The sequence below is a fragment of the Vibrio sp. FF145 genome (assembly GCF_041439075.1).
GTDB lineage: Bacteria > Pseudomonadota > Gammaproteobacteria > Enterobacterales > Vibrionaceae > Vibrio > Vibrio tasmaniensis_A.
The window spans coordinates 1-57,671 of the sequence record NZ_JBGONH010000015.1; the positions used below are offsets into that span (position 1 = coordinate 1).

Below are 57,671 nucleotides of genomic sequence, written 5' to 3' on the forward strand. Positions count from 1 at the left end.
TCCGCATGCAGGGTGGTGTGGGGGCTGGAGGGTAAATACCTCCGGCTACCCGATTGTTAGCTCTACGACTTAGACTGGACAAGACACAATTTATTGAAATTCATCGCCATGATTTTCTAATGTTTTAGTACCACACTCTAAACAAACTACATAGCGATCGATTAAATCTAGTGACGCTCCTGCTGGACTAGCCATCCCACCCAAAAAACCCGCAAGAAATTCCTTAAACTTTTCTTTCTTACTATTGCCATATTTGGACGGTTTTTGCTTAATCAATTCTTTATGTTCTGTTTTTTGACCACATTTGTCGCAATACCTAGCACTCATTTTAACCTCAATTGTTGTTTTATAAATCCTGAGAATGATATCGGAGTAGCTGCGCATATGAATGAGAAGTGAATCACACATATGAACCAGTACGCACATTTAATAAGTAGAACTAACGCTTATTAGATAGAAAATTCTGCATTTAAATACAGAGTTTTTCTGTCTAGTCTGATTTATGGGAAAGGATTATACTCATTAACCCTATTTATAACAGTGATTTAAATCATTAGCTGTAAAACTGGATGCTTAAAGTGTGGATTCTCGTCGTAGAAATGCAGAAAGGGCTACTTTCCTAAAAAAATAGCCCTTTCGATTGCTGTGAATCATCGGCGTTTCTTGTAGCGTTTTCGTGTGGTGTTCGCCCTTACCACACGCCCGTTCTTGAGCGTGTAACCTTTCTTAAGTTGGCCGTTTGGTCGACGACCTTTGCACTTGTGTCCTTTCATTGGGGTTCTCCAGTTTTCGTATCCGTTGCTCTTGGTCTTGTTGCACTCGCTTTATCCAGTTGATGTCTGTTTTCAAAGCCGCAATCGTGCCGAGGCTTGAGACTCAACCTGTAATAAATGCAATGACCAACGCATCAAGAAACGCCATCACTTCGTTTTCCATCGAGATCCGTAATATTCAAGTAGGTATCGCACCATGGCGCGTAATTGGGAATAAAAGACAAAATGAATGAAACGAACGCTCTAATAAACAACAAAGTGTTTTGATAAAATTGAGCTTAAAAAGTGACACTGCAACATAACTACCCTCCACTTTAATTGACGAACAGTAACAGTGGCCTCGTGACTCGTTGTCACAGCAAGCCATAAAACTCGCACACATAACTCTGATTACGACAAACCGAACCACAGTAAACTTAACTGTATAAATATACAGTCAAACTATTACCCCCGTAAAAACCGCACTTATTGAGCAAATAACATTCAGAACCAAGGGTCTGCGTACAGAATTCGTTCTAAAAATCAGTTTAATCATTAACTTTTCTGTATAATCTTCAATTCAATTTTAACTATTGGGTTCGAATGTGAATACTCGATAGAATCTCTGTTTGCGGTGACATCACGCATAACCACAAAGTTACATGTATGGATGATTAACATTTTGAGCGACAACGTATTCAGGCAAATCAATATATTCCTTTCTGTTTTTTGCCTCGCTGCCACTCTACTGTCGTTTATCTCTTACCATATGATCATGGATCAAAACTACGTTATCACTCCAGATAGATTCCCTACACTCGTTAACACTGACCAAGAACATAATGGTGGCACCAAGGGGGTGCTGTATAAGTCAGAAGACACCATTGAGTTACAGTGTGACTTTAAGCGTACTTATAGCTCGCCATTCTGTGAGATTGAGTTCGTTATCTCTACGGAAGGTAAAGGTCTGGATCTCTCAGTGTATGACTCAGTGACCATCAATATGGATTACGAAGGCCAAGAACAGCCAAGGTTTCGCTTTTACATTCGAAATTACGACGAGAATTACAGCGTTCAAGGTGACGCTATGTCTAATAAGTTCAATCGTTTAGATTTCTCGTTACCCGATAGAAAACACATCGACTTAGATTATTTCAATGTCCCTTTGTGGTGGATCGACTATTACAACCACCCTATTACGAATAGCGCCGTAGACGTTACCAACGCTGTGTCGGTTGAGTTAGGGCTTGGTGCTAGCACACTTGATGGGCACCATAAACTGACAGTACAAAGCATCGTTTTTCACGGCAAGACGATGGACAAGTTTGTTCTAGGAAAACTCTTAATTAGTTTATGGGTGCTGTATGCGATTTACTATATATCTTGTGCGTTATATCTAGCCAGAAGAACAAGAACAGGTGCCGCACAGCAACAACGTTTGTTGACTCAAGAAATTGAAGAGCTAAAGATAAAGGCTACAACCGATCCGTTGACCGGCTGTAGGAATAGAACTGAAGCTTTAGATGCTTTCTATGATTTTGAATGGTTAGCTCAGCAAGGAAAAACCATTCACATCGCTTTGTTTGATTTAGACCATTTTAAGCAAATCAATGATCAACATGGCCATGAAGTGGGTGACAAAGTACTTATTCAGTTTGTCGCAACGGCTAACGAGAGTCTTGGTGAGCAATATTTACTTTATCGCTGGGGTGGTGAGGAGTTCCTTTTAGTTTGCCTGGAGCAAACTGCGCTACAGTGTAACGAAGCTATCAATAATCTATACCTAGCAATTGACCAAAGCGTTTGGCCTAAAGCGCTTAAAGTAACTACTTCGACTGGAGTAACACAGCTTAAGCAACATGAATCGATACGTTCTGCAATTAAACGTGCAGACAAGGCACTCTACCAAGCGAAAGACAACGGACGAAACCAAGTCGCAAAGTTGTACTAAAGCTCGCTTGACTAGACTGCAGTTACACATTCAACTCTCTGCCAATACCCAATCAAGACGCCATTAATACCCTGTCGATATCTACTGTCCATTTAAGCCGCCGTTAGATTTTCAACGCAGACTAAAGAAGCCAAAAGCTTTACTGTCTCATTAGGGTTCTAATCGATATGTACGCCTCTAAGCGCGCTCTCACCATCGGTAATAACACATTCTGTAGTAACGCCATTAATCGCATTCTCAGGTTGAGATGTATCGTTTCTAAGCTTCCTAACTACTGGTTCTAAACCGCACATATCTGGCTAGTAAAAGCCTTCTCTAAGCAGTCGTAAGTCACTCGCGGTATCGGTTTTGAACATTACCGTCGTTACTTATCTCGCGCTGCTCTTCGAGGAAATCCTTATTATTCTGCTCCCGTCACGCTTCTAATCACGCACTCTGATCCACTAAAAATGGAAGTCACAACGTCACTATCCTTAAAAAACGCCATAGATTTAACTACTTAGACATGGTGACATAAATACTGACACCCAAAATGGTAGTTGTATTACTTTCAGAGCTTGCTGTAATTTAATTACAAATAGAAGCCAAGAAAAGCCTGATAAGTGGATTACTCTAACGTAACTTACTGAATAAAAGGCATTTAATGGTTTTGAATAGTTCGGGGTTTAGGGTAACTAAAGAATTGGTATGTACGAGATAATATACTAGAGGGTAATATGTTTAGTTATAGTGCGCTAAGGTGTTAAAAAAGAAGGGCTAATGCCCTACTCTTCTTTATTACTCATTTCTTCACGAATTTGCTCAGCAACGATTTTGATAGCTTGTGCTGTGCTGATGCCCTGGGTCATCATTTCTTGAATTCGTTCAACAGCTTTCTGTTGTTCTTCGTGAGAAAGGGTTGGTAAGTCGTTTAGCATAGTCTGCTCCTTTATTTAGGAGCAGAACTATATAAGGACTGTTAGTAACTAGCAAGGAAATTGATTGATGCACCCATTGCATTTTCATTTGTGTAGTTAGCACTTAAATCTAACTGGAACAAATTGAGTGGCGACAAACCAATACCTGCTGTGACTGTACCTTCTGAACCAGAGTATGCCAAATTCTTGTAGTACCCTGCCCTTAGCTGAAGCTGACGCAGAACATCAACTTCTGTACCAACGCGAATCATCTGTTCATTATCTTTGAACGAAGTAAACTTTTCGGTTTCATTTAAGTCATAGTCGACACTAAGCGTGAAGTAGTCCGCTACGATACCAGCACCTACGGTATATACTGGCTCTAGTTTGTATGCGTATTGGCCACCGACTTTGTGTGTCACACCGCTGGTCGTACTCGTTAAAGTTTGAGATGTATCTTTGGTATTGATATCTCTAGATATTAAGTTGGTAGCCGAAAAGCCAACTCGAAATGGACCTGTGAACCAAAGCGCGCCAGCATCCATATTAAAAGAAGTTTCACCTTCACCATTGTCTCTTACATCAGACAAATCGTAGCTCTTAACAGAAGCAACGTAGTTGTATGTGTAAATACGTTGAAGTTTAGGCGTGATACCAAATGAAATATGCTGCCCCATAAAGGTTTGATATTTAGCGAGAGTTAATCCAACTTCGGTAACACCAATAGCAACGGCTTCTACCGTCGACAACTCAAGCTTATCGGCATCTGTCGCTGACGCTTCATTGTAAACATTTGGTGTAGCAAACGATTCCGTATAGGCTTTGCCGAATAGGTTCGCCGCTATAAATTGATTTGGGATTGCGAATGCGACAACACCACCAAGTTCAACATTAGCTTGGTTACCATCGAGTTTTTTAAGAGCTGCATCTAAATCTGCAGTGTTTGTCGCAGCCAGAGCGGAATCAATATTTGATTTCATGTCTTGGGGGTCATTATAACTACCACCAAAACTTGGCGTGATCATACCCATATCATCGTTACGACGATAAATAGCAACAAGTGCTGGGTTATAGAATGGAGCTGTTAGGAAGTTTGCTGAAACAACACCAACACCACCCATCGCATCACCACGCGCTTCAATGGCGTAGTTTGCTGCTGAAAGAGGAAGACTGGCGAATGCAATTGATGCTGCGAGTAGTTTAGTTGTATTTTTCATGCCGTTTATCTTTGTTAGATCCCTTACATTATTAACGGCTCAATTCTAAATTACTTTAGCTACTCTTCGCTAGAAATATCATAAGTTTTACTGATAGTTTGTGCTTGCTCTATCGCTATGTCACCTTGCCAGCGCGAATGTACCATCGAAACGGCTAAAACATAACGATCATTGGGCAGTTCTTCACCCGTTAAATTGGTCGGATAATCGGATTCATAACTTTTACCCCACACCTGCTTATATCGTTCATCGACATAATCGTACAAACCTACGTCTAGCTTTGGTAATGGGCAGTATGGGTTCAGCAGTGCTTTTTTATCGATCAACCAAGAGTCTTTAGATGCCCAACGAACTTGTTGACGCATAACCACTTCACCAAGAATGACCCAAGTGCTCCAGGAATTACCGCTATTTCCTTTTACAGTCAGGCGATAAAGTCCGGAATCAAGTTGAGACGCTAAGCTATAACGTTTGCTGTATACGCTCACTGAAGTGTTATTGATTACCGGGTTACCTTTGGTGAACTCACTGTCAGACGAAACGACCTTGTCGACCCACTTCTCAAAGGTGATGTCTTGGATGTTGCTTTCCGATTCAACATCAATCGCCACACGGAATGTTTCCCTGCCTGGGCTTTGGATAATGTGTCTTTTCACTACGACCGAGCTGATCCAATCCGGTAAAGTGTTTTTGGTGAGCGTTTTCCCACAATCTTTGTTCAATGCTTGCTCGAACAGCTGATTGAGATGATCTTCGCGAGATTGCGAAGCATTGATTTGCCAAACTTCCACCAATGAATCAAACATCAATGCTAAATCATTATCTAGCAGGTGCTTGTGCACTTGTGTCAGCGCATCACTGTCCTTAAACCAATCGGCTGCGTGTGCAGTATTGATGACGCTTGATAAAATGAGTAGTGGAAGTAAGGTTTTTTTCATTACGCTTTCATCTTGTAGCCAACGCCACGTAAGGTTTCAATTTCTAAACCTGGTAACTTCTGTCTTAGTTGCAGAACGTGCGTATCTACAGTACGAGTTGTTGGGAAGTGGTTGTAACCCCAAACGTGGTCTAGTAGCTCATCACGAGTAAACACTCGACCAAGATTACTTGCCAAGAATAGCAATAGATCAAATTCCGTACGCGTTAACGTGACTTCCAGTTCATTAAAAAACACTTCACGTGTTGCCTTGTCAATTACAAGGTTTTGAGCCATCACTTTTGATGCATCTTGATCTTCAGCATCAGGTAGGCGTAGCTGTGCACGGATTCGAGCAAACAGTTCAGCTTCTGCAAATGGTTTCGTTAGGTAATCATTCGCACCTGAGTCTAAGCCGGCTACTTTGTCTTTTACTGTCACGAGAGCCGTAAGCAAAATAACTGGGATATCTTTCTTTTTCTTCCAACCGGGAAGTGAATCTACTGAGTCACCATCAGGAAGTTGACGGTCTAGGATCACAAGATCCGCTTGTTCCCAATAGCCTTCAACTTCAGAGATCAGCTCGGCATGTAAACATTCATATCCAGCTTGCTCAAGGCTAACTAATAAACCGTCAGCTAAATTTTTATCGTCTTCAACGAGAAGCAATGTCTGTTTCACAAGGTATCTCCAAAATAAATGTTGTTGGGGGGCCGATAAGCGTCATGTGACCGCCCATTTTTCCGACCATAGATTCTACTATCGTCAGACCTAAACCGAGTCCACTCTTACTTACGAATGGCTTTCTTAGTTGCCCCCAATCTTTGCGAGACAAGTCTCCATTATCTATAACTTTGAATGTCAGCTTCTTGTCAGAAGTATTCAGTTCTAGTATCACCGGGGCAACGCCGTATTTCACTGCATTTCTGATCAGGTTATCGATACACGTTCCTAACCAATATACGTTTACTTTTGCAGCAATATCTTTGTTTACGCGGAGTTCAATGCCCGGAGCAAAGTCTTCTTCAACTTTGTATTGAAGCCACTCTTCAACACTTGGCACCCACTCTGTTGCAAGCGGTTGGTTGTCTGATTGCAAATAGTCTTTACTTGCTTCTGCCAACTGCCTTAAACGGCGTGTATCTTCACACAACCTACGAAATTCATCATATACCGATTCTGGCAAGTGTTCGAACTCTCGCCTAAACCCTTCAACCGTCAATGACAAACTCGCAATCGGTGTTCTTAATTCATGCGTTAGAATTTGAAGAACCAGCATGCGGCTCTTCATCTCTTGTTTTTTACTGTTCCAACGGTAAACCGCCCACCCCAACACGAGTAGGATATTGGCAATCACCAAAATAAACATGGCGATCTGCAGAAGCTCTGAATGATCTTCTATTTCCCAACATACATTGCCGCGCTGGACGAAACAGCTGTTGCCTTCTGAGGACAAACTAAAGGATAAGCCCGCGAGCGTAGCATTTTCGTTCCAAACTGATTCTTTATACAGGTAATATCTATCGCCGCGCTTGACCCACATTTCATCAAGCTCAACAAACATACTCGCACCCGCTAGCAAAGCTGTTATGGCTTCGTTGTCCATCTTCTGTAGACGAGACAGTAGTTCATCGTGTTCTGTGTTCGGTCGCTCTTGAATGTGCATGTAGCGCTTCAACGAGTCAAATTTCTCTGGGTATAACTCAACGTAGCGTGCGGCATATGAACCGCCACCGGGATGAATCAAACCACTTCGAGTAAACCAACGATCAGAAAGTTTAGTCCCTTTACACATTGCACGAGTAAAGACCAAAGGCTCTGTGATTAGAGGGCTTAAGGGCAACTTTCCGCTGCATGTTTTTGATAACCGGTATAAGCGTTGGATGTCTTTTAGTGGGTATTCAGCAGTTTGCGGCAGCATAGAAGACGGCATGATCAAGCGAGTCGGGTAATCAGCCTGAAGCAGTCGAATATCATAAGATTCAATTGCCATTTCATGATCAAAAAGTTTAGTGAAGTTATCGATACGCTCAGGTAAAGAGTCAGCAAACGCGTTCACTGAAACTGATAATGTAGCGATAAGCAGAGTAAATGTTCTTTTGATGATCACAAACCAACGCAAATTCATATAGATCAATCAAATATATACCATTCGTTATCAAAGATAAATTTATAACCGCATGAAAAACCGTGCTAATGACGAGTTATAGCGACAAATTCGATCATATTAGGGCTATGTTGCACAGCTGTACTCGCTAATCGTTTGAGTCGTTATAACTTCATTCAAATGAGTTTTACGGCCGTCTATCGGACTGTGCTTATTGCTTATGGGCCATAGATTGCTGCTTATGGGTCATAGATTGTTGCTTTAGGATACAGCGACTTTCAGATGAATAAAAAAAGGAGCTCTAATGAGCTCCTTATTTAGTTACGACTTAATGCTTTTGCTTAGAAAATACTTAAAAAGTGTTTCCTATAGATGCTCTAGAATACCGAGACAGCTCTGTTTCGCATCACCAAACAACATCTGCGTATTCTCTTTGAAGAACAGTGGGTTTTGCACACCTGCGTAACCTGTGTTCATCGAACGTTTGAATACGATAACGTTCTGAGCATTCCAAACTTCAAGTACTGGCATGCCAGCAATTGGGCTGTTTGGATCTTCAAGTGCTGCTGGGTTCACAGTGTCGTTTGCACCGATAACCAAAACAGTATCGGTCTCATTGAAGTCATCGTTGAGTTCGTCCATTTCAAGAACGATATCGTAAGGTACTTTGGCTTCAGCAAGTAACACATTCATGTGACCCGGTAATCGACCAGCAACTGGGTGGATACCAAATCGAACATTGATGCCCTGCGCTCGCAGCTTCTCAGTGATTTCATGCACTGGGTATTGAGCTTGAGCTACTGCCATGCCGTATCCAGGAGTGATGATGACTGACTTTGAGTTTTTAAGCATGTCAGCCACGTCTTCAGCTGATGTTTCGCGGTGTTCACCTTGCTCTTCATCACCATCAGACACAACCACGTCTTGGCCGAATCCACCAGCAATAACGCTGATGAAAGAGCGATTCATCGCCTTACACATGATGTAAGAAAGAATCGCACCTGACGAACCAACCAATGCACCTGTTACGATAAGCAGATCGTTCGCAAGCATGAAACCTGCCGCTGCTGCTGCCCAACCAGAATATGAGTTCAGCATAGAGACAACCACTGGCATATCTGCGCCACCAATCGATGCCACTAGGTGGTAACCGAATGCGAATGCGATAAGAGTCATCACCATTAGCGCGAACATGCTGCCGTCCGCTTTAACGAACATAATCATCAGTAGTGTAGAAACTACGATCGCCGCTAGGTTCCACTTATGCTTATGAGGGATGTTCAATGCAGACGAAGAGATAACGCCGCGAAGCTTACCAAACGCAACAATAGAACCCGTGAACGTCACCGCACCGATAAACACGCCAAGGAACACTTCCACTAGGTGGATCACGTGCTCTGCATGAATATCAGCAGGGTTGATAGAAACGGTAGCAGGTGGATCAATGTAGCTGTTGTAACCTACAAGTACTGCTGCCATACCTACGAAGCTGTGCAGAATTGCCACCAGCTCAGGCATTTCAGTCATTTCTACTTTTCTTGCGTAGTGGATACCAATACCACCACCGATCACCATAGCAATGATGATCCATACAATACCTGCAGAATGTGGGCCAAAGATCGTCGCGATCAACGCGATTGCCATACCCGTGATACCGTAATAGTTACCTGCACGCGCAGATTCCTGTTTCGACAACCCAGCCAAGCTCATAATAAAGAATACAGCAGCCACAATATAAGCTGCTTGTACTAATCCTTCAGACATCTGTCACTCCTTAGTCTTTACGGAACATTTCAAGCATACGTTTGGTTACGGTAAAGCCACCAAAGATGTTGATACTTGCAATTAATACGGCAATAAATGATAAGAACGTGACAACGCCACTTCCTTGTCCTATCTGTAACAGTGCACCGACTACAATGATTCCTGAAATCGCGTTAGTTACGGACATCAAAGGCGTATGCAGAGAATGGCTTACATTCCAAACGACGTAATAACCCACCACACAAGCGAGTACAAAAACGGTAAAGTGAGATAAGAACGCAGCAGGAGCAACCGAAGCTACCCAAGCAAATGCACCTACAGCAACCGCCATGCCTGCCACTTTCTTAATTGGAGAAACCGGCTCTTCAACTTTTGGCTCTGGTTTGACCGCTTTGGGCTTAGCTTGTTGTGGTTGAGCTGAAACTTGAATGGGTGGTGCAGGCCAAGTGACTTCACCCTCTTTAACCACAGTAACACCGCGTAGCACGACATCTTCAAAGTCAATATTGATGTTGCCATCTTTCTCTTTGCAAAGCAGTTTCAGCAAGTTAACGAGGTTCGTTGCATACAGTTGAGATGATTGAGTCGGTAGTCGACCAACCATATCTGTGTAACCTACCACTTTCACGCCGTTAGTCGTTGTAATGACTTGATCCGCAACGGTATATTCACAGTTGCCGCCATTGGCTGCCGCAAGGTCCACAATCACACTACCAGCACTCATGCTGTCTACCATCTCTTTGGTAATCAGCTTAGGAGCCGGACGACCTGGAATCAGCGCCGTTGTAATGATGATATCGACATCTTTAGCTTGAGCTGCATACAGTTCTTCAGCTTTCTTATTGAATGCTTCAGACATCTCTTTTGCGTAGCCGTCGCCCGCGCTGGTATCTTCCTTGAAATCCACTTCCAAGAATTCAGCGCCCATAGATTCGACTTGCTCTTTTACTTCAGGACGAACATCGAACGAACGAACGATCGCACCCAAACTACCCGCAGCGCCAATTGCTGCTAGGCCAGCAACACCCGCACCAGCAACCAGTACCTTCGCGGGTGGAACTTTGCCTGCCGCCGTAATTTGACCTGTGAAGAATCGACCAAACTCATGCGCCGCCTCAACAACAGCACGGTAACCCGCGATGTTAGCCATAGAACTCAATGCATCTAACGCTTGAGCTCTTGAAATACGAGGTACAGAATCCATCGCCATCACGTTGATATTACGAGTGGACAATTGTTCCATTAATTCTGGGTTCTGAGCTGGCCAAATAAAGCTGACCAATGTTGCGCCATCTTTAAGAAGATCAATTTCATTTTTAGTTTCGTCAACGATCGGAGCGTTAACTTTAAAAATAATATCGGATTTCCAAGCTTCATCTGCGGTGACAATTTTTGCTCCAGCTTGTTCATAAACTGCATCTTCAAAACTTGCTAACGCACCTGCTTGTGATTCAACACAAACTTCAAATCCTAATTTTAGAAGCTGTTCTACCGATTTCGGCGAAGCAGCGACTCGCGTTTCACCTGCGAGTGTTTCTCTTGGTACACCAATTTGCATAGCTATTCCTTGACTATTGGCACAATGACTTATTCGTTTGTATCTAACGACAACTAATACTTCAAGCGTTTTATTCAAAGAACAGGAAAAGTTATTACTTATAACGATTTGGATGGAATTGGAGCACTTCATTTGAAGAAATGACGCCTCTTTTGAGCCAAGAGGTCAAACCACTTGCAAATATTCCTTTAAATAACAACCTACTAGCTGTTCTTTGTTCCTAAAACTAAAAAGAGCTTTCAGCATATACACTGAAAGCTCTCTAAATTATGACCAACATCAATTCTAACCCTATTTGGTTAGCTAAAAATGCTATCGCCCATTTGGTCGATGAACATCTGCGATTTTTTAAGCATCAGTTCATCGGCATCTTGTTTGTTTGAAACAACATCTGAACGAATAAAACGATGGGTTTTGATTTCACCATCAAATTCTTTCTCGATTCGCCCAGCTACACGGTATTGACCAGATTCAGCAATGGCATCTTGATAGATATTGAAGCCTTTGTATTCGACTGGCTCAATTTCTACTTTTTGTTCGGTTTTTTCTTTGCCACTAAATAATCTAGAAAAGAATCCCACGTTTTTACTCCTTAAATGACCGCATTAACCGTAAACTATCATGACTGTTTACCGCTCAACAATGGCTTTTCATACCATTGTAATTCAACGTCATCATCAAAATTATGTTGACTAAAGATAACGGGTACATTGTCGTCACGCTCTCGTCTTCTGTCGTCAATGATCATACTTTCTGCATTTTTGACCGCGATCTCACTATTTCGTTTATACAGCACCAATTTATCCTCTGGCAATGCCGATAGAAAATCGACATCGAAGCGAATATAGATGGGTTTAAGCTGACCTAAAGCCAAACACGCAAGATCGGCTAACTGCTCGTTGGTATAGCCAGAAACATACTCTTCTGTCGCTAATACATTTCCCACCAAAGTTTCCATATAGTTATGGACATCGACACTGATTTGCATATTACACCTCCATGTTGAGCGGTTGGTTCTAGTTTAATCGTTGTTACAGCTAATCATTGTTGTAACTAATTGCCGTTGTTGCTAACCGCTTCTGCAGTTAGGCGTATAACATCTGTTCATTGCTACTTAGGTAACCACCTAACTCTTAAGCACAAACTACCTTAATTTAGTTAAGTATCAATAACGGCTGTTTCATTTATCATATATACTGTTTAGCTCGTTCTTAGGTTAATAGCAACTGAAACACATATAAATTTAATTGTACAATTAGCGAGCTATGATCATGTTTTTGCTATAATTTAATGAAAAAGCTTGGCAATTGCTTGTTTACCCGTATCCTACGTATAAAATTAAAATATAAGATCATCATTATAGTTAGGCTCACCACATAAATGACATCTTCTTTCGTCACGTCGAGCATATTTCGATTTTGCTTTCCCTTACTTCTATTAGCAATATTACTTGCAGGTATGAACAACGTCATCCTAGTGACGGATTCAAACTTAGGGTTTGCTAGCAACCTCCCATACATTCTATTGAGCGTTGCGGTTTTGCTGTGCCACACATTTAAGCAAGGTCGTATGGCCATGGTGTCCTTAACCATGCTCGTCGCATACCTCATCATTCAAGTTCGTTTACAAACGCCACTCAACACAGGCACCACTCTATTAGAACTGTCTCTGTTAACCGCTTTAGTTCCTGTAACATGCTTACTGGTGTATGCCTTCCCAGATAACGGCGTTAACTCGAAATCCATGTTCCTATATGCTTTGGTTCTCGTTCTGTTTACGGTATGGGCACAATTAATTGTTTCTCATTTCCAGTCAGGTGGATTTGAGTCATGGAGCGAAGGTATCCTGTTTATCGTTAACGGATTCTCGAGGCTACCTTTCGTTTTAGTGCTGTATAGCCTTTGTTTACTTGGCCTTACTTCGATTTTAGTTCTGGTATACAACCGCGCGATTGATGTTGTCGTATACAGCGCAATTTTACTTTCTACTAGTACATTCATATTTTTTGATGTGCAATACATCTCTAGTACGATGTTCTCGCTGTCTGGTACGTTATTCATTATCTATGTCGTCTCTGCTAGCCACGATATGGCCTTTAATGACCGTTTAACTAACATTCCAGGTAGACACGCACTAGAAGTGGATATGAAGCACTTAGGGCGAAAATACTCAATGGCGATGGTTGATATCGACCACTTCAAGAAATTTAACGATACCTACGGGCATGACATTGGCGACGATGTGTTGAAGTTGGTAGCACGTATATTGAGTGAAACAACCGGTGGTGCAAAAGCTTATCGCTATGGTGGTGAAGAGTTTACGATTATTTTTAAAGGCAAATACTCGGAACAGGTTAAAGAGCACCTTCAAGTTCTCATTTCGGAAGTACAAAACTACGATATGACGATTCGAAATAGCAACGATCGCCCTGACGACCATGAAGTCGGCATTAAAAAACGTGGTCAGAGCAACAAATCAACTGAAGTCGTAAACGTAACGGTGAGCATTGGGCTGTCTGATAGTAGAACCACTAAACAACCCGTAGAAGTCTTGAAACTTGCCGATAACGCACTGTACAAAGCAAAAGAAACTGGCCGAAACAAGCTGTGTGTCGATAGTTAAAGACGTTGAAAGTCTTGGAATGTAAAGCTCTGAACATCGTAATTTAACGGTGTGAACATCGAAAGCGTTGGTGCTTAGACTAATCTTGGTTAAAGAAGATGACTAAGCTCCCTCCTTTCAAACTACTTCCGTAATTGATAGTAAACCCTATTCCTACATTGTCGACCCAGTCATTAAACAGATTTGGGTTAAGCAACCAACCTACACTACCTTCGTAGTAAGCTGTAGTGCCCATAGACGCGACAGTATCACCACCAATATCTATTCTTCTTATACTCGAATACATGGATGTGATGTTTTTGTCCCAACGAACTAAGTCATAGAAGATCTTAGCTTCATTTGCTATGTACCAACCTTCTGGGTGACCAATATTACCGTTATTGGCTTCTCCCCAACCTATACCATTAAAGTAATGCCAACTGGTACTGAGTTTATATTTACCCCAGTCATTCTTATCTTCAAACATCAACTTTATCTTAGGCTCTATTATGTATGCCCAAGCATCCGTGTTCAGATAAAGACCATCCAGCTGACCTTGAATTGGTGCAAGCAACGAAGAACGATATTCAAAATCGTTTCGATAATAGGAAATATGGTTACCAATTGCAGAACTAAAACTCCAGTATTCGTTCAACTGGGATACGTTTGCATACTCAACGTAACCAGAAACAACAGACTCTTTTTGAAAGTCGCTTATCGTTGAACTGGCATATTGAACATCCTTCTCTATCCGCAACGCAGATAAACGAAGTGTTACTTCTTGATGGTTGTCTTCAATATAACTTGGCACTTCAAAGGTATAAGGAAGGCTGAGGGAAGCGATATTTTGTCGGCGACTTACTGAGTCATTAGAGCCAATATCTTCATTGTCCAAACTAAAGACTTTGTTGGGATCAAAATTATTTATGCCAAAGGTAAACACATCCGTATCATTGAGCAAAACACTCGTTGCGAAGGTTTGTTCAATGTCTTTTCTGACCAATTCAGAGAGCGAAGCTGCGTTAACAGCGGTTGGACACACGGAAACAAACAGAGTTAATACAAGACCTTTGTTTGAGTTAGTCATAACGAATGACTTGGAATGCTGCATTTCTTTTATCACTTAAGTCACTTCCTAGCTTATAAGCTACTAGAAGTATAATTCAGGTTACTACCGAAGCTCGTCAACTATTGCTCAAGCTCCATAATATCGCGTTGTATGTAGGTATTTCTTCCACTTTGCTTGGCTTGATACAGTGCTTGGTCAACCTTTTCGTAAATAGAAGCGATAGCTTCACCACCTTCAGGGACGAATGACAACACACCTTGTGACGCTGTCACCCTATCAGACACTGCTGAGTAGTCGTGGACGTAGTTCATTTGATGCAGTGCTTCTTTTACACGATTAGCCTGTAAATTAGCCCCTGAGCTATCGGTATCACTCAGAATGATGACGAACTCTTCACCGCCGTAACGTCCAACAAACTCTCCAGCTCGAACAAAGAGCTCTTTCAAAGTATTGGCAAGCCCTTGCAGGCACTTATCCCCTTGAATGTGGCCATAGTTATCGTTGTAAGGCTTAAAAAAGTCAACATCGAGTAGTATGACGGTCATGGATATATTACGTCGTCCGTGCCACGCAATGCTCTCTTCAAGCTTAGTATCCATATATCGTCGGTTGTACAATTTGGTTAGGCCGTCTTCGTTGGCTTGTTGTTGCAGTAAAATATTCAGTTCTTCGAGTTTGGCGGTACTCTGTTTTAACTCTCGTCTCATGTGCGCAATACGCTGCATCGCAATCAACTTAGAGTTCAAAACAACTTTGTTTACCGGTTTGATCAAATAATCATCGCCGCCGGCATCTATCGCTTTTGCGATCATTTCAGGCTCTTCATGACCGCTCAAAAAGATGATCGGAACCCATTCTGGGAATTGCCGACGAACTTCGTTAGCGACCTCAAAACCATCCATGTCTGGCATGCTGATATCCAGTAACACGAGTTCAGGATCAAAATCAGAATAAACATTCAGGGCTTCTTTTCCGCTACCAACAGCTTCTACAACATGACCCAGTTGCTTGAGTCGAATAGCGAGTTGCATCCTATCCAGTTGAACGTCATCAACCAGCAATATGCGCATCGAAGATCCCTTTTCTATCATCACATCACCTTTATCTAGTGTTGAATATTCAAAGTAGCTCAAATTTGGGCTTAAATCATGCCCTAATCTCTATATTATATTGACTTTTTTACAGATCTTTTTAGCATTGTTTCTTTTTAAAGAGAAATACTATGTCAGACGCTACAAACAACGAAGTACAAGAAATCGATTTAACCACTATCTCACCAGAGCTTCGCCAAGTTATCGAATTTGATGAAGTGCCTAAAGAGATGCACAACATGGTTACTTCTATTCACGAAGTGTCTGAAGAAGCAGTGCGTGAAACTTGGAGCAGCCTTCCAGCAAGCGCACAAAATGTTTTAGACAACTTCGAGCAATTCCACGCTCTAATCTCTGTTAGCCAAGCTTTCGCTGGCGTAAACATGATGGAGGAGTTCCCTACTCTTAAACTTCCAGAAGGCATGTCTGATGAAGAAAAAGAAGAGTACCGAGCTCAACTGCTTGACCAAATTTTACATAACTGTGTAAAAGACATGGCTAAGCAAATCAAGAAAGCGCGCCGTGATGCTATCTTGAAGCGTGATTTCAAAGAAGTTTTCATCCGCTAAGCTATTCAGAGCACCTAAATTTAGGTTGAATGCTTAAGGAAAACTTAATGATTAAGCCGTATGTTATTTAAAACATGCGGCTTTTTTGTACCAGCAGCTTTTTCTATACGTTCTTTTTCTGCTCGCTTCTTCTATTATTCGAATGTAACGTCTGGGTTCTTGTTAGTGCAGGGATTCTCATTGTGGCTCTTAGAATTCTAACTTTTCTCATCGCACGAAAGTATACATACACACTCATATAGTATGACGCAGAACTGGCAGTTATACCGTATAAAAATGACGCATGTAGTCATTTATGGAATCAAGATCGAGTCACAGAATCAAGTTCGAGTTTTACCCGTTCTAAAATGAAACCAGAAACCAAGTACGTCGTGGGGCCTTAATGTATTACCGCTAGATCTGAATATCTTATCGCATGAGCTTGCTGCATGAACTTAGTGCATAAGTTTAGTGCGTTATCGCAATATCTCTTTGCGCGACACTCACGCCTTTAATTTGTGCGTAGACACGTTGCCCAATTTCTAAATTCAGCTCATCCAGCGCCCACAATGTAATGGTTGCCCATAGGTAGCATCCGGCCTCAAGTTCTAACTCGACAGCGACACTCTGCTTATTCGAGCCTTGCTGGTGCGTCTCTACCCTTTTAATAGTGACAGGAAGGATATTACGTATCGAAGTGCCTTGCGGCTGCTGTAGCGTGATAGAGACATCATTTGCCCTCACTTGCAGCCTTACCGTAGTGCCAAGCTCGCTCGACACCTTTTGAACCCAAAGTGACGTTGATTTACCTAACGTTAGACGTGACAACGCATAATCATCATTATGTTCCGCTAATGTCGCTTCAAACAACGAACTTTGCTCTGAAAAAGATTGCCACGGTTGCATGGCTCTCGATGCCCATACCTCTTCCGTCATCCCCGATGAAATAACTGTGCCTTGCTCAATGATCACAAGGTGATTTGCCAAGCGTAATATTTCATTGAGGCTATGAGTGACATAGATAATCGGTATTTGAACGGTTTCAGATAAGTTTTCAAGAAACGGCATTACTTCACGCTTACGAGGTAAGTCCAGAGACGCCAATGGCTCATCCATCAATAGAATGCTGGGCTTAGACAACAGTGCGCGGCCAATCGCAACACGTTGCTTCTCACCGCCAGACAGACGGGCTGGATAGCGATCAAGCAGCGAGTCCAACGATAGCAGCGAGACTATTTGTTCAAAGTGCGCGTTATCGACGCATTTCATGCCGTACTTTAAATTCGCAGCTACCTTCATGTGTGGGAACAATCGTGATTCTTGGAATACATAGCCGACGTTGCGTTTGTGCGTTGGTAAGTTGATGCCATTTTCACTATCGAACAGAATGGTTCCAGATACGCTGATCAAGCCACTATCTGGTTGTTTGAGACCACTAATGGCATTGATAAGTGAAGTTTTACCTGCACCAGAACGACCGAAAATTGCCGTAATACCAGTACTTGGCAATTCTAAGTCAATATCAAAAAACGTTTCACCAAGCTGTTGCTGATATTGGAGGACCAAAGTGCTCATGCGACTCATGCGTTACCCCCCAAACGTTTTGCTGACTTTTTGTTGAGCCATTCAGAAAGCATCAGTGAACTCAGTGCGATCACAATAGAAATGACACACAAACGAGCCGCTTCCATTTCAGCTCCAGGGGTTTCAATAAAGGTATACATGGCTAAAGGAATAGTTTGAGTTTCTCCAGGGATATTGGAAACGAAGCTGATGGTCGCACCAAATTCACCCAGACTTCTTGCGAATGAAAGCATGGTGCCAGTAATGATCCCTGGGATCATCAGCGGTAATGTAATAGTGAAGAACACACGAAGCGGTGAAGCGCCCAATGTAGCTGCGGCCTCTTCAAGTTTACTGTCTACGGTTTCTAAGCTCAGTCGTATAGAACGTACCATCAGAGGCAACGCTACGACCACACACGCTAGAGCAGCGCCCTTCCAACTAAAGCTGAATACAATACCAAACACGTCATTAAGCCAAGAGCCAATAACGCCTTGTCTGCCCATCATCACTAGCAACAAATAACCAATAACCACGGGTGGAAGCACCAAAGGCAAATGGACAATACTTTCTACAATGCTTTTGCCCACAAATTGTTTCTTAGCAAGCAACCATGCCAAGCCGATGCCGATTGGAATAAGCCACAAGATGGCAAAACCAGCGACTTTCAAGCTCAGCATTAAGGCTTGGTATTCGTATTCCGATAGATACATCATTTAACGCACTTCAAATCCAAAACTGTTCAAGGTGTCCTTCGCTTTTTCGCTCTTTAGGAAAGTATAGAACTGTTCTGCGACGACTTTATCGCTCAATTTCGCTACAGGGTAACGTATTGGCGTATGTAAATCTGATGGGAACGTCGACACTAGGTTCACTTCTTTAGATAGCAATGCATCTGTTTTGTAAACAATGCCAAGCTTAGCTTCACTACGCTCTACCAAAGCCAATGCCATACGTACATTGTTACTTGGTGCCAATCGAGTCTTCACATCGTCCCATACACCTAACGTTTCTAGCGCTTCTTTCGCATAGATACCCGCAGGAACCGACATGGTGTTGCCAACTGCAAGTCTTTCATTCATTAGAAGTTTAGCCCATTGGTCACCGCTTGAGAGGTCCAAAGATATTGGCGTCTCTTTCGGGGAAATTAACACGAGTTCGTTTTCGCACAAGTTTGTGACATTGTCACTAGCAACCAATTGGCGATCGACTAAATGCGTCATCCATTTTTCGTTTGCCGAGATAAAAATGTCTGCTGGCGCACCTCGTTCAATTTGGCGCACCAAAGACGACGTGCTCGCATACACTTGAATAACATCGACAGAATGATCTTTCTCAAACTCTTCAACCAACAAGTTAACCGCGTTCGTCATCGACGATGCAGCATAAACTCGTAGTTTTTCAGCAGCCAAAAGATGAGTAGAACTCAGTGCTGAAACTAAGACGATAATTAAAAGGATGACTCGTTTTTTCATTATTCTCATTTAATCTATTGTTCGTTTAAATTCTTGAGCTAACTTCTAAGTTACGGCCTAAGCTGTTAATTCAGGCCAAAGCAGGTCAAGGTTCAAGTGATCTTCGATGGCATCAGCGATTCGATTGATACCCAACTCTTTAAGCTGTTCATGGTCAATCGCTGTCACATCATTAGCACCTGCCCATTCGCAAATAAGCGACAATGCACCACTGTTATCGAATACGCCATGCAGGTAAGTACCAAAAATTGAGTTATCTTGATTCACAGCACCATCAACACTGCCAGATTCTAACTGAACCGGTAATACCGTTTCATTGACATCAGTCCTACCTACGTGGATTTCATACCCTTTTACTTGTGCAGTTTTGCCATCAAGTGTCATGGTTCCACACACATTGGTTAAAGTTTTCTGCTGTGTTAGTGTCGTTTCAGTATCAAGATACCCCAACCCTTCACTGCTTCCAGATTTCCCTTCAACGCCATCTGGGTCGTGGATGATATTCCCTAGCATCTGATAACCGCCACAAATACCCATCACTTTCCCGCCCAATCGAAGATGACGCTGAATATCTTTATCCCAACCTTGCTGTTTTAGGTATTCCAAATCGGCTCTTACCGATTTTGTTCCCGGCAATACAATCAAATCAGCGTTGTTCAGGCGCTCGCCTTTGCCTACGTAACGTAAATCAATCGACGGGTTAAGTCGCAGAGCGTCAAAGTCTGTATGGTTACTGATTCGAGTTAGTACTGGCACTACAACCTTAAGTTTAGCTTCTCCATCAGACTCTTGGGCTGAGGTTATCGCATCCTCCGCCTCTAAGTTAAAACCATGCAGATAAGGCAAAACCCCTATCACAGGCTTACCTGTTTTCTCTTCTAGCCAATCTAAACCAGATTGAAGTAACGCAATATCGCCTCTAAAACGGTTTATCACAAAGCCTTTTACGCGCGCTTGTTCAGATTCAGATAATAGAGCTAATGTGCCGTAGAGGTGTGCAAAAACGCCGCCACGATCAATATCAGCAACGATGATCACTGGGATGTCTGCCTTTTCAGCAAAGCCCATGTTCGCGATATCGTTTTCTCGAAGATTTATCTCTGCGGGACTGCCCGCACCTTCAATCATCACGCTTTGGTATTCTTCAGAAAGTCGATCAAACGAATCGATAACCGAATTCATCGCAACTTTCTTGTAGTCGTGATATCCGGTCGCTTCCATATTCGTCAGTGCTCTTCCTTGTAGAATCACTTGCGCACCCGTATCTGAATTGGGTTTTAGCAATACAGGATTCATATGGACGGTAGGCTCAATATTACAAGCTTGTGCCTGAACCGCTTGAGCACGACCAATTTCGCCACCATCTTTTGTCACTGCGCTATTTAGCGCCATATTTTGAGGCTTAAAAGGTGCCACTTTGATGCCTTTCCTTGCCAAAACACGGCATAAACCTGCCACCAAAACACTTTTTCCGGCATCTGACGTTGTCCCTTGAACCATAAGGGCGTTTAACGGTGATCGCATCTGTACTTAAATCCTTTATTTCTTAATTTTCAATTTATAGCTGTGGGCAATATTTCTCTGCCTCCATCTTAACGTCATTGTCGTGTAGATGCTCAATAAAATGAATGGAAAATGAATGTGTTACTCACTCTGGATTCAACCCCAGTGTTGTTTAATAGCTCCATCGAAACGAAGCTTACAAACAAAATAAGCGCACTCACGAAAAGAAACGTTTCAAATTAAGAAAAACGTTTCTAATAAAAACAACATTAAGGGATTCACCATGAAAAAAACTGTATTAGCTATCGCATCTACTATTATCCTCGCTCCTACTTTCGCAATGGCTAGTGACCATCACAGCGACAGTAACAGTAATCACAACAATAGCGACAGTAACCACAAGCATCAGAGCGCTATTGCGTACACGGGACCGATTGAAACCGTTTCAGTTGCGACTCTACTAGCAGACACCAGCATGTTCGCAGAGCAAGAAGCAATCGTAGATGGCAAGATTGTTCGTCAACTAAAGAACGATACGTTCGTATTCTCTGATGGTCAGAGTGAAATTCAGATCGAACTGGATGACGATATCCTTCTAGCGCAACCGCTCACCGCAGATACAAAAGTTCGTATATTTGGCGAATACGAAGGTGGTAAAACGCCAGAGATCGAAGTAGATCATATTCAAGTTTTGTAAGATACGAACTCCGTACCGTCGACTTCAAAGACATGATTTATAACAAATGGCCTGCATATTGCAGGCTTTTTTGCATTATAATGCCGAAAAATATAATTAATATGGAGTCACCATGCTAGGTAGCGCAAACAAGACGGTCCTTTTGGGGTTGGTTACACTGTGTTCATTCTCTGCGTATGCAAACAACTTTAACTACAATACATTTGAGCTACGCACAGGTATTAGCCCTAGTACATTTGGTGGCGAAGTCACAACAATGTTCACTCAAAACTCACACTTTGTTGCTCGAATCGATTCTGAATTTGAAGGGGATTGGGATGCGGCTGTAGGTATGGGGTTCAACGGCCCAATTAATCAGTTGGCTGATATTACTGGACAGATGTTACTGCACAACATCGAACGTAATGATGGTAACCACATTAAAACTGAAATCAATATTGGTTTAAGAGCTTGGTTGCTGGCAAACATTGAAGTTAACGCCCGCCTTGGTCAACTCGTAGACAGCGACGACACGAGTTCAATTGTCGGTGTAGGGGCTCGCTTCCACTCAACAGAACAGCTTTCAGTAGGTATTGACCTTCGAAATAACGGTACTTACGGCCACCAATTCTTAATGTCAGCTCGATTTGGCTTTTAAGTCTATTCAACACTTATGATCCATCAGTGAGCAAATGTTAAATTCGATTGTTTAAACGGTAACTTAAAGGCTAATAGTCTCGTGACCTATTGGCCTTAATGTCTGATTTTGCAACTAAAAACTAAACATTTAGCTTAAAATCCTCGAAAATCACCCTTTCTCGTCACTTCCGTTTATAACTCATTTTTATACTATTCATTTATTGATAAAAATCAGTAATAAAATATCTTTACGGTAATACGGCGTACTGCTACTCTCTTCCAAATTTCTAATAGAGTGAAGTACCGTAAATGGGTGTTAGCAATATTTCAATCAAGAACAAATTAACATTGATGTTTGTTGTCATTATTTTCGCAATGACTATGATTCAGACTTATGTAACAGGTAAGCAACTTCTTAACGAAACCTATCGTTCCATTCAGCAATATTCAAATACACTAACTGATACAACGGTATCGGGTATAGAAAAATGGATTGAAGGCCGAATTAACGTTGTAAATGCAGCGAAAAATTCATTTACTTTTACCGATGACCCAACCAGCTATTTAACTCAAAGTACAAGTGCCGGTAAGTTTCAAATTGCCTACGCAGGGCTTTCTGACGGTCGCTTTCTTCTAGGTGGTGATTTGCCAGTACCGCAAGACTACGACCCACGTACTCGAGATTGGTACAAAGCGCCTATGGCGGCAGGTCAAACAGTCGTCACTGAACCCTATGTTGATGTAGCTACGAATGACCTAGTGGTAACAATTGCAAGCCCATTCAATACCAACGGTTTCTCTGGTGTTATTGGTGCAGACCTGAACTTAAACACCCTCATTAATGATATTGTAAGTATCGAGCAACCTGGTGTTTACGCTTTTCTTGTCGATGGTAAAGGTAACATTGTTGCCCATAGAGACCGTGGCCTAACGCTAAAGCCTGTTTCTAATATTTCAAACAACCTTTCTGCTCAGAAAATCAAATCACTTGCGCAAAATCCAGAATTTGAAGAGTTAACCATTAAAGGTACCGACTCCCTTCTTTCTGCTCAGAAAGTTCCTCATACAGACTGGTACTTCACTGTTGTTATAGATAAAGATCACTCTTTTGCTTCTTACTATTCATTAGTTCGTCAGTCGGTAATATTTGGTCTAATACAACTTGCTGTAATCGCATTTGTTGCGATGTTTATCATCAAGAAAGCACTGTCGCCATTAACGACACTAAGCTCGGCAATGGAAGCATTGTCCAAAGGTGACGGCGACTTAACACAGCGTATGACTGTTCATAGTAAAGACGAGATTGGCACTCTAGCGCATCACGTCAACGCATTCATAGCAAAACTTCAAGAGATAGTGCGTGATATTGCGGGCTCTTCAAACCAGCTTAATCAGCAATCTGAAATTAGTACCAATGTCGCTCGTCAAACAAGTGAAGGTCTATCAGTCCAACTTCACGAAATTTCTCAGATTGCTACAGCCGTACATGAAATGTCGGCAACAGCAGAAGAAGTAGCAAACAACGCGCAAATGACGGCTGATTCAGCGATCAGTTCAACAGAGAATTGTGAACAAGGTAAGCAAGTCATCATTCGTAACCAAGATTCGATCACTAGCCTTGCTCAACAAGTTGAGAACGCTTCAGGAATCATTCAAGAAGTTGAGAAAAATGCGTTAGACATCAACACTATTCTATCAACCATTTCTGATATTGCAGAACAAACTAACCTATTGGCCTTAAACGCAGCGATTGAAGCAGCACGTGCGGGTGAACAAGGTCGCGGTTTTGCGGTTGTGGCAGATGAAGTTCGTGTTCTTTCTCAACGTACTCACAGTTCTACAGACGAGATACGCGAAATGATCGAGACTCTTCAGAAAAACAGCGTCAGTGCGGTTGAATCAATGCAACGTAGCCAAGATTTGGCGCAATCAAGTGTCGATGATGCAAACAATGCGACTATTGCACTGGAAGAGATCGCGACATCGATTCAACAGATCTCGGAGATGGCTTCACATATCTCGAATGCTGCTTCTGAGCAAAGATCGGTTACCGGTGAAGTCAGTAAGAATATTCAGTTGGTTAATGATGTATCAGAAAACATGTCTACTGAGGCTGATAACTCTCGTCACTTGTCTGAAGAGTTGCGCGGTATTGCTCAACAGTTGAATACTCAAGTTCAATTGTTTAAATACTAGACGTACGGATAATTCGTTCTCGTTCTTGGGCGCGGTTAAACAATTTTTTTAACCGCGTTTAAAATTAGAACCAACATCAGAACGACAAAAAGCCCCCGACCACTATTCAGTTTCGGGGGCTTTTTTATTCTTATTACTTTCTTATTATAGTCAGCAAATAAACAGTTAGCTGTTAGCCGTTTACCTAATTACTAATGCAACTATAGGTCAACCAATACGGTTATAGACCAACTAAGACTGTTATAAGCTAACCATCAGCATCTTTTTCTGATGATCCAAGTACTCTTCATAAGTACCTTGGAAGCTCACTAATTGTTGGTCTTTTACATCAATGATGTGTGTTGCTAGCGAAGAAACGAACTCACGGTCATGGCTTACAAAGATAAGCGTCCCCGTGTAAACCTTCAATGCGTCGTTCAGGGCTTGGATTGCTTCCATGTCCATGTGGTTCGTTGGTTCGTCCATCACAAGCACGTTGATGTCTTGCATCATTAGCTTGCCGAATAACAGACGGTTCTTCTCTCCACCAGAACAGTTACGCGCTTTCTTGTTCGCATCATCAGCAGTAAACAATAGACGACCTAGAATACCACGTACCATAAGGTCATCGTGCTTCACTGTACGCCATTGTGAGATCCAATCGAAGATACTCAGATCGTTATCAAAGTCAGACGTGCTATCTTGTGGGCAGTAGCCTACTGATGCGTTTTCAGACCATTTAACGATACCTTCGTTTTGCTCTAGCTCTTGAACTAGGCATTTCAATAGTGTTGTTTTACCCACACCGTTCTCTCCGATAACGGCAAGACGTGTACCCGCTTCAAGCAGCAAGTTACCACCAGAAAACAGTGTTTCGCCATCGAAGCCGTGACCAAGCTCTTTAAGTTCAAGCGCTTGACGGTGTAGTTTCTTGCCTTCACCAAAATCAATGGATGGGCTCATACGGCTAGATGATTTCACTTCATCAAGCGTGATCTTGTCCATCTTCTTAGCGCGAGAACTTGCTTGTTTCGCTTTAGAAGCGTTCGCACCAAAACGGTTTACGAAATCTTGAAGTTCGCTGATCTCAGCCGCTTTCTTAGCATTGCTCGCTAAAAGTTGGTCACGAATCAAACCCGACGCTTCTAAGAAGTACTCGTAGTTACCCGGGTAAACACGTAGCTCGCCGTAGTCGATATCCGCCATATGTGTACATACAGAGTTAAGGAAGTGTCTATCGTGCGAAATGATGATCATTGTACATTTACGCTGGTTTAGCTCTTCAGCAAGCCAGTTAATCGTGTGAATGTCCAAGTTGTTGGTTGGTTCATCAAGAAGCAGGATATCTGGGTTTGCAAACAGTGCCTGTGCCAATAGCACACGTAGTTTCCAACCCGGAGCAACTTGTTGCATCAGGCCGAAGTGAAACTCTTCTTCAATACCCGCTTGGATTAGGATATCACCAGCGCGGCTTTCTGCTGTGTAACCATCCATTTCCGCGAATTCACTTTCAAGCTCAGCGACTTTCATACCATCGTCTTCGCTCATTTCTGGCAAAGAGTAAATACGGTCACGTTCTTGTTTTACTTCCCACAGTTTTTTGTCACCCATGATTACTACATCGATAACGCTGTACTGTTCAAAAGCGAACTGATCTTGGCTTAGCACACCCAGTTTTTCTCCAGGAGTGATCGAAACGTTGCCCGAACTTGGCGTCAATGCGCCACTTAGGATTTTCATGAACGTTGATTTTCCGCAACCATTGGCGCCGATCAAACCATAACGGTTTCCGTTACCAAATTTAGCAGAGATGTTTTCAAAGAGCGGCTCTGCGCCAAATTGCATTGTGATGTTCGCGGTAGATATCAAAGAACTAATTCCTAAGCGTGTACTGACAGATAATTATTTGGCTATTTCAATCAGCCAAAATAAGAAGTACGAAAGTATGGATTAAACATAAAACGAAGCGCGGATTATATAGAGATCAGGATCACATTGTCGAGGTTAAACAGTGAACGAATGAAGAACAACGCACAATAAAGTGTATTTCGTCGGTTATTACATCATAAAAAGAAAAAATCCCCACTAATTCCATTAGTAGGGATTTCATTTCTCATCAATAAAAGCATCAGACTCTAATTCGAATGAATACCGATTGACGCTATTTAGTTACTTTTTTCTGAACGTATTTTTGACCAACATCGACAACGGCAACATCTCTAAAGAAGCTTCTCCCCAACAGAATTGGGAAAGAAAGGTGCGTTCGATCTGCTAGCGTAAACTCAGTCTTATCTTTTAGATCGCCGATTTGAATTGAAGCGACAACAACAGCACGTCGTTGTGTACCTTCCGCGCTCGACTGCTTGATCTTAACCCAACGCTCTACCGGCAAGCTGATCTCTTCAGTTGTGATGCCGTCATGTTCAATTTTGAACTTAACCCAATCTTTACCGTCACGTTCGAAATCAACAATATCAACGGCACTGATTGATGATGTTGTTGCACCTGTATCAACTCGTGCTTTAAACGCTTCTTTAAGACCAGGAACAAACACCCACTCCTCTTCGCCAAGAATCAGTTTGCCATCGCTTGTCTTGGTTGGTTTTGCAGTCGGTTTTTGTTCAGGCTTTGGTTTCGCTTCTGGTTCCGTTGGTTTTACTTCTTCAGGCTTCTCTGTAGGTTCCGTTACTTTCTCGCCTTCCGTTGTGTCAGTCTTAGAAGAGTCATCCACAACAGGTTGTTCTACTTGAGGCTTTTGCTCTGGCTCGACAGGAACTTGAGTCGTCGTCGAACAAGCAAACAGGCCACCACTTAGCATTAAGACTACAATCGCTTTCCAATTATACATTCAGTCACCTTCTATTTTGAAACGTTGGCTATCGCTTTAGCCACATAAGGAATATGGGATTCAGAAAGGCCCGCGATATTGATGCGTCCATCACCAACACCATAGACTCCATATTCTTCACGTAGTTGATTCATTTGAGTTTCTTTAAAGCCTAGTACACTAAACATGCCTTTATGGCTTTCGATGAAGTCAAATTGTGACGTGTTGTAAGTATTTCGCAATTCATCACATAAACTTTTGCGCAGATTTAACAAACGTTGCTGCATTTCACTCAACTCTTGTTTCCAAATCGTCGTTAGCTCTTGATTCTGAAGAATTGTTTTAACCAACGCGGCACCATGATCTGGCGGCATTGTGTAAGTTGAACGAGCCAGTGTCAGTAGCTTACCTTTAGCATTGCCTACGTGTTCGCTGTTCTTACCGATAACAATCGCGGCACCCGTTCTTTCACGGTACAAACCGAAGTTTTTCGAACATGACGTCGTAATCAACATCTCTTCTACGTTGTTCGCCATATGTTGAAGACCTTTTGCGTCTTCTTCTAGGCCATCACCAAAGCCTTGGTAGGCAATATCAACAAACGGTAAGAAACCATTCTTTTGCGATAACTTAGTAATTTCCTGCCACGCTTCAAAATCAATGTCAGCACCCGTTGGGTTATGACAGCAACCGTGAAGAAGTACCACGTCTGATGGACCTGCTTTTGAAAGGTCATCCAACATTCTTGCAGTATCAACTTGCTTCGTTTCAGGACTGAAGTAATTGTAGTATCTAACTTTTAAGCCCGCCGCTTCCATCACCGGTCTATGGTTAACGTAGCTTGGGTTTGAAATCCAAACCGTTGTGTCTGGTTGAGAGACTTTCATCAAGTCACCCAACATGCGAAGTGCACCACTTGCACCTGGTGTTTGAATCGCAGCAACGCGACCTATTGCAGAAGTCCCTTTAAGCAACAGATCAACCATGCTCTGATTAAACTCTTCACAGCCTGCTAGGCCAACATAAGCTTTGGTTTTCTGTGTTTCAACAACGATATCTTGAGCCTTAGAGACGGCTTTCATGATCGGTGTTTCACCTTGGTCGTTTTTGTAAACGCCAATGCCTAAGTCGACTTTATCAGTACGAGTATCGCCGCGGTAAGCGACAGAGAGAGATAGAATTGGATCTAAAGTTGGTTTTGGTAGATGTGAAAACATGAAAGTCACAACCCTTTGAAATTCAAGTATGAGTTTCACGTTAACATTATCGTAGACAAATCAGAAACATTTTTTAATAGAAGCGCTTAGTTACCATAAGTAATCAGAAGTAATTAGAGATTGGTCATTTCAAACGGATAAACAGTGCAAATTTCAAACACCTAATAACCTATTGCACAATTCAAAGCGCTGTATGTCCAGGTATCTTATGCTTCTATGTGTCTTATGTTTCTATGCTCCCTATTAAGATCGCTATTGTGCACTTTGTTTGAATTGTCTTGGTGTCATTCCTGACCACGCTTTAAACCGAGTGCTAAAGTTAGCGGCATTTGGATATCCTACTATCTCACCAATGTGTTGAATCGACCAATCACTCGATCTAAGTAGCCGCGCAGCGTATTCCATTCTCATACGCATAATATGAGTCATTGGGCTGTGTGAGTAATAGCGCTGACACAAACGATGGAAGTGTGGCTCTGAGCACGGGAATAAGCTCGCGAGTTCATGAACATTCCACTCTTTGTGCAACTGTTTTTGTACGTTGTCGAATACGCGCCTTAAGCGAATCAAATTTCGTGATTGCTGCTGCGGAACCGGCGCATTAATCATGAACTCTATTTGGGCTACGCTGTGAATCGCAATCGCTCCACCCAAATCTATGGGTAAGGCAATGCTTCTCAACAACGTATGAATGCAGGACGACACCACCTCAGCTGCTGGCGAAAGCGTGTAGTTAACTTCATCACTCACGACACCCTCCCATTTTTTATCTGGCGAGAGAAAGATCCATGCAATTTGCCATGTTTCTTCTTCAATCCCGAATCCATTCTCAATGCCCGCAGGCACGGTAATACACGACCCTGGCTCTAGAATGTAGCGACACGCCCCACTTTCTAACCAACCCTTTCCTCTCACGGTATACAGCAACATGTGTTTTTGTTGGTTTTTCCGATACACCGAAAAGAAGTCTCGGCACGACGCCGTACCACACTGAACGATACCGAGCTCTTCGAATGCCAATACATGGCTTTGGTCGACAAACTCTTGATGCGTGTTTTCAGAGATCTCATACCGTTCTTGTTTATCACTCATATCACTGCTAACTCATTCAATTGGCCAACTTATCAAAGTGGATAGTTTGGCAAAAGTTTGTGATGAGTATGAAGAATACAGCGAAAACAAATGCCGATAAACTTCTCGCATAATCACTACCGGGGAAATGCGATGCTCTCGACATATCGTCATTTAGACAAAGAATTTTGGCAAAAATTATTGCACATCGGTTTACCAGTCTCGTTGCAAACCATGTTGTTTTCACTGCTTGGCGTGGTCGATATTTTTATGGTCAATCAGCTTGGTGATTCTGCAACCGCCGCGGTTGGCGTTGGCAACCGTATCTTCTTCTTCAACTTGATCATGGTATCGGGGATTAGTGGAGCTGTGAGCGTGCTAGCTTCGCAATATTTTGGTGCCGGTGATTTCAACGGAATTCGACGTACACTAGCGCAATCATGGGCACTTTCGATCTTTGCCATCATGCCCTTTGTGTTCATCTATACATTGGCTCCTGAATCAGTCGTGTCTGTGGTGGCCTCAGACCCTGATTACGTCCGCTTGGCAACGGATTACCTTTGGATAACAGGAGCCAGCCTTATTGGTACCGCTGTAGTTGTGCCGCTAGAGAGTGCACTTCGTTCTGTGGGCGAAGCCAAGCTGCCCACCAAAATCAGTATCTGGGCAATCATCGTCAATGCAATTCTAAACGCCCTATTGATCTTCGGCTTGTTTGGGTTTCCAGAACTGGGTGTGGTTGGTGCGGCTATTGGCACCACGGTATCTCGATTCTGTCAAACCATTGCATTGCTTGTTATGGCAAGAAAACATTATCCGCACCTATTCCCGACGTTAAGCAATTGGCGAGATGCGTTATTACCGAAGCATAGAAAGAAGTACTTCACGATAGCCATACCTATGTTGGTTCACGACACTGCGTGGGCGGGCGGGATTCTTATTTACAACGTTATCGTTGGCCAAATGGGGGTTGGAGAACTTGCGATCATTTCCTTGTTATCGCCTGTCGAAAGCATTTTGATCTCTGCTTTTTTGGGGTTTGCGGTTGCGGCTTCCATCATTCTAGGTAACGAGATCGGTGCGAAGAACTATCAACGTGTCGAGAATACAGCTTGGGGCTATGTGTTAGTGAGTTGTGGGCTTGCTGCTTTACTGGCGTTAATGTGCTTTGTCGCCAAACCCGCGATCGTATACATGATCGGTCTTACTCACTTAGAGCTCAAAGGTACGGCCGTTAACGTTACCTTAGTAATGGCACTCGGTATGGTACTAAGAGTCTTCAATATGGTTGGTATAGGCGGAGTGCTGAAAAGTGGTGGAGACATCAACTACAGCATCTTCATCGACCTGTTTGGCCAATGGGCAATCGGTATTCCCCTTGCCTACTTTACTGCGTTGGTGTTGGGTTGGCCGCTAGAATGGGTTTTGATGATTGTGCTGCTGGAAGAGTTAGCGAAGATAGCTTTAACTAGCCAGCGGATTCACTCTAAGAAATGGATCAACAACTTAATAGAAGAGCCAGATCAGGTCGTTGCTTGAATGGTAGTTTAAGCGAATAAACGAAAAGAACTCACACCCAAGGGCCGATTGGTTGCATTGCGCTAACCATGACGCCCTTTTTCGTGTTACGAATGTGCTAAGCCACGACAACTGTTATATGTCAGTAAATCGATGAATGATTTGGTTTGAGCTACCACGCCAATCCAACATCGGATCCGCTTTGTCTTGCTCGAAACGACCATCAATCAAAGTATCGACGTATTCCAGTACTTGCTTCTGCTTTTCATCCAGTTCGTCGAGCTCGTAACCCGTCCACATCCAGATGTCTTTACCTTCACATTCTGCTTTTACACGCTGAACCAACTTAAGCACTTCAGACACGTTAGCAGGATGTAGAGGATCACCACCAGAAAGCGACAAACCACGGCGCTTGATTCGCGGATCGTTCAGATCAGCGATAATGTGGTCTTGCAGTTCTTGAGTGAACAAGTGCCCTGAGTCCAACCTTTGCGTCGATTGGTTATAACACCCGCGACACTGGTGCACACAGCCCGACACAAACAAAGTGCAGCGTGTTCCTGGGCCGTTTACAACGTCGATTGGGTGATATTGATGGTAGTTCATAAGGCAGTATTGAAAACTCGTTATTGCTTAATAGTTTGAAGCGAAATGCTGTAAGAGCTGCAATAAAAGAATTGGTATCGACATAGCGCCGATACCAATCTTGTTTCTTGAAACGTAGCTCTTCTTAGTAAGCTAGCTAATGATCTTAGAGCTTACTAAAGGTGCTTCACGCGGCGTTTGACTTCTTCTTGCTTACCGAAGTTAAATGGTCGTGCATCTGGGCTACCAAGGTAACCACAAACGCGGCGCGTTACAGACACTTTGGTTGAGTCATGGTTACCACACTTAGGACACGTAAAGCCTTTACTTGTACAGTCGAACTCACCGTTGTAGCCACATTCGTAGCACTCATCAATTGGCGTGTTGGTGCCGTAGTAAGGAACACGTGTGTAACTGTAGTCCCATACGTTTTCTAGTGCTTCGATGTTCTTCTGCATGTTCGGGAATTCGCCGTAACAGATGAAACCACCGCTAGAGATTTCTGGATAAGGCATCTCGAAATCGATCTTGTCGTATGGGTTCACTTTCTTCTGTACGTCTAAGTGGAAGCTGTTTGTGTAGTAGCCACGGTCAGTTACACCATCAATTACACCAAACTCTTTGGTATCGATGCTGCAGAAACGGCTGCATAGGTTTTCACTTGGTGTACCGTATAAGCTGAACGCGTAACCTGTCTCTTTTGTCCAAGATTCCACTTCACGCTTCATGTACTCCACCAGCTCAAGCGCTTTAGCACGCATTTCGCCGTCGTCATACAGGTGAACGTCTGTGCCGTAAAGTGCTGTCATTGCTTCATGGATGCCAATGTAACCAAGAGAAACAGACGCACGGCCATTCTTGAAGATATCGGCAATAGAATCGTCTGCTTTCAAACGAACGCCACAGGCACCTTCCATGTATAGGATTGGAGCAACACGCGCTTTCACGTTTTCTAAACGCGAAATACGAGTTTCTAGAGCGCGACGAGCTAGCTTCAATTTTTCATCAAGCAGTTCGTAGAACTTAGCCATATCTTGTTTTGCGTTAATAGCAATACGTGGCAAGTTCAAGCTAACAACACCTAAGTTGTTACGGCCTTCATGAATCAACTCACCGTTTTCTTCGTAAGTATTCAAGAAGCTACGGCAGCCCATAGGCGTTTTAAATGACCCTGTCACTTCTACCACTTTGTCGTAGTTAAGAATGTCTGGGTACATACGCTTAGATGCACACTCAAGCGCCAATTGCTTGATGTCATAGTTTGGATCTTGTTTCTGGTGGTTCAAACCATCTTTGATTGCAAATACCAGTTTAGGGAAAACGGCTGTTTTGCGGTTCTTACCCAAACCGGCAATGCGGTTCTTCAAGATAGATTGCTGGATAAGTTTTGAACCCCAGCTTTCGCCTAGACCAAAACCAAACGTAACGAATGGTGTTTGACCGTTAGCTGTATGTAGCGTGTTTACTTCGTACTCCAAAGACTGGAATGCGTCGTAACACTCTTTCTCTGTACGAGAGATAGCAAAAGCTTCTGGGCTGTGAATGTCCCACTCTTTCGCTAGTGATAAGTGCTTCTCGTAACTCGCCATTACGTAAGGTTCTAGAACCTCGTCGATACGGTTAATCGTTGTACCGCCGTATATGTGGCTTGCCACTTGCGCGATGATCTGTGCGGTTACCGCTGTCGCCGTAGAGATCGATTTAGGTGTGTCGATTTCCGCGTTACCCATCTTAAAGCCATGCGTTAACATGCCTTTCAGATCGATAAGCATACAGTTAAACATTGGGAAGAACGGTGCGTAGTCTAAATCGTGATAGTGAATGTCACCACATTCGTGAGCTTGTACGATATCACGCGGCAAAATGTGAGTTTTTGCATAATGCTTAGCCACGATCCCCGCCAGCAAATCACGCTGAGTTGGGATAACTTTGCCGTCTTTGTTGGCATTCTCATTGATCAGATCAACATTGCTTTCTTCGATCAGACCTTCGATCTCGCGAGTTAAAGCGCTTTGCTTTTCACGTGCGATGTCACGGTCATGACGATATTCAATGTAGGCACGAGCAAGAGACTTGTATGGTCCCTGCATTAGCTCGTTCTCGACCATGGTTTGAATTTCAGAGATATGAACTTCATCGTAGTCTTCGAGCTTCAACTCAACTGCTAATGCCACATTCAGAGCATAAATAGCAATTTCCTTATCGGTTTTTTCTGATGCTGCTTCCACTGCAGCTTGGATGCGATCTCTACTGAATGGAGCTCTTGAGCCATCACGCTTGATTACGATTGATTTCACCACTTCTCCTTACTCTTGAGGTATTCACAGACTTATCCACAAACACACTATAGAGCGATTTATCGTTTAACTAACACTAGATATTGTGGCGTATTTAACGAGAACCACCAACATTGAGTATTGATTTGGATCAATAAAACAGGCACGCCGAACAAGATAAATCCAATATTATTACGTGAGATCTCAAGTCGAAAAGAAACAATGTAACAATAAAAAAACTGCTAAAAAGAGTTGAATTTTTGGTAAGTGTTGTAGGATAACGGCTCAACTATATTGCACACCAAAATTAGGGATATTTGGGATGAAACGACTTCAAAATTGGATAATGTTAGGTTGCTTACTCAGTAGCCAGACATTTGCTGAACCTTTGACCATATCCAGTTGGAATATCGAATGGTTATCAACCAACGAGGCTGTGAATAAGTTTTCTGCCCAACGTGATCAAGCGGATTTCGACAAACTTGAAGAATACTTTCAATCCTTAGATGCGGATGTGGTCGCCTTTCAAGAAGTCGACGACGTCAATGCCATTCAGCGCATCGCTGGCGATCAATACAAGATATTGATGTCTGACCGAGCATTACCAGAAAACAGCAACCATCAATTCAAAGAAGTAAACCAATACACAGGCTTCGCGGTTCGTAAAGGAATCATACTCACCGACTACGCTGACTTTCCTCTCGAATCGAGCGCTAACAGCAAGCTTAGATTTGCCAGTTATATGGTTGTGGAAACGGATACAAAACCAATTCACATGTTGTCTGTGCATTTAAAGGCGGGTTGCAGCGGCGCGTATAAATCTAACCGTGACTGTTCAAGGCTCAAAGACCAAGCGCAACAACTTAATAAGTGGATACAGCAAAGAGAACGCCAAGGTCAGGATTACGCAATATTAGGCGATTTCAACCATAACCTTTCTTACTCAAGAGATTGGATGTGGAAAGACTTAACTCAAAATGCCGATGCTCAGTTGGCGACAAGAAAAACTCGAGCAGATTGTAAGGTACGCTCAAACCGCAATAACCATCGCACACACCAGTTCCGTTCTGTGATTGATCATATTGTAGTGAGCAAATCCTTAGATGCCTCTCCTGCTAAACAGAAGGTCTTTGAAACGCAAGATGTGCTTGATTACAAACTTAGCGACCATTGCCCAGTTTCAACGACTATTAAATAGTAGATTTTAGATAACGGCAGATCATAGCTGACGGTAGATATAGAAAGAGGCTGACTGGCTTTTTTGCTAAAAGCGAGTCAACCTCTATGCTTGGTCAGTTCAGAACGAATAACGTCAAAGCCAATGTAATCAGCGATAAGCTTGCTACTAACAGGTTTTGTTCGTACGACCCGCCAACCACATTCCCACCAGCATGCTTAAGACGAACAGCCATACCGTTGGGTTACCCCCACTAAGGCTGGTTACTGCAGGGCCCGGGCAAAAGCCTGCAATCCCCCAGCCTAAACCAAAGGCAGTTGAACCTAAGATCAACTTTCTATCTATTAGTGGATTATTACTGCTATCTAAAGGTTCGCCATTGACGGCTTGAGCGCGCTTTTTAATGACCAAGTGATAAAACGGAGCGAAGACCAATAACGCGCCACCCATGACGAATGCCAAGCTAATGTCCCAGTCGCCAGCAATATCTAAAAACCCAAGTACTTTGTTCGGGTCAACCATGCCTGAAATGATCATACCTGAGCCAAAAAGAATACCTGCGACCAAACCGATAACGATGGTAAGTGAAGAGTTTTTCATTACGCCCCCAAACCGATCAAGTTCTTAGCCAACACAGTTACGATTGCCACACCCATGAATAGACAAGTAGCGATGATTGAGCGCTTGGACAAACGAGCCATCCCCACAATGCCATGGCCGCTAGTACAGCCATTCGCCATCTTGGTACCGAAGCCCACCAATAATCCGGCTATGATAACCACTGCGAAGTTGATCTCTTCTAATTGCGGAAGTTGGTAGCCTGTTGGAATCAATAACCAGCCGCTCACGACCATTCCGACAACAAAAGCAAGTCGCCAATGTTTTTCGGTTTTCTCAATGCTGGAGTCCGAGTTCGATTCGGATCCTGATTCTAATCTTTTGTTCTTTCTCGACGGTAACAAGTGGCCAACAATGCCACTAATACCTGCTACTCGCCCTATTCCTAACATAAGAATAATTGCCGACGCGCCTAACAACATGCCACCGAACAATGCATTCCAAGGTATTAAACTCATCACTGACCTCTCTCATAACGTCGATTAACTCATCACCCTTAATTTAAATTAGAGTTTACTAATAAATATAAATTAGTCAATGCTAATGTACACTAGAATGTTCGGTTTGTAAGTCTGGAATTAATAAGCGTCCTGCATGAAAAAAGCCCCTAGGCGTTAACCTAAGGGCTTATTATTTGATTCGGTTTATTGTGTCAGTTACTTAGTCTTGTTCTTTTCAGCTATCCACTGCGACATATACTTGGTGCTCGCCATGCTGTGGTGCTTAAGCATCGAACCAAAGAAGTTATCCAGTCGATGAGATTCAAGATCGGACTCTAACGCCGTTAATCGCTCAATCAATGTGTCGCCGAGTTGATTCTGCTCGTAGTGCGCTTCAAGGATTGAATGACATTGGCTTTGTGCTTTAAGCCACTTCTCTTCATCTTTGTATAAACCGACAGCTTGTTCAACAAACTCGTCGATGTCATCAGCCACTGCGCCCGGCCATTGCAATTCTCCTTGTGGTAACATGCCTTCGCTGCCGATTTCACTCGTCACGTTCGGAGTTTGTAACTTCATCGCATCAAGCAACTTGCCTTTAATGCCCGCGCCAAATCGGAGTGGTGCAACACACACACGAGCTTGCTCCATCACTTCTTGAGCGTCTTTCGCCCAACCTTTGATATGGAAACCGGTTTTAGGGTTGTGCAAAGCCGTTGCTTTCGGCGGCGGGTAAGATCCGTAAATATGAAGTTCAGTTTCAGGTAACTGTTTACGAATTTTCGGCCAAATCTTCTGTAACTGAAGCACAGCATCCCAGTTCGGTGCGTGTCTAAAGTTACCTATCGTCATGAAATGCTTACGTTCTTCAAAGCTTTTCGTGCTTTCAGGAAGTGTATTAATATCAACCATGAACGGCAAGTGATGAAGCAGTTTTGGATCGATATTGAACTCAGATTTAAGCAGATCCATCTCGTAACTTGAAATGATCAACGAAAGATCACAGCGTAAGATTGCGGCAATTTCACGTTTAGCCAAGTCACTGTACAAATGCGCTTTGGTCAGTTCAGTCTCTTTCTTAACCGCTTCATGGCGCGCGTTACGTAGGAACTGTAAGTCTTCGGTATCCAGTAACTTAAAGGCATTCGGACATACTTTCTCGACACGCCAACCAAACTGCTCTTCCATCATGAAACGGTCAAACATCACGACATCGGGTTGCAGCTCTTCAATGTACTGGTCAAAGCTATCGCAATTTAACTGTATAGATTGGCTCGTGATGCCCTCTTCAGAGAGATCGATCATGTGCTCGGTTTCTTGAGCTGGCGTTGCAAATTCAACGGACCAACCTTGTCTCTTGAACAGGCGTAAAAGAGACATCATATGGCTGCCAGCCGCCGATGAATTCGGTTCTGGCCAAACGTAGCCAATTGCTAAAACTTTCTTCAAAACACTTCCTAAGAAATAACAAAAGGGACTGTAGAAGTCCCTAATTAAACGTAAATCGATTTATACCGCTGATTATAATTGGTTCTAAGAACTCAGCGATCAGATTCGTTCACCCACATTGCGAGCTATCATAAGCACTTCATCCGCAGAGTACAGGTTTGAAATCGTGGTTTCGACTTCTGCACCCAAAGCCGATTGATAAAGCTTTTGTACAAAGTTGTCTGCTCTGGTGGTCACTAGCACGTGTTTGAGCATCGAGCCTTGATCCGCCAAATGCTGTTTTACCTGCGGCAGGGAATCTAGAATCAGCGTTTTACCCAATCCTTGCCCCTGCGCGCTTGGTAACACGGCAAGTTGCTCTAGTTCTAAAACAGCTTCAGGTCTAAACCCGCTTTTCTGAACCCAGATGATGTAACCCACGATCTCACCTTCGTTCTCTGCAACGAAGTTAAGAAAGCGTGGTGCTGCATTTAAGTTACATTGTAACCAAATTTTTTTGAGTTTTGCTGTCGAACAAAAGTAGCTTGGTGAACTAAAGCCGCCCCATCGAAGTCGGCTTCTGTCATTAAACGAACTTGCACAATGCTGCTACTCGTTTTCAGAATTAGGACGCGTTTTACAGTGTAAAATGGCTCTTTCTAGAAGCTCCAAAGCAGATTTATCCGCTTCTGGAAGCTTCGCATCCGATTGACCTAACGGTTCAACACGACTGCCCCACTTAATATGGCCAGCACCCCAAGTTAAACCTGCACCAAATGCCGCCACAAGAATGTTTGAGTTAGGTTTAACAAAACCTTGCTCTAATGATTCACACAGTGCAATTGGCACAGTCGCTGCGGATGTGTTGCCGTAGTTTTGGATGTTAACAAACGCTTTCTCGCGCTCAATACCCGCCATATCACACAAAGTCTGGATGATTCGGATGTTGGCTTGGTGCGGAATCACAACATCGATATTGTCGGTTGAGATGCCAGTACGGCTTAATACTGTGTGTGCCGCAGCGCCCATGCCTTTCACTGCACGCTTGAAGATTTCTTTACCTACGAAATCAAAGTCCCAGTAGCCATTATCTGCAGCAAAGCGATCCATAGAAGTACCGAATTTTGGTACCGCTAAAATGTCACGGCCTTCGGCGTCACAACCGATTTGCGCTTCTTGTAAGCCAACCTGCTCTTCAGTGCGAGATAGAACCACAGCACCTGCGCCGTCGCCAAATAGAACCGCAGTATCACGCTTGGTCCAGTCGATGAAGAATGAAAGACGTTCTGCACCCACAACAATGGCATTGCGGTAGTTGCCCGCTTGAATCAGTCGAGTTGCGGTTTCAACGCCATAGATGAAGCCAGTACACGCTGCGTTAAGGTCGAAAGCCGCTGCGCTCTTGATGCCTAGGTTCTGTTGAACTTTAGACGCAGTATTTGGAATAAGGGAGTCTGGGCTGCACGTCGCGATGATCACGAGGTCGATATCTTCGGCAGTAAGACCAGCACACGCCATGGCGTGTTGAGCAGCAACAGTCGCTAACTCAGAGGTATTTACATGACTGATACGACGGTTTTCGATACCAGTTCGAGTTCGAATCCACTCGTCAGACGTATCAATGAAAGTGCTTAGATCATCATTGGACAACACGGCTGGTGGCAGACACTTTCCCCAGCCCGTAATCTCGGCGTAAAATTTTGTCATCATTTACCTATTTATTGTTTGTTTTTATTTAAGTATCGTATTCTAGTTTTAAACAGTATAAGCGCTCCGTGCGTGATTCGTAAATCGCGTTAGACACGGAGTTACAATAAAAAGAGAAAGTTATGTCTACATTCAACACACGTTGCCCTTCTTGTAATGGCGTAAACCGAGTTCCTTCAGAAAGAATTTCAGAAAGCCCAACCTGCGGTAAATGCAAAACAGTATTACTCGATGGCGCTCCTATCGAAGGAACGTCACTTAATTTCCAATCTATTTTGAATAGTTCACAGCCAGTGGTTGTCGATTTCTGGGCAACATGGTGCAACCCATGTGTTGGCTTTGCGCCAGTGTTCAGTGACGTTGCTAAAGAGCGTTCAGGAGATATTCGATTCGTTAAGATTGATACTGAAGCTCAACAACAGCTTGCCGCGATGTACCAAATCAGAAGTATTCCCACGGTGATGGTGTTTAAAGATGGCAAACGTGTCGATACGATTAACGGTGCGTTACCAAAAGGCCAATTTGAGCAATGGCTTAATCAAGCTCTGACCAAATAGATCCGTATTTTATATCGCTTTTGATTTAGCTTGTGCTTGAAGAAGCGTACAAAAAATAGGTTAGAGAGCCTTAACAAAATAGACTCCCTAACCTAATGTAAATCAATCAGTTATCTCTGTTTCTTTTAATTATACAACCATCTCGTCTTCTGCCTGTTCATTGGCTTGTTGCTTGCTAAAGCCGTATTGTTCTTTGATTTGATCTGCGACTTTTTCGGCAATCATAATGGTTGGCGCGTTTGTGTTTGCCCCAATCAATGTCGGCATCACAGAAGCATCAATAACTCTTAAGTTATTCAACCCATAGACTTTCAGATTGTTATCTACCACGGCTAATGAATCACTGTTAGGGCCCATTTTACAGGTCCCGACTGGGTGATACTGAGTGTCTGCACGGTTGCGAATATCTTGCTCGATAGCCTCGTCATCACTGGCGTCTACTGGGTAGAAAGCATTACCACGGATGTCGTCAAACGCCGAACTCTCTAACATTTGATACTGCTTCTTCCAGCCCTTAATCATTATCTCCATATCTTCAGGATGACTGAAAAACGCAGGATCAATCTTAGGCGGATCATAAGGATCATTACTATTGAGCGTTACGCTGCCGTTGCTTTTCGGACGCAACAAGGTGACATGAGACGTAAAACCATGACTGGTATGGATTTTTCTTGCATGGTCATCGACAACAGCGACCACAAATACAAACTCTAAATCCGGCACCGCGATATGATCTTCGGAACAAAGAAAACCTATCCCCTCTGCAAAATTACTGCTCATCTTGCCACGGCGTTCTTTGTGCCATAGCGGCAACGCTTTGGTCATTTCAGAGGCCATTTGCAACGAGATACCGAAGGTTTCACGCTTTTCGCTGCATTTGTACGAATGTACTAAGTCGATATGGTCTTGAAGGTTCTTGCCGACGCCTGGTAGCTCTTGAACCGGTTCGATGCCATGCATCTCTAGTTCAGCTTTCGCGCCGATACCCGACAATAACAGCAGTTGAGGAGAACCAAACGCGCCAGCGGATAGAATCACTTCTTTGTTGCATTGGATCTGATAACGCTGTCCGTTAAAGCCATATTCGACTCCGACCGCTTTCTTACCTTCGAACAAAACTTTATGTGTGGTTGCTTTGGTTACGACCGTGAGATTCTGTCTCGAAAGATTTGGCGTTAAGTACGCCTTGGCAGCACTGCACCGTTCGCCATTCAACTGGGTTACCTGCGTCGGCATCGCCCCAAACTGAGCAGCACCGTTGATGTCTTCATTACGGGGAACCCCTATCGACTCACACGCCGTTAAGTAACGTTCCAACATCGGACTTGGCGATCGAAGGTTAGCGACGTTCAGAGGGCCACCTTGGCCGTGAAACTCATCTTGGTGAACTTCGTTATTTTCGGCTTTCTTAAAGTAAGGCAGGCACGATTCATAACTCCAACCTGCATTACCCAAGCTTTCCCATGTATCGTAGTCGGAACGGTGCCCACGAGCGTACATCATCGCATTGATAGAGCTAGACCCACCAAGTGTCTTACCTCTTGGTTGATAACCTTGACGACCATTCAAACCCGGCTGTTCAACGGTTTCAAAGGCCCAGTTGTTTAGCTTAGTTGGCATCATCGCGGCTATACCTACGGGTGTATGGATTAATGGGCTTGTGTCTTTACCACCTGCTTCCAATAGGCAAACCGTGACATTGGGATCTTCAGACAGCCTTGCAGCCATTACACATCCTGCCGAGCCCCCGCCAACAACAATAAAATCATAACTATCCATTTGCCTATCTCCATTGAATGTAGCTCTCGTTTACGCTATTGCCGTCATTGATAACACCATACGAATGAACATTTTACGCGGGGATTTGTAATCATCAAGTTGAACACAATACCATTCCTCTCTGGCCTGCTCTATGACGTGCGTATGTTCATGAAGCACCAATGAGCTTAACTTTCTTCGCTTGAATTATCGTGATGATCAACAACCATCACGGGTGACCTACGCGGATGATTGTATCGCTTTCAAACCATCATAAACATAATCCTAATGGCTTTTCGTCCGCATAAAATCTCGCCAAATCGTAAATTCCGTTATGGTATTTTAGCTCAAGATCTCGATAAATTTCTTTTATCTTAACGACCATTTTTATTCGTTTTACCCAATTCAGTTTCTCCCCCATAGTCGCGGAAAATTCATCGTTTCTTTCACTATTTAGAGGCTCCTGCATTGGACAACATCCAACCAACAACTCGCATAACTGTTCCAGTTATTGCATTGTCTTTTTACGCGATCGCTTCAGGCTATTTAATGAGTTCATTACCATTAATGTTGTCTGAGTATGGCTTAGACAAAAATCTATCGAGTTGGTTGGCGAGTGCATTCTATGCAGGGCTTTTAGCTGGTACGTTATTGATTGAACGTGCGATTGCACGTGTTGGTCACAGAGATGCGTTTGTTATCGCTTTGGCTATCTTTATCGCAACGATCCTTGTGTTACCACTCATCCCACATCAAGCGGTATGGTTATTAGCCCGCTTTGTCGCTGGTGTAGCGGTTGCAGGTATCTTCGTGATTGTAGAGTCTTGGTTAATGAGCGGTGACGAATCTCAGCGCGCGAAACGCTTAGGCGTTTACATGTGTTCGCTATACGGCGGCTCTGCCGTTGGCCAACTCGGCATCGGTTACCTTGGTATTACAGGTGGCGTACCTTTCATCGCAATGTTCACCTTGTTGTTTGGTGCAATCATTGTGTTGATGTACGGACAAGCGACAGCACCACAAATTCACGATGCGCAGTCTTTATCATTAAAGCAAATCAGCAAACTGAGCCACAGCGCTTTGATTGGCTGTATTGTATCTGGATTAACACTTGGATCTATTTACGGACTGATGCCTGTTGAGCTCGCTCAACGCAACATCGCACATCAAGATATTGGCGGTTTGATGGCGTTAGTGATTATGGGTGGTATGGCTGTTCAGCCGATGGTGACATGGTTATCTCACCACATAGGACAAGTGTTATTAATGGCTCTGTTCTGCCTACTAGGGGTTGCAAGCATTGGCTTACTTACTATCAATCATGATTTTTATGTTCTTGGTATGAGCTTGTTTGTGTTAGGTATGGCGACTTTTGCACTTTACCCAATAGCGATTAACTTGGGTTGTCGTAACTTAGACCCGAGCTACTTGGTCTCAGTGACTCAGGTTATGTTGTTGTGTTACAGCATCGGTTCAGTCGCAGGACCATTGGTTGCAGATAGCTTTATGGATTCACAGGCGGGATTATTCACTTACCTGTTCGCGTCTTTACTCGCTACAACGATCTACATGTTGATTGCTAGCTTAAAACGCTCTCCTCTACAGATTGCAGGCGAGTAAGTTCGAATGGCAACTATCCTCCTCAGGTAGGATAGTTACCTCTAGAGCTCTTAGTTATGACTTTCCGTCTAACGAAGAGCTCTTTTTGTTTGATGACTTCTGAGCAAAAGTCGACAAAAAGCATCAATATTAGAAATAGAGGTGTTCTTCAGGTTAAGGCTGAAATATGTAGCCTTCGCCAGTAATGGTAATGATTAGGCCATCCCCGAATAGTGATCTGATCTCAGATATCGCAACAATCACTGACGAGTTAGTGACTGACCCATTCTCCCAGCCAATCTTCTTCAATTGCCCGACACTGAACAACTTCCCTCGATGTCGATTCATAAACAGAATGATCTTACGATACGCTAAAGGCATGGTAGCCAGGACATAGCCGTTTTCAACATTGCGAATAAGTTTGGTGTCGAGTTCAACTATTTTTCCGTTGAGTTCAAGTATTACGTTGTGTTCAGAGTGGTGAGTATCTATTACAGGATAGGCGTCCATTTTTATACAATTCCCTTACGATATAGCCAGCAACAAAGTTAAATTCAGTCATTTTTGTATAACGTCGCTTATAAGTGGACGTTTAAAATCGAAGATAATGAAAGCAGCGTATACGGTAAAGAGATTAAATTTTTATTATTAATATATGAACAGGATATCAATAAAGGGAAATTAATCCTCCAGTACATAACCTTCGTTAGAAACCGTTTTTATACAACGACAGTCTAAGATCCTTCTTATCTCGTAGATAGCAACCAATACTGAAGCAGATGTCACGGCTTTACCCGACCAACCTACACGCTTCAAAACTCGCTTACTGATTACATGTCCTTTATTTTGATACAAGTAAAAAAGAACCTTACGATGAGGCTCTGAAAGCGTCCCTATTATCGAGCCACACTCCTGCTTTCGGACGATCCTCGTATCAGATTGAAACTCTTTTTTATTTAGAACCCACTTAGACGGAAGTTTAAAATCGTCTACGTGATCCGCTATTTTTTGTATGGATTCCTCACGTTTCATAAGCAGTTGTCTTTTAAGATATTTCCAATATTATCGAATGGTACAAAAATACTAAATTGATAGATCACTTAATACCGTACATTTACTGCAAAATTGATCTTGTGGAATTGTTCTAAGAAACGAATTTTTAGTGGACAACCAGCACTACCCGGTAAGTCGATGGCTTTTACGGTATTGGCTTGGAGATAAACCAAAATGCTTTTTAAAGCGATGTGAGAAGTTATAAGGATCTTTGTAACCCAAACGGTTGGCAATCATCGATACCGACCAATCTTGGTATTTTAACAAGCTGGTCGCTTTATCCATTCTTAGTTGAATCAACTTGCTGCGTGGTGATAAGTCGAAGAGCGTTTTGGTAACTCGATTAAGCTGCTCTTCGCTGATAAACACCCTTTGAGCCATACCAGCTACTGTCCATGGTTGATGCAGACTACTTTCAATCTCATTATAGAGCGCTTGAACACGAGCAGTGGTGCTTGTTGATTTGGGTTCAAACCCCGTCAACGTTCGGACTATTTCACTCAAGAGTAACTTACGGTAACTGGCTCGGCCCCCTATCTCAAAGTAAACCAAGTTCATTAGTGACCAGATCTGCTCACACTCTCCAAAAGGCACAATCCCCTGACCTAAACTTGCTATGTGCTGCCACTGCTTAGTATCGGGGGTCAACATCCACGCCATTTTCCAATAGTTATATTGCGGGTCGAGTTCAAAACGAAATGGGGTTCCGGCAGGAAGAACCACCAGCGTATACGGTGTAATAGCTTGTACTGATGTCGTGGTTGTTAGAATGCCGCCGCCTTCCATAGTGAAAATCAACGTATGAACATTAACGGATTCTCGCTCAACCCAATAACCATCGTATAGTTTTGCCATACCGCCCATATAGACACCAAAGCTTTTCATCTCTGGGATATCTTCAACGGTCAAAAAACGTTCTTTGCAATGTTCCGCGAGAAAAACATCATCTTGCCACGTTGATTTAGGCTCCATGGTATCAATGACGGATTCGCACAGGTTTTGTTGTTTTTTAAACATGTTGTTACTTCACTCAAATCACTATAGTTCTGCCATAAATCGGAGAGCTTATGACAACTAACATCAACCCTAACTCATCTATGAATAACAAGCCAGAGAGCATATTACCTCGTATCGTTAAACTTGGTTTGCCTGTTGCTTTGCAAAGTGCGCTGGTTGCTATTCTTGCCCTTGCTGACGTCTTGATGGTCAGTGATTTTGGTATGGAAGCTGCAGCCGCTGTGGGAATTGCATCAAAATGGCACTTCGTTGCTATTATGATTATGGCAGGGTTGGCCTCAGCAAACGGTACATTAGTCGCTCAATACTGGGGAAAGAATGACCGAAAAAGCGCACGAACAGTATCATCCATCGCGATGGTGTTTGGTTTAAAAGTTCTGCTGCCTGTTACAGCAATCATCACTCTTGGTTCTCAGTTTTTAATGATGTTGCAAACTAGCGATCAAACCGTGATTGAGCTTGGAGCGACTTATCTATGGTATGGGTTCCCTGTTCTACTTCTAACTCACATTGTTGTAGTGGTAGAAGCAAGCATGCGCTCATCAGGTGACACCGTAACTCCACTATTGTTAGGTGGTATTACTATTGCACTCAACATTGCGCTTAACTTCGTTCTAATTAAAGGGGCTTTCGGCATTCCAGCAATGGGCGTTGCAGGTGCTGCATTGGCGACAACCTTAGCGCGATTGATTCAAGTGGGCTTAATGTATAGCTACATGCGTGTGCGTAAACACTGGCTGCTAACCACCCCAAGCTCACCACACCGTCCATCACTGTGGCTTTCTTACCGTCGTATTGCGTTGCCGCTAACGATGAATGCCGTGTTGTGGGCAATGGGTACCATGGCGTACCAAATGATCTTCGGTCACATGGGCACAACAGAGCTTGCGGTGTTCTCGATGCTCGCGCCGTTCGAATCGCTGTGTTACTCGATCTTCTTTGGTATCTCCGTAGCGTGTTCAGTATTGCTTGGCCATTCGCTGGGCCGTGATGAATTTGATGATGCTATGAGCATGGGTCTAACATTCATTAAAGCCGTCGTTGGCTTTGGCGCTGTCGTTGGCTTGCTACTGTTTATGGGTAAAGAGCATGTACTATCATGGTTAAACCTTTCTACAGATGCATTGTACCCGCTTGCTTCGCCAGCAATGATGATCATGTGTTTTGCAGTGGTGATTCGTATGCTCAACATGGTGATCATTAACGGTATTATTCGTGCTGGTGGTGATAACGCTTTCTGCCTTCGCATGGATTTCATCGCGATGTGGATGGTGGGCATTCCAGTGTGTGTTTATGGCGCGTTTGTCGCTGGATGGGACTTCAAATACATCTATGGTCTGATGTTGGTTGAAGAAGTGGTGAAACTGGCAATATGCTCGCACCGTTATTTGAGCCGACGCTGGATCAATAACCTGACGGTTACCTACGAAGAGCCTCAAGCGGTGTAGCTTTATACATAAAGTATTCTTTCTACAAGACTGCCTTCTGATAAGGCAGTTAGCAGAAACACAAAAGGTCTGAGCAATCAGACCTTTTTCGTTTCTTCTGCGACCAATTTAAAGCACCAGTTACTTCTTGTTCATTCGGATATGGCGATTAGACACATTCGGCAGTGGCTTCTCTGGCACTTTACGTTTCTCATGAATCAAATGCCTGATCGCTAAAATCGGATGCTTAAGTAGCATTCTTGGCCCTGCATAGCGCATCACTAAACGCATCTGCTCTTTAGGATCAGGCTTATAACAATGAATCGGACACTTGTTACAGGTCGGCTTTGCTTCGCCATAAGGGCATCTATCAAGTCGTGTCTCTGCATAACGCAACAGTTGCTCACACTCTTCACATAACGCGTTATTCTGACGAACCGCACCGTGGTGATCTTTACAGTAGATGTGCACCATCGCAATAACGGTTTTGTACTCCGTTGCGAGTTCGCCTTGTAGAATGTTGTTATGTTGGAACATGATTAATTACCTAATGAGAGACCGTACAGGTTGAGTTCTAGATCTAAAATGATTATCCTCCACCGCATAAACTAAATACAAGGCTATGCAGCAATGAACCGTAAGAAAAAAATCAATCAAATTCTAAAGAAAAGACAGAAACAGGCGAATTCTAAACTGCATGGTAGCAACAAGCCTCGCTATATTTCTAAAGCTGATCGCGCAAAAATGGAAGCTGAAGAGCAAGCGAAAGCCGCTCTAGAGCAAGCTGAGGGTTCAGTAGAGACAACGGTTGAAGCAGAAGAAGCTGGTATTGAAACTAAAGAAAAAAAAGCTGCAGAGTAAGCTTTTGACTCACGAGATACTCTTGCTCAGCGCTCAGATCAGAGCCTGTAGACAAGAACAAAAAAAAGCAGCCTCTATTTAGGCTGCTTTTTTGATCCTACCGTATTAACCTAGCGACTTAGCGATTCAATTAACCTTTGAATGGTTTAACTTCCCAGCGTGCGAAAGGCGCTTTTGCATTAATCCCTGCTCTTCCCCAGCGGTCTACCGAGTCAACAACAAGAATTCGCTCATTAGGCACCAATGACTTAATCAAAGTCGTCGGCTTTTTCGCTGTCACTAACCATAGCGCATCGTCTTCTGAAAACATCGCTTTGAGCTTCGCTTTATCTTGCTCTGTCCATTCCAGTTCAGCTTTGAACATACGTTCTTCAACAAACAGTTGGCTGCCAGAAGCAAAATCTTCCAAGCTTTCTGAAAGCAACAATACTGAATCTACATCGTTATCCAATAATACCGCTTGTTGCTTGTTAATCAGTTCACGTACATCAAGCATCACACGCTGCAAATTACGATCAATCGTCTCTGCTTGCGCTGGCCACAATAACTTAAAGTCGTCAGCCACGATGGCGGCCATGCGCGTTAGGTTGGTTGGATTTAACCAAGCATACTTAGACACTTCACCACTTGATAGCGTCAACGCGGCAACACCTTGTGCGCGCGGTGTAATAGCTTGAGCGGCATCCACCTCAACCAAGCGGATATTGCCTTGCCTTGCGTATACAAATGTAGGATCCGCTTGCCAAATAGATGACAGCGTTAACGCAACGGTCGCCTTCTCTCCTGACTTAAGCACCTTGCTTTCACCCTTAGTGCCAAACCAGTTAGGTAAGCGATCAATACCGTAGCGTTTTGGTGGTAGGTATTCGGTCGTAATGTCGGTGCCTTTGGTTAGCTCTGTCGCCAAAGCATAAGTCACAGGTGTACTGGTTAGGATATCCTCTGCGTTAGCGTTCAGTGACACCACAGATCCAGCCATTAACACACTACCAAGTACACCCACTTGAGCCGCTGTTTTTACTGAGCTTGAAATACGATTCATTAAAGGAGTCATGGTTAAGCCTTTCTTATAATTCGGTATAGCGTTGCTGCTAGGAAAAACGTTGCAGAAACGATGATGATTGAAGCGCCTGACGGCACTGGCAGTTTAAGTTCCATCGGTAATACCGTTCCGACTAAACACGCGATGGTTGCCAGCAACGCAGAAAGCAAAACAAAGCTCCCCATGCGTTTAGTCAACAATCGTGCCGTCGCACCCGGAATCAGTAATAACGCGCCAACCAAAACGGCACCCACGATCTTCACCGCGGCAATCGTCACCAAAGTAATCATCATCACAAACAGGTAGTCATAGAAGCTGGTGTTATAGCCACGCACCTTGGCAATATCCGGGCTAATACAAGTGAGAAGAATACGGTTGAACGTCGGTATCAAGAGCAAAATGATGAGCGCGCAGCTGCCTGCAAGAATCGCTAAGTCTTGATCTGTTACCGTCAGAATCGAACCAAACAGCACATTCTCAAGCATGTGAATGTTGATCTTACGTGCCACGTACATCAACAATGCCGCGCCGACCGCTAAAGCGAGCGCAAGGAAAACGCCGACTAAAGTATCGTATGGCACATTGGTTCTGTTTCTTACAAAATGAAGAAGCAAAGCAAAGATCATACAGAAACTAAACAGACCAATAATTGGATTTTCTGGTGGCTCACCAAGCAAAACACCAATGGCAATACCGGTCAATGCTGCGTGACCTACCGCTTCAGAGAAGAATGCCAGACGCTTTGCAATGACCAAAGTACCAAGGCCACCTAATAACGGGCCCAATAACAACGCAGCAACCAGTGCATTCACCATAAACGCATACATGAAGCTGTCTGATAACCAACCCGCTTCAACGCCACTAATGGCAAGTTGTCGTAACCACTCCATTACGCAACCTCCTTCGATTTGGTGATGGCAGATCCACTGCTATAGTGCTGAAACAGACTCTCGATTTTAGTAGGGTGTAGTACTTGTTCATGTGGACCACTATCCACCAAGAATCGATTCACAACATGTACATTCGCTTCAAGACGACGTACTGCGGTTACATCATGGTGAACAGCAAGAATGGTACGCCCTTCATTAACGCATTCACGAACTAGCGATTCTAAATAACGAACGCCCTGCTCATCCATGCCAGTCGTAGGTTCATCCAACACTAATAAACTTGGGTTATCCAACAACGCTTGAGCAAACAACACGCGTTGCTGCTCACCACCCGATAGCTGCCCCATACGGCGGTCGCTACGAGTCGCCATACCAACACGGTCGAGTTGCGCTAATGCAAGATCCAATTGCTTAGACTTACGACGCCAAAACAGTGGAATTCGAGTTTGGTTAAGCAGGACGAAATCCATTACCGTCAGAGGTAAGCTCGATTCGAAGGTCGCTTTTTGAGGAACGTAACCAATGCTTGGCTTTTCTGGCCAATGAATATTGATTTGACCAGAGAAAGGCGTCAAACCAAGAACTGAACGCAGCAAAGAGGTTTTTCCTCCGCCGTTTGGCCCCATGATCACATGGCACTCACCCGCTTTAAGATCTAGCGTGATATCATCAAGAATCACGTTGTTGTCGTATTGCAGACCGAGTTGGTTGATTGAAATCGATGGACCTTGCATTACGCCTTCCCGCTTTTAGCCTGGTTAGCCGCAGCAAATTTCATTGCTTCGATTAACGTTTCTAAGTTCTTCTTCATCTCAACTTCTACCTTATCGTCTTGATACTCACCGTGCGTCATGTGAGAGAAACGGTAAAGCTGAACGCCTGTTTCTGCTTCAATGGTGTCAACAAAGCGGTTTGGCATGTTTAACTCGTAGAACAGAACATCAATGCCTGATGCGCGGATTTTCTCGATCGTATCTTGCAGTTGGCTCGCACTTGGTTCAACACCGTGTGCAGGCTCAATCACCGCTGCAACATCCACACCAAACTCTTGAAGGATATAGCCATAAGCATTGTGCGTGGTCGCCACTTTCATACCTGATGTATCGAGTTCACCTAATGACAACATCGCATCACGCTTCATAAAGCGAAATTGCTTGGCGTACTTACGTGCATTCTTACGATAAAAAGCTGCATTGTCTGGATCGAGTTTAGAAACTTCACTCGCGATGGTGTACACCTTTTGGATTGTTGTAGAAAGTCCAACAAACGTATGTGGGTTCACCGCGCCTTGGCCAACAGACTGGCCTAATGCAGGAAGTAGAGGTACTTCTTTGTTCGCTTCAATAACCATTAAATCATCACGTTGCGCAGCTGAAATGACTTTTAGTGCGAAGTCATCGTGGCCAATACCGTTTACCACGATTGCGTCCATCTGGCTCAATCGCTTCAAGTCATTCGGTTGTGGTAAGTAGTTATGTGGGTTAAAGCCAGCATCAACCAAAGGAAGGATGTTCACTTTGTCACCTACCACAGCTTTTACGTAGCTATAGTAAGGCTGTAGGGTAATACCTATCGTCAACTTGTCGCTGTCGACTGTGTATTCTTTTGCCAATGCATTGGGTGTCGATAGCACCGCTATTAACGACATCAATAGAGTCATGAATCGCATAGTAAATCTCTTATTATTAGTCAGCATTTTGTTTTTCGAGAGTCCGGGATTAATGTGAAGAAGCTTCATGCTGATCAGCAACTTCTGACTCATTCACCACCAATTTCCAGCCTGCGGATTCCAATGTATTTTCATCAAATTGAGTAGGTTGGCTTGCGACACCACCAAAGAAAATCCAGATTTCCGGAGAAACACTGTTCGCGTTCAAAACAAAGGAGTCCGCGAAGCCATGAGTGTTTGGCGTAGCTTGTTCGCTTGGTGTAGCGTATTCACTTGGCGTAGAGAAGTAATAACCACGCTCGTCCAATAACCAAGTATGAGAACCTTTGCGCTTCCAACTCTGGTCTTCAACAAAAGGCGCGACCCATTCGTCTTTCAGCGACACAACGCTTGGCCATTCGCCGTCTAAGTCCATGCGAAGATCTCGAATCTCTTCATGAGCCAAACGGAGTTCTGACAGCATCGCCAAGTTTTCTTGCTCAACATCAGTCACTAAGACTTGGTGATCAAGGGTCACTTCGATATGAGATTCTGCTTGATTAAACGGAATAGCAACCGTCGCAAAACAAAGGATAAATATAATGATTAGGCCAACCCACTTGCCCTCTCTTCCGCCTGTGTCAGCGCGTACACTTTGAATCATCATTTTTCTTTGATCTCTACAACGTCGACTTCAACAGGAAACTCGTGACCTGAATCAAACACGAGGTAAAACTCAGAATTTGGGTTTTGAAATTCAACAATTGAGCGTTTATCCGTCATCTCTTTCGCTATCAAGTTATCTTCGTAGTCGTACATTGCGACTGCGTAATCTATCGCTTTACTACCATCAGAGTAACCCGCCTCACAGGCAACCGTTTTTCCTTCAAACCAACAGCTCATCAATGGAAAGTGTGCTTGCGCAGGTAATGCCACTAAACCAAGCCCCAGAGCCAAGCACGGGGCAATTATGGTGTTTGCTTTTATTGTTATTTTCATCGTTCGTACCCTCGCCACGTTACAAATTTTCAGTGGTATACTGACCGTTAAAGGGCTCTAATGAGCCCTTGTCTTTTTTTATCTAATAATCAGGAGCTTTCTCCCGATAAAACCGACTATTGAAGCAATGCTTCGAACGTCAGATGCACATTCGTACTTGCTTTGTCTGCCAGTGGGTTGTCAACCAACTCACCTTTGTAGTTCGCTTTCATTACGTAACGACCCGCTACGTCTGGAGTAAACGTGATTTCACCGTTTTCATCACTCACTACATCAATCTGCTCTTGGTGATTGCGGTAAAGCGTACCTTCACGAGTAATTTCCGCTTTCACGTCTTTCTGGATTTCACCGTTGTAGAAGAATTGGAATGTCACTGGTTCGCCTTCAACGATGTCTGAAGGGTGTGTAACCGGCTTCATTTCAAGAAGCTTGCCTTCAATTTTGAAAACTGAATCTGTTGGCTTGCCTACTGTGATGTAACTTTCTGCGCGAGTGAAACCGACTTGAGTTACCACGTCACGTGATTTTTCAGGTAATAAGGCATCACGCTCAGCTTTAGTCGCTTTAATCCATTTTACTGTGTCACGACGACCCGCTTTGTACTGTGTCCAGTACGTTGGTTCGTTGTTGATTGCTACTTTGTGTGTACCTTCTTCCTCAAAATAGAAATCAAACATTGAGCGACGCTTGCCTTTTACAACGAAGTTAGGACGCTCATTACGACCATCAGGCATGATAACGAATGCTTTATCACTTCCTGCAGGCTTATCAAAAACAAACGTACCGTGGGATGCCGTCACATCAAATGTTAACCAGTCACCACCTTCTTTAGAAACGGTGAAATGAGAAGGCAAAACCCAACGAGGGTGAGCTTGCGCAGTCGTCGTTGCTGCTAGACCGAACGCCATTACACCTGCAAGAGCAAGCGCCTTTATTTTTGTCTGTTTCATCATGTTCAATTCCATTATTTGTAATCTTTAACCGTGTCGCTCGATGGCGCCTACGATTCCAATCTTTGATTTTGCTGTCGCTTGTAAAGCACAGCTTGTGTTATCCGACGTGCTAATTATTTTGCAATGTAGCTCAAGATAATTTTCCCCGTCTCTTCCGTTGCTTTTAATTCATAAGAGGCGTTTGAATCTGTCAGTGATACTTTTTGGCGAAGGTAGTTACGGCCACCGTGTTCACGCACGACTTCGACATGCACTGTGTACTCACCTTGTTCAAGGGTTTCACCGCTGTCACTCTTGCCATCCCAAACGAAACGATATTGACCAGCTGGGCGTGTTGCAGAAGTCACAGCATCAACAAGTTCACGATCGTAACGGCCAACTTTTCTCCACCAACTGCGTAAGTCTTTTAGCCATTCGTCTTTACCGACCCAAAGCTCAATGGTTTTCACTGACTTTCGTTCACTGTTTTCTACCCACACCGCCACGTAAGGACGCGCATACATAGAGGTATCAATCTTGGGCAACTCTAAATTCACATCCAATTTCGCCGTATCAGGAATCGCTTGTGCCATTCCAAGGCTAGGTAAAAGAGACAAAGCCAAAAGAGCCTTACTCCAATTCATTTTTTTCATGTTTAACAACCTTTTAAATCCGTTTAACCTTTAGTTCGTTCTTCGAGCTGATTCATCAAGCAGACTCATCAACCTAATGGAGGGTTAAGGTACGGCGACAAAATAGATAGCAAGTGAGATTGCAGACCCAAATACCGTCCATTTAATGGAGGTATTGAGCGTTTTTTTCTTAGGTAACAGTAAGCACACGCCAGTCAGTACAAAGAAGATCATCAGTAGCGCAGTGATATCGATAAACCATTTCCACACTTCACCGCTATTACGGCCTTTGTGTAGGTCATTCAACAATGCGATAACGCCATAATTCGTTGTTTCGACTTCCACCATTTCAGAAGTCACATCGACAAACACAGAAGCGTTGTAGCCAGGTCCTTTGAAGTCCATAGACACTTCACCGATGAGTAACTCACCGTCTTCAATCTCTGCGTAGATATCTAACCCCGAAGGAACGCCAGATAGGTTTGCTTCTTCAAATAAAAACTTTTCAAAAGCAGACTCGTCGGCTTTCAGTCGACCGTCTTGAATCGTAAACAAATTCGTGGGAAGCGTTAGCGTAGAGTGTTGGATATTGGGTTGGCTGGATTCAAATAGCTCAGGGCGATTAAGGGTGATGCCTGTCACTGAAAAGAAGAGAACAACAAACAACAGTGCCATTGAAATATAAACATGAAGTCGACGAGCCCATGATTGAACTGCCCTACTTTTTAACGACATACAAACCAATACCTATAGATTTTATGGCGACAATTTAGTTGATAATCATTCGTATTGGCATTCAATTTACATTGTTTACGTTTCTTGCGCGTCGCAAGGAAATTTACATAACATCTACTGAAGAACAATCGAACTGTATACGTATAAGAATCGCGGCAATATAAGTGGGAAACGTAGATATCCTGTGCTCTAGAGCTTATAAAAGGCCCTGTTTAGTAGGAGTTCCGTGCATTTAAGAAAGGAATGTAGAAGCTATTTAGAACAGAGATCACTATCAAGGGCATTGGCATGACGATTAGCTCAAGAGTGGTTTAAGCTTATTGACTATAAAACAGACATAACCATGCAAGTTTAAAAGGATTTAGAAATGCGTATTATTGTAGCTTTGGCTGTATTGGTAACGGCTTGTACTAGCCAAATTGTTAGTACTGACGAACATGTCGAGAGTTACATCGGTTCCAATATTGCAGATGCGCAAGCTTTGTATTTAACGCCCCACTCTCAAGCCGTTACATTTTGGGAGTCACGCACATTTGCTTGGGTGGAAACTCAAACCTCACTCGAGAATGGTGAAATACAACATTCTTTCAAAAACCCCTATCGTGACTGCACCATTAACTGGATTGTAGACCAAAGTGGAGTGATCATTGCGGGATCACACAGTGGCGAGATGTGCAGCCTTTAACTTGAATTCTCTTTATCTTTATACCAATCGTAGTAAATAACTGTTCATCCTAGCTGGTTAAAACACTCGATAACATCGTTAGAAATTTTGATTGTAGAATAACTACTTATCGAAAATTTCCGCCTTGTTCTCAAGCATTTTTCCTGCGCTATTTATGATCACTTACTTACTGTGATTGGTATTATTCTACCTCAGTCAAAAACAGCAACGATCAGGCAGCAAGGTTTAAGGTTTAAGTCTATTGAATACAAAAAAAGGGTGTCATTTGAACATTCAAATGACACCCTTTCACTGTCTTATTTAGTACTCTGTTTTCTAGCTTCTAACTATATGTGATTAGGCGTTTCCACTTTCGCTTACCGTTCTCAGCTGAGTCAAATATTTGATCCACCCTTTAGCCTCAGGAGACGGTTCAATGTTGTTCGCCCGCTTAGCTTGAGCAAGAGCATTATCTAAGTTCTTCAACTTATACCATGAACGTACTTTCGCTAATGCAACGTCAGCTTGCTTGTTCTTGTCTTTCACTTTGTCTAAAACAACCAGAGCTCGCTTGTAGTAACCTTGCTGAACCAATAATTGAGCAACATTCCAATGGTATCGAGTGTTCAAGTTCGACGCTAACGTCCACACTTCAATAGCATTGTCCCACTCTTTCGCTAACTGCCAGTAAGTTGCTTGCTCAGCCAGAAGTTGAACATCGCTGTTTGCGTCATCTAACTTGCTAATTTCTTGCGCAGCGCGCTCAGGGATGCCTCGTTTCGCGTACAGTTGAGCAAGTAGCCTACGGTCTGAATTATTCAGTTCAACACCTTGTAGCTCAGCAAGCGCTAAGGTATTCAACGCATCTCGGCTACGCTCTAGCCTTAACTGAATCCCGACCAGTTGACGCCACCAGTTGTCTTTTTCGGGTTGAAGTTCAACTAAACTTTCTAACGTAGGAATTGATTGCTTCCATTGTTTTAACTGTAGTTGAGCACCCAGCTTTAACGAGAGAGGCGACAACTGTGGTTTTGAATTAAACTTGTTATGATTACCTATAGCCGCCAGTACTTTCGTCCAGTTTTCGATTTGGTATTCAGCTTGAGCAATTCGCATCCATAGCGTGTCTTTCTTTTCAGTTTCCGGTGCTGTTTTAACGAGATCATAATAGTGTGGTAATGCCGCTTTAAAATGCTGCTCACTAAGCAGCAAATCAGCTAACATACGTTTCGTTACCCAAGCTTGCTCATCGACCAATAAGCCACTATCCACTGCATAAGTAAGCTGCTTGATTGCCGTCTCTGTTTTACCATCTTGCCAGTAAAACACACCAAGCATGCGAGCGACATAGGCTTTGTCATAGCCTTTAGATAACTCCAAACTAGCCAAAACCTCAATCGCCTGTTTAACCAGCTCCTCTTGAGCAAGTTTATTCGCCTTTTGAACACGAATAACGGTGTATTGGGTAAGCTCTTTTGCCGGTACTGTAAGGGGCATTATCAACAAGCCCACTAATATCCATATCTGTTTCATCATTTTGCCAACTTAAACTCTAGTTTCACGGTTTGACCAACCTGCGCTACCGCTTTTCCATCGACGACTTTAGGTTGATACTTCCATTTTTTAAGTGCTCTTATCGCTTCACGTTCAAACATACGACGTGGATTTGCATCCGTAACTTGAATATCAACAGAACGTCCTGTTTCATCGATTGTAAAAGACAAAATGACATACCCTTCTGCGCCACGCTTTAGCGCTTTTGCTGGATATCGAGGTTCAACTCGATAAAGCGGCATTACCTGTTGATTTGACCCAAAATCAGAAAATGTTGGAGCGTTAATCGCTAGGCCTTCAATTGAAGTATTCAAATCCAGTGAAGACAGTGAAGACATTGAATTCAGAGGCGTTACTTCAGCTTGCGACTGAGACGTTTGCGCTTGCGGTGGCGGCTCTGGCATTTCGGGTTGTTCCGGGACTGCACGTTGTCTTCTCTGTACTTCTTGTTCTTGTTCAACCATCACCATGTTGAAACTTAACGTCTCACCATTTTCTGGCGAACGTTGGTGTCCATTATCGACCATCCAAGCCATGAAAGAAAATAGTGCTAAACCCAACGCTCCCGCTAAAGGTAATGCAAGAAATAGGCGAATCATTGATTAAGATCCTCCAAGATCATCGCTTTTCAGCTGCAAGCGCAATGTTTTTAACACCCGCACCTTTGGCAGCGTCCATCACTTTAACAACCGTACCGTTATAAGCATGCTCGTCCGCCTGAATAACCAAAGAAGCATCAGGTTGTTCTAGCAACAAGTGTTCTAACGTCGCTTGAACACGTTCAACATCCACAACACGTTTATCTATGAAAATGTCATTCGCAGAAGTAATCGCGACAAAGATACCTGCATCTTTTTGGCTCACTACATTTGAAGCTTGCGGGCGATTGACTTCAACACCAGATTCACGAACAAATGAACTCGTCACAATGAAGAAAA

General features: G+C 43.3%; 58 protein-coding genes and 2 pseudogenes (1 of these 60 running past the window's edge). 13 read left to right on the forward strand and 47 right to left on the reverse strand.

The window, feature by feature from the left end; translation table 11 throughout:
• Positions 1–90: 90 nt before the first annotated feature.
• The 3 genes and pseudogenes from ACED42_RS07690 to ACED42_RS07700 form a co-directional block, all read right to left on the reverse strand.
• Positions 91–327, reverse strand: coding sequence for a hypothetical protein (locus ACED42_RS07690; protein ID WP_371702047.1), 237 nt, complete (start codon positions 325–327; stop codon positions 91–93).
• 323 nt (positions 328–650) lie between these two features.
• Positions 651–773 (reverse strand): hypothetical protein, encoded by a 123-nt coding sequence (locus tag ACED42_RS07695; RefSeq protein ID WP_258186662.1) that lies wholly within the window; start codon positions 771–773, stop codon positions 651–653.
• A pseudogene (locus ACED42_RS07700) lies at positions 727–921 on the reverse strand (hypothetical protein). Before ACED42_RS07700 ends, ACED42_RS07695 begins: the two are co-directional and overlap by 47 nt.
• Positions 922–1,422: 501 nt before the next feature.
• Here ACED42_RS07700 and ACED42_RS07705 point away from each other — a divergent pair.
• Positions 1,423–2,703, forward strand: a complete 1,281-nt coding sequence (locus ACED42_RS07705; RefSeq protein ID WP_371702049.1) for a GGDEF domain-containing protein — start codon at positions 1,423–1,425, stop codon at positions 2,701–2,703.
• Positions 2,704–3,467: 764 nt separating this feature from the next.
• On the opposite strand, the gene ACED42_RS07710 is transcribed toward ACED42_RS07705, so the two are convergent.
• From ACED42_RS07710 to ACED42_RS07750, 9 genes are all read right to left on the reverse strand, one after another.
• Positions 3,468–3,620: a YoaH family protein gene (locus ACED42_RS07710; protein WP_004731009.1), complete on the reverse strand. Its 153-nt coding sequence runs from the start codon at positions 3,618–3,620 to the stop codon at positions 3,468–3,470.
• A gap of 41 nt (positions 3,621–3,661) precedes the next feature.
• Positions 3,662–4,816 carry a conjugal transfer protein TraF gene (locus tag ACED42_RS07715; RefSeq protein ID WP_012600631.1) on the reverse strand — a complete coding sequence of 385 codons (1,155 nt, stop codon included), beginning with the start codon at positions 4,814–4,816 and terminating at the stop codon, positions 3,662–3,664.
• 59 nt (positions 4,817–4,875) lie between these two features.
• Positions 4,876–5,754, reverse strand: a complete 879-nt coding sequence (locus ACED42_RS07720) for a DUF2861 family protein (protein ID WP_371702051.1) — start codon at positions 5,752–5,754, stop codon at positions 4,876–4,878.
• A complete protein-coding gene (gene vxrB, locus ACED42_RS07725; RefSeq protein WP_009845363.1) occupies positions 5,754–6,413 on the reverse strand; it encodes a response regulator transcription factor VxrB in 660 nt (219 codons plus the stop codon). The genes ACED42_RS07720 and vxrB overlap by 1 nt, the downstream gene beginning before the upstream one ends.
• The gene (gene vxrA, locus ACED42_RS07730) at positions 6,388–7,860 is read right to left on the reverse strand and encodes a sensor histidine kinase VxrA (protein WP_009845362.1); all 1,473 of its coding nucleotides are present in this window, start codon (positions 7,858–7,860) and stop codon (positions 6,388–6,390) included. The genes vxrB and vxrA overlap by 26 nt, the downstream gene beginning before the upstream one ends.
• A gap of 345 nt (positions 7,861–8,205) precedes the next feature.
• Positions 8,206–9,603, reverse strand: coding sequence for a Re/Si-specific NAD(P)(+) transhydrogenase subunit beta (gene pntB, locus ACED42_RS07735; RefSeq protein ID WP_009845361.1), 1,398 nt, complete (start codon positions 9,601–9,603; stop codon positions 8,206–8,208).
• 10 nt (positions 9,604–9,613) lie between these two features.
• Positions 9,614–11,161, reverse strand: coding sequence for a Re/Si-specific NAD(P)(+) transhydrogenase subunit alpha (gene pntA, locus ACED42_RS07740; protein ID WP_371702052.1), 1,548 nt, complete (start codon positions 11,159–11,161; stop codon positions 9,614–9,616).
• A 299-nt stretch (positions 11,162–11,460) separates the two neighbouring features.
• The gene (locus ACED42_RS07745) at positions 11,461–11,742 is read right to left on the reverse strand and encodes an HlyU family transcriptional regulator (protein ID WP_012600627.1); all 282 of its coding nucleotides are present in this window, start codon (positions 11,740–11,742) and stop codon (positions 11,461–11,463) included.
• A gap of 38 nt (positions 11,743–11,780) precedes the next feature.
• Positions 11,781–12,149, reverse strand: a complete 369-nt coding sequence (locus ACED42_RS07750; RefSeq protein WP_009845358.1) for a late competence development ComFB family protein — start codon at positions 12,147–12,149, stop codon at positions 11,781–11,783.
• 392 nt (positions 12,150–12,541) lie between these two features.
• Between ACED42_RS07750 and ACED42_RS07755 the strand changes: the two genes are divergently transcribed.
• Complete coding sequence (locus ACED42_RS07755; RefSeq protein WP_012600626.1) at positions 12,542–13,783, forward strand: GGDEF domain-containing protein; 1,242 nt, start codon at positions 12,542–12,544, stop codon at positions 13,781–13,783.
• A 79-nt stretch (positions 13,784–13,862) separates the two neighbouring features.
• On the opposite strand, the gene ACED42_RS07760 is transcribed toward ACED42_RS07755, so the two are convergent.
• Positions 13,863–14,849, reverse strand: a complete 987-nt coding sequence (locus tag ACED42_RS07760) for a Solitary outer membrane autotransporter beta-barrel domain (RefSeq protein WP_371702111.1) — start codon at positions 14,847–14,849, stop codon at positions 13,863–13,865.
• 101 nt (positions 14,850–14,950) lie between these two features.
• The gene (locus ACED42_RS07765; protein ID WP_371702054.1) at positions 14,951–15,901 is read right to left on the reverse strand and encodes a diguanylate cyclase; all 951 of its coding nucleotides are present in this window, start codon (positions 15,899–15,901) and stop codon (positions 14,951–14,953) included.
• Positions 15,902–16,053: 152 nt separating this feature from the next.
• On the opposite strand from ACED42_RS07765, the gene ACED42_RS07770 reads away from it, so the two are divergent.
• Positions 16,054–16,491, forward strand: coding sequence for a DUF3069 domain-containing protein (locus ACED42_RS07770; protein ID WP_004731036.1), 438 nt, complete (start codon positions 16,054–16,056; stop codon positions 16,489–16,491).
• Positions 16,492–16,938: 447 nt separating this feature from the next.
• On the opposite strand, the gene modC is transcribed toward ACED42_RS07770, so the two are convergent.
• The 4 genes from modC to ACED42_RS07790 are packed head-to-tail and all read right to left on the reverse strand — an operon-like array spanning position 16,939 to position 21,032.
• The gene (modC, locus tag ACED42_RS07775; RefSeq protein WP_029222763.1) at positions 16,939–18,045 is read right to left on the reverse strand and encodes a molybdenum ABC transporter ATP-binding protein ModC; all 1,107 of its coding nucleotides are present in this window, start codon (positions 18,043–18,045) and stop codon (positions 16,939–16,941) included.
• 5 nt (positions 18,046–18,050) lie between these two features.
• Entirely contained in the window at positions 18,051–18,749 is a 699-nt protein-coding gene (gene modB / locus ACED42_RS07780; RefSeq protein WP_017102126.1) for a molybdate ABC transporter permease subunit, read from the reverse strand.
• Positions 18,750–19,508, reverse strand: a complete 759-nt coding sequence (gene modA / locus ACED42_RS07785) for a molybdate ABC transporter substrate-binding protein (protein WP_371702057.1) — start codon at positions 19,506–19,508, stop codon at positions 18,750–18,752.
• Positions 19,509–19,565: 57 nt separating this feature from the next.
• Positions 19,566–21,032 carry a cobyric acid synthase gene (locus ACED42_RS07790; RefSeq protein ID WP_371702059.1) on the reverse strand — a complete coding sequence of 489 codons (1,467 nt, stop codon included), beginning with the start codon at positions 21,030–21,032 and terminating at the stop codon, positions 19,566–19,568.
• A gap of 262 nt (positions 21,033–21,294) precedes the next feature.
• On the opposite strand from ACED42_RS07790, the gene ACED42_RS07795 reads away from it, so the two are divergent.
• From ACED42_RS07795 to ACED42_RS07805, 3 genes are all read left to right on the forward strand, one after another.
• On the forward strand, positions 21,295–21,708 hold the full coding sequence (locus ACED42_RS07795) for a YgiW/YdeI family stress tolerance OB fold protein (RefSeq protein ID WP_012600619.1): 414 nt from the start codon (positions 21,295–21,297) through the stop codon (positions 21,706–21,708).
• A gap of 112 nt (positions 21,709–21,820) precedes the next feature.
• Positions 21,821–22,345, forward strand: a complete 525-nt coding sequence (locus ACED42_RS07800; protein WP_009845348.1) for a hypothetical protein — start codon at positions 21,821–21,823, stop codon at positions 22,343–22,345.
• Positions 22,346–22,635: 290 nt separating this feature from the next.
• On the forward strand, positions 22,636–24,522 hold the full coding sequence (locus ACED42_RS07805) for a methyl-accepting chemotaxis protein (RefSeq protein WP_017101870.1): 1,887 nt from the start codon (positions 22,636–22,638) through the stop codon (positions 24,520–24,522).
• Between the two features lie 240 nt (positions 24,523–24,762).
• Here ACED42_RS07805 and ACED42_RS07810 read toward each other — a convergent pair whose 3' ends face one another.
• From ACED42_RS07810 to ACED42_RS07825, 4 genes are all read right to left on the reverse strand, one after another.
• Complete coding sequence (locus ACED42_RS07810; protein ID WP_371702061.1) at positions 24,763–26,370, reverse strand: ABC-F family ATPase; 1,608 nt, start codon at positions 26,368–26,370, stop codon at positions 24,763–24,765.
• A gap of 292 nt (positions 26,371–26,662) precedes the next feature.
• Positions 26,663–27,349: a RimK/LysX family protein gene (locus ACED42_RS07815; RefSeq protein ID WP_012600617.1), complete on the reverse strand. Its 687-nt coding sequence runs from the start codon at positions 27,347–27,349 to the stop codon at positions 26,663–26,665.
• An 11-nt stretch (positions 27,350–27,360) separates the two neighbouring features.
• A complete protein-coding gene (locus tag ACED42_RS07820) occupies positions 27,361–28,545 on the reverse strand; it encodes an amino acid aminotransferase (RefSeq protein ID WP_371702063.1) in 1,185 nt (394 codons plus the stop codon).
• A gap of 252 nt (positions 28,546–28,797) precedes the next feature.
• Positions 28,798–29,637, reverse strand: a complete 840-nt coding sequence (locus ACED42_RS07825; protein WP_371702065.1) for an AraC family transcriptional regulator — start codon at positions 29,635–29,637, stop codon at positions 28,798–28,800.
• A gap of 90 nt (positions 29,638–29,727) precedes the next feature.
• Here ACED42_RS07825 and ACED42_RS07830 point away from each other — a divergent pair, with 90 nt between their 5' ends.
• The gene (locus ACED42_RS07830) at positions 29,728–31,155 is read left to right on the forward strand and encodes an MATE family efflux transporter (RefSeq protein WP_371702067.1); all 1,428 of its coding nucleotides are present in this window, start codon (positions 29,728–29,730) and stop codon (positions 31,153–31,155) included.
• Between the two features lie 114 nt (positions 31,156–31,269).
• On the opposite strand, the gene nrdG is transcribed toward ACED42_RS07830, so the two are convergent.
• Together nrdG and nrdD are read right to left on the reverse strand one after the other, a co-directional pair.
• Positions 31,270–31,740, reverse strand: coding sequence for an anaerobic ribonucleoside-triphosphate reductase-activating protein (nrdG, locus tag ACED42_RS07835; RefSeq protein ID WP_012600613.1), 471 nt, complete (start codon positions 31,738–31,740; stop codon positions 31,270–31,272).
• 155 nt (positions 31,741–31,895) lie between these two features.
• Entirely contained in the window at positions 31,896–34,016 is a 2,121-nt protein-coding gene (nrdD, locus tag ACED42_RS07840; RefSeq protein WP_371702069.1) for an anaerobic ribonucleoside-triphosphate reductase, read from the reverse strand.
• Positions 34,017–34,317: 301 nt separating this feature from the next.
• Here nrdD and ACED42_RS07845 point away from each other — a divergent pair, with 301 nt between their 5' ends.
• Positions 34,318–35,193 (forward strand): endonuclease/exonuclease/phosphatase family protein, encoded by an 876-nt coding sequence (locus tag ACED42_RS07845; protein WP_135443550.1) that lies wholly within the window; start codon positions 34,318–34,320, stop codon positions 35,191–35,193.
• Positions 35,194–35,340: 147 nt separating this feature from the next.
• Here the strand turns inward: ACED42_RS07845 and ACED42_RS07850 are convergent, their stop codons facing one another.
• The 5 genes and pseudogenes from ACED42_RS07850 to ACED42_RS07870 form a co-directional block, all read right to left on the reverse strand.
• The gene (locus tag ACED42_RS07850) at positions 35,341–35,772 is read right to left on the reverse strand and encodes a YeeE/YedE family protein (RefSeq protein WP_009845336.1); all 432 of its coding nucleotides are present in this window, start codon (positions 35,770–35,772) and stop codon (positions 35,341–35,343) included.
• A complete protein-coding gene (locus tag ACED42_RS07855; RefSeq protein ID WP_371702072.1) occupies positions 35,772–36,248 on the reverse strand; it encodes a YeeE/YedE family protein in 477 nt (158 codons plus the stop codon). The genes ACED42_RS07850 and ACED42_RS07855 overlap by 1 nt, the downstream gene beginning before the upstream one ends.
• 198 nt (positions 36,249–36,446) lie before the next feature.
• Complete coding sequence (locus ACED42_RS07860) at positions 36,447–37,679, reverse strand: glycosyltransferase (protein ID WP_371702074.1); 1,233 nt, start codon at positions 37,677–37,679, stop codon at positions 36,447–36,449.
• Between the two features lie 99 nt (positions 37,680–37,778).
• Positions 37,779–38,245: pseudogene (locus ACED42_RS07865) on the reverse strand (GNAT family N-acetyltransferase).
• Positions 38,246–38,267: 22 nt separating this feature from the next.
• Positions 38,268–39,365: a ketoacyl-ACP synthase III gene (locus tag ACED42_RS07870; protein ID WP_017097618.1), complete on the reverse strand. Its 1,098-nt coding sequence runs from the start codon at positions 39,363–39,365 to the stop codon at positions 38,268–38,270.
• A 122-nt stretch (positions 39,366–39,487) separates the two neighbouring features.
• Between ACED42_RS07870 and trxC the strand changes: the two genes are divergently transcribed.
• Positions 39,488–39,922 carry a thioredoxin TrxC gene (gene trxC / locus ACED42_RS07875; protein WP_371702076.1) on the forward strand — a complete coding sequence of 145 codons (435 nt, stop codon included), beginning with the start codon at positions 39,488–39,490 and terminating at the stop codon, positions 39,920–39,922.
• 129 nt (positions 39,923–40,051) lie between these two features.
• On the opposite strand, the gene ACED42_RS07880 is transcribed toward trxC, so the two are convergent.
• Both ACED42_RS07880 and ACED42_RS07885 read right to left on the reverse strand, forming a co-directional pair.
• Positions 40,052–41,701, reverse strand: a complete 1,650-nt coding sequence (locus ACED42_RS07880; RefSeq protein WP_371702078.1) for a GMC family oxidoreductase — start codon at positions 41,699–41,701, stop codon at positions 40,052–40,054.
• A 250-nt stretch (positions 41,702–41,951) separates the two neighbouring features.
• Positions 41,952–42,149, reverse strand: a complete 198-nt coding sequence (locus ACED42_RS07885) for a hypothetical protein (RefSeq protein WP_135381439.1) — start codon at positions 42,147–42,149, stop codon at positions 41,952–41,954.
• Between ACED42_RS07885 and ACED42_RS07890 the strand changes: the two genes are divergently transcribed.
• Positions 42,149–43,300, forward strand: coding sequence for an MFS transporter (locus ACED42_RS07890; RefSeq protein WP_135381440.1), 1,152 nt, complete (start codon positions 42,149–42,151; stop codon positions 43,298–43,300). The two genes, ACED42_RS07885 and ACED42_RS07890, sit on opposite strands and share 1 nt — an antisense overlap.
• Before the next feature lie 153 nt (positions 43,301–43,453).
• Here the strand turns inward: ACED42_RS07890 and ACED42_RS07895 are convergent, their stop codons facing one another.
• The 3 genes from ACED42_RS07895 to ACED42_RS07905 form a co-directional block, all read right to left on the reverse strand.
• Positions 43,454–43,789: a winged helix-turn-helix domain-containing protein gene (locus ACED42_RS07895; protein WP_102258000.1), complete on the reverse strand. Its 336-nt coding sequence runs from the start codon at positions 43,787–43,789 to the stop codon at positions 43,454–43,456.
• A 171-nt stretch (positions 43,790–43,960) separates the two neighbouring features.
• Positions 43,961–44,134: a transcriptional regulator gene (locus ACED42_RS07900; RefSeq protein WP_371702081.1), complete on the reverse strand. Its 174-nt coding sequence runs from the start codon at positions 44,132–44,134 to the stop codon at positions 43,961–43,963.
• A 321-nt stretch (positions 44,135–44,455) separates the two neighbouring features.
• The gene (locus ACED42_RS07905; protein ID WP_017097624.1) at positions 44,456–45,349 is read right to left on the reverse strand and encodes a helix-turn-helix domain-containing protein; all 894 of its coding nucleotides are present in this window, start codon (positions 45,347–45,349) and stop codon (positions 44,456–44,458) included.
• 50 nt (positions 45,350–45,399) lie between these two features.
• Between ACED42_RS07905 and ACED42_RS07910 the strand changes: the two genes are divergently transcribed.
• Positions 45,400–46,797: an MATE family efflux transporter gene (locus ACED42_RS07910; RefSeq protein WP_102582289.1), complete on the forward strand. Its 1,398-nt coding sequence runs from the start codon at positions 45,400–45,402 to the stop codon at positions 46,795–46,797.
• Positions 46,798–46,917: 120 nt separating this feature from the next.
• Here ACED42_RS07910 and ACED42_RS07915 read toward each other — a convergent pair whose 3' ends face one another.
• Positions 46,918–47,313 carry a nitrous oxide-stimulated promoter family protein gene (locus ACED42_RS07915; RefSeq protein ID WP_065680040.1) on the reverse strand — a complete coding sequence of 132 codons (396 nt, stop codon included), beginning with the start codon at positions 47,311–47,313 and terminating at the stop codon, positions 46,918–46,920.
• Positions 47,314–47,406: 93 nt separating this feature from the next.
• Between ACED42_RS07915 and ACED42_RS07920 the strand changes: the two genes are divergently transcribed.
• Entirely contained in the window at positions 47,407–47,637 is a 231-nt protein-coding gene (locus ACED42_RS07920) for a DUF2986 domain-containing protein (protein WP_009845393.1), read from the forward strand.
• A gap of 130 nt (positions 47,638–47,767) precedes the next feature.
• On the opposite strand, the gene ACED42_RS07925 is transcribed toward ACED42_RS07920, so the two are convergent.
• From ACED42_RS07925 to ACED42_RS07965, 9 genes are all read right to left on the reverse strand, one after another.
• Positions 47,768–48,691 carry an ABC transporter substrate-binding protein gene (locus ACED42_RS07925; RefSeq protein WP_371702084.1) on the reverse strand — a complete coding sequence of 308 codons (924 nt, stop codon included), beginning with the start codon at positions 48,689–48,691 and terminating at the stop codon, positions 47,768–47,770.
• Between the two features lie 2 nt (positions 48,692–48,693).
• Positions 48,694–49,569, reverse strand: coding sequence for a metal ABC transporter permease (locus ACED42_RS07930; RefSeq protein WP_012600593.1), 876 nt, complete (start codon positions 49,567–49,569; stop codon positions 48,694–48,696).
• Positions 49,569–50,303: a metal ABC transporter ATP-binding protein gene (locus ACED42_RS07935; RefSeq protein ID WP_122047366.1), complete on the reverse strand. Its 735-nt coding sequence runs from the start codon at positions 50,301–50,303 to the stop codon at positions 49,569–49,571. The genes ACED42_RS07930 and ACED42_RS07935 overlap by 1 nt, the downstream gene beginning before the upstream one ends.
• Complete coding sequence (locus ACED42_RS07940; RefSeq protein WP_371702086.1) at positions 50,303–51,238, reverse strand: metal ABC transporter solute-binding protein, Zn/Mn family; 936 nt, start codon at positions 51,236–51,238, stop codon at positions 50,303–50,305. Before ACED42_RS07940 ends, ACED42_RS07935 begins: the two co-directional genes overlap by 1 nt.
• 49 nt (positions 51,239–51,287) lie before the next feature.
• On the reverse strand, positions 51,288–51,884 hold the full coding sequence (locus ACED42_RS07945) for a DUF6162 family protein (protein WP_371702088.1): 597 nt from the start codon (positions 51,882–51,884) through the stop codon (positions 51,288–51,290).
• Positions 51,881–52,216, reverse strand: a complete 336-nt coding sequence (locus ACED42_RS07950) for a hypothetical protein (protein WP_371702090.1) — start codon at positions 52,214–52,216, stop codon at positions 51,881–51,883. Before ACED42_RS07950 ends, ACED42_RS07945 begins: the two co-directional genes overlap by 4 nt.
• A gap of 116 nt (positions 52,217–52,332) precedes the next feature.
• Complete coding sequence (locus ACED42_RS07955; RefSeq protein WP_017102108.1) at positions 52,333–53,169, reverse strand: DUF4198 domain-containing protein; 837 nt, start codon at positions 53,167–53,169, stop codon at positions 52,333–52,335.
• A 113-nt stretch (positions 53,170–53,282) separates the two neighbouring features.
• Positions 53,283–53,801 carry a DUF2271 domain-containing protein gene (locus ACED42_RS07960; RefSeq protein ID WP_065680035.1) on the reverse strand — a complete coding sequence of 173 codons (519 nt, stop codon included), beginning with the start codon at positions 53,799–53,801 and terminating at the stop codon, positions 53,283–53,285.
• 84 nt (positions 53,802–53,885) lie between these two features.
• Positions 53,886–54,515 carry a PepSY-associated TM helix domain-containing protein gene (locus ACED42_RS07965; protein WP_371702091.1) on the reverse strand — a complete coding sequence of 210 codons (630 nt, stop codon included), beginning with the start codon at positions 54,513–54,515 and terminating at the stop codon, positions 53,886–53,888.
• A 367-nt stretch (positions 54,516–54,882) separates the two neighbouring features.
• On the opposite strand from ACED42_RS07965, the gene ACED42_RS07970 reads away from it, so the two are divergent.
• A complete protein-coding gene (locus tag ACED42_RS07970; protein ID WP_371702093.1) occupies positions 54,883–55,200 on the forward strand; it encodes a hypothetical protein in 318 nt (105 codons plus the stop codon).
• A 336-nt stretch (positions 55,201–55,536) separates the two neighbouring features.
• Here ACED42_RS07970 and ACED42_RS07975 read toward each other — a convergent pair whose 3' ends face one another.
• The 3 genes in view from ACED42_RS07975 to ACED42_RS07985 are tightly spaced (at most 19 nt apart) and all read right to left on the reverse strand, a layout consistent with a single transcriptional unit that may run on beyond the window.
• Entirely contained in the window at positions 55,537–56,715 is a 1,179-nt protein-coding gene (locus ACED42_RS07975) for a tetratricopeptide repeat protein (protein WP_371702095.1), read from the reverse strand.
• Entirely contained in the window at positions 56,712–57,332 is a 621-nt protein-coding gene (locus ACED42_RS07980) for an energy transducer TonB (protein WP_102249616.1), read from the reverse strand. The genes ACED42_RS07975 and ACED42_RS07980 overlap by 4 nt, the downstream gene beginning before the upstream one ends.
• Before the next feature lie 19 nt (positions 57,333–57,351).
• Positions 57,352–57,671 carry the 3' portion of a biopolymer transporter ExbD gene (locus tag ACED42_RS07985; protein WP_004731145.1) on the reverse strand. It continues 85 nt past the right edge of the window, so 320 of the gene's 405 nt are visible here — the last part of the coding sequence; its start codon lies off the right edge, out of view — the gene reads right to left on this strand; the stop codon is at positions 57,352–57,354.

Bases quoted from the DNA above. Each gene is read 5' to 3' on its own strand.
- ACED42_RS07920 (WP_009845393.1), top strand. From the start codon at position 47,407: ATGAACCGTAAGAAAAAAATCAATCAAATTCTAAAGAAAAGACAGAAA.
- ACED42_RS07935 (WP_122047366.1), bottom strand. From the start codon at position 50,303: ATGCAAGGTCCATCGATTTCAATCAACCAACTCGGTCTGCAATACGAC.
- ACED42_RS07885 (WP_135381439.1), bottom strand. From the start codon at position 42,149: ATGCAGGAGCCTCTAAATAGTGAAAGAAACGATGAATTTTCCGCGACT.
- ACED42_RS07790 (WP_371702059.1), bottom strand. From the start codon at position 21,032: ATGCGATCACCGTTAAACGCCCTTATGGTTCAAGGGACAACGTCAGAT.
- ACED42_RS07880 (WP_371702078.1), bottom strand. From the start codon at position 41,701: ATGGATAGTTATGATTTTATTGTTGTTGGCGGGGGCTCGGCAGGATGT.
- ACED42_RS07910 (WP_102582289.1), top strand. From the start codon at position 45,400: ATGACAACTAACATCAACCCTAACTCATCTATGAATAACAAGCCAGAG.
- ACED42_RS07945 (WP_371702088.1), bottom strand. From the start codon at position 51,884: ATGATGATTCAAAGTGTACGCGCTGACACAGGCGGAAGAGAGGGCAAG.
- ACED42_RS07930 (WP_012600593.1), bottom strand. From the start codon at position 49,569: ATGGAGTGGTTACGACAACTTGCCATTAGTGGCGTTGAAGCGGGTTGG.
- ACED42_RS07805 (WP_017101870.1), top strand. From the start codon at position 22,636: ATGGGTGTTAGCAATATTTCAATCAAGAACAAATTAACATTGATGTTT.
- ACED42_RS07825 (WP_371702065.1), bottom strand. From the start codon at position 29,637: ATGAGTGATAAACAAGAACGGTATGAGATCTCTGAAAACACGCATCAA.
- ACED42_RS07940 (WP_371702086.1), bottom strand. From the start codon at position 51,238: ATGCGATTCATGACTCTATTGATGTCGTTAATAGCGGTGCTATCGACA.
- ACED42_RS07955 (WP_017102108.1), bottom strand. From the start codon at position 53,169: ATGATGAAACAGACAAAAATAAAGGCGCTTGCTCTTGCAGGTGTAATG.
- ACED42_RS07750 (WP_009845358.1), bottom strand. From the start codon at position 12,149: ATGCAAATCAGTGTCGATGTCCATAACTATATGGAAACTTTGGTGGGA.
- trxC (WP_371702076.1), top strand. From the start codon at position 39,488: ATGTCTACATTCAACACACGTTGCCCTTCTTGTAATGGCGTAAACCGA.
- ACED42_RS07895 (WP_102258000.1), bottom strand. From the start codon at position 43,789: ATGGACGCCTATCCTGTAATAGATACTCACCACTCTGAACACAACGTA.
- ACED42_RS07905 (WP_017097624.1), bottom strand. From the start codon at position 45,349: ATGTTTAAAAAACAACAAAACCTGTGCGAATCCGTCATTGATACCATG.
- ACED42_RS07800 (WP_009845348.1), top strand. From the start codon at position 21,821: ATGCTAGGTAGCGCAAACAAGACGGTCCTTTTGGGGTTGGTTACACTG.
- ACED42_RS07850 (WP_009845336.1), bottom strand. From the start codon at position 35,772: ATGAAAAACTCTTCACTTACCATCGTTATCGGTTTGGTCGCAGGTATT.
- ACED42_RS07765 (WP_371702054.1), bottom strand. From the start codon at position 15,901: ATGCGCATATTGCTGGTTGATGACGTTCAACTGGATAGGATGCAACTC.
- nrdG (WP_012600613.1), bottom strand. From the start codon at position 31,740: ATGAACTACCATCAATATCACCCAATCGACGTTGTAAACGGCCCAGGA.
- modA (WP_371702057.1), bottom strand. From the start codon at position 19,508: ATGAAAAAACGAGTCATCCTTTTAATTATCGTCTTAGTTTCAGCACTG.
- ACED42_RS07720 (WP_371702051.1), bottom strand. From the start codon at position 5,754: ATGAAAAAAACCTTACTTCCACTACTCATTTTATCAAGCGTCATCAAT.
- ACED42_RS07925 (WP_371702084.1), bottom strand. From the start codon at position 48,691: ATGACTCCTTTAATGAATCGTATTTCAAGCTCAGTAAAAACAGCGGCT.
- pntB (WP_009845361.1), bottom strand. From the start codon at position 9,603: ATGTCTGAAGGATTAGTACAAGCAGCTTATATTGTGGCTGCTGTATTC.
- ACED42_RS07815 (WP_012600617.1), bottom strand. From the start codon at position 27,349: ATGTATAATTGGAAAGCGATTGTAGTCTTAATGCTAAGTGGTGGCCTG.
- ACED42_RS07695 (WP_258186662.1), bottom strand. From the start codon at position 773: ATGAAAGGACACAAGTGCAAAGGTCGTCGACCAAACGGCCAACTTAAG.
- modC (WP_029222763.1), bottom strand. From the start codon at position 18,045: ATGAGCACTTTGGTCCTCCAATATCAGCAACAGCTTGGTGAAACGTTT.
- ACED42_RS07855 (WP_371702072.1), bottom strand. From the start codon at position 36,248: ATGAGTTTAATACCTTGGAATGCATTGTTCGGTGGCATGTTGTTAGGC.
- ACED42_RS07915 (WP_065680040.1), bottom strand. From the start codon at position 47,313: ATGTTCCAACATAACAACATTCTACAAGGCGAACTCGCAACGGAGTAC.
- ACED42_RS07970 (WP_371702093.1), top strand. From the start codon at position 54,883: ATGCGTATTATTGTAGCTTTGGCTGTATTGGTAACGGCTTGTACTAGC.
- ACED42_RS07710 (WP_004731009.1), bottom strand. From the start codon at position 3,620: ATGCTAAACGACTTACCAACCCTTTCTCACGAAGAACAACAGAAAGCT.
- ACED42_RS07690 (WP_371702047.1), bottom strand. From the start codon at position 327: ATGAGTGCTAGGTATTGCGACAAATGTGGTCAAAAAACAGAACATAAA.
- ACED42_RS07870 (WP_017097618.1), bottom strand. From the start codon at position 39,365: ATGACAAAATTTTACGCCGAGATTACGGGCTGGGGAAAGTGTCTGCCA.
- ACED42_RS07830 (WP_371702067.1), top strand. From the start codon at position 29,728: ATGCCGATAAACTTCTCGCATAATCACTACCGGGGAAATGCGATGCTC.
- ACED42_RS07760 (WP_371702111.1), bottom strand. From the start codon at position 14,849: ATGACTAACTCAAACAAAGGTCTTGTATTAACTCTGTTTGTTTCCGTG.
- pntA (WP_371702052.1), bottom strand. From the start codon at position 11,161: ATGCAAATTGGTGTACCAAGAGAAACACTCGCAGGTGAAACGCGAGTC.
- ACED42_RS07950 (WP_371702090.1), bottom strand. From the start codon at position 52,216: ATGAAAATAACAATAAAAGCAAACACCATAATTGCCCCGTGCTTGGCT.
- ACED42_RS07755 (WP_012600626.1), top strand. From the start codon at position 12,542: ATGACATCTTCTTTCGTCACGTCGAGCATATTTCGATTTTGCTTTCCC.
- ACED42_RS07770 (WP_004731036.1), top strand. From the start codon at position 16,054: ATGTCAGACGCTACAAACAACGAAGTACAAGAAATCGATTTAACCACT.
- ACED42_RS07975 (WP_371702095.1), bottom strand. From the start codon at position 56,715: ATGATGAAACAGATATGGATATTAGTGGGCTTGTTGATAATGCCCCTT.
- modB (WP_017102126.1), bottom strand. From the start codon at position 18,749: ATGATGTATCTATCGGAATACGAATACCAAGCCTTAATGCTGAGCTTG.
- ACED42_RS07960 (WP_065680035.1), bottom strand. From the start codon at position 53,801: ATGAAAAAAATGAATTGGAGTAAGGCTCTTTTGGCTTTGTCTCTTTTA.
- ACED42_RS07845 (WP_135443550.1), top strand. From the start codon at position 34,318: ATGAAACGACTTCAAAATTGGATAATGTTAGGTTGCTTACTCAGTAGC.
- vxrA (WP_009845362.1), bottom strand. From the start codon at position 7,860: ATGAATTTGCGTTGGTTTGTGATCATCAAAAGAACATTTACTCTGCTT.
- ACED42_RS07715 (WP_012600631.1), bottom strand. From the start codon at position 4,816: ATGAAAAATACAACTAAACTACTCGCAGCATCAATTGCATTCGCCAGT.
- ACED42_RS07795 (WP_012600619.1), top strand. From the start codon at position 21,295: ATGAAAAAAACTGTATTAGCTATCGCATCTACTATTATCCTCGCTCCT.
- ACED42_RS07820 (WP_371702063.1), bottom strand. From the start codon at position 28,545: ATGTTTTCACATCTACCAAAACCAACTTTAGATCCAATTCTATCTCTC.
- ACED42_RS07705 (WP_371702049.1), top strand. From the start codon at position 1,423: ATGATTAACATTTTGAGCGACAACGTATTCAGGCAAATCAATATATTC.
- ACED42_RS07965 (WP_371702091.1), bottom strand. From the start codon at position 54,515: ATGTCGTTAAAAAGTAGGGCAGTTCAATCATGGGCTCGTCGACTTCAT.
- ACED42_RS07980 (WP_102249616.1), bottom strand. From the start codon at position 57,332: ATGATTCGCCTATTTCTTGCATTACCTTTAGCGGGAGCGTTGGGTTTA.